Source organism: Cyanobium sp. ATX 6E8 (assembly GCF_024346335.1).
Classification (GTDB): Bacteria; Cyanobacteriota; Cyanobacteriia; order PCC-6307; family Cyanobiaceae; genus Cyanobium_A.
Genome location: NZ_JAGQCT010000007.1, coordinates 1 through 53,203, shown reverse-complemented (window position 1 = coordinate 53,203; position 53,203 = coordinate 1). Strand labels below are relative to the sequence as shown.

Below are 53,203 nucleotides of genomic sequence, written 5' to 3'. Positions count from 1 at the left end.
ACGGGCGCACACGCCAGCCCCCTGGTCGAGGCGGGCGGCACATTCGATGGCCAGGGTCTGGGCCAGGCCGGCATCGCCGAGGTAGAGATGCCAACCCGCCACCTGCAGGTAAAGGCGATCGGCCAGGGCCAGTTCGAGCTCCTTGAGATCAGCGGCGTTGAGGGTCATGGCTCAGGGTTTGTCGGTTGGCTCGGGGCTTCTGGCTTCGGGGCCCGGGCGCAGGGCGATCACCGTTCCAATGTGCACCAGCAGCACCGCCAGCCAGCTGAGGGTGAGCCAGTTGAGGTGGTTCCAAGGGTGGCGTAGTTCTTGCACGACCCACAGGCCGCTGTTTAGGGCAGCAAATAAGGCGGCGTGGAGCGTGAGATTCACGATCCGCTCGAAGTGCCTGTAGGTGGGGTCTTCGGGGTTGGCGGGGCCGTACCAGCGGATGGGCATGGGCGGAGTGGCGGGGGAGGGCGGTGGATGGCAGGTTGATTGACGGATGGGCCCTCCGTGCGGTGAAAATGGACCCATGCGCTTGTAGCTCAGCGGATTAGAGCATCTGACTACGGATCAGAGGGTCGGGAGTTCGAATCTCTCCAGGCGCGCTTCTTTTCACAACCGCCTCCCGGCGGTTTTTTTGTGCCCTTCGCTCGGCTTTGGGAGTGCTTCTTTACGATCGTCGTACGAACGAACCCTTCCCCATGGCCCATTCCGGCGGTGCTGCCCTGAACCAGTCCCTCGCCGCCGGTGATCCTGCCATCGCCGCGCTGATCGGCAAGGAGCTGGAGCGCCAGCAAACCCATCTCGAGCTGATCGCTTCGGAAAACTTTGCCTCCCGCGCCGTGATGGAGGCCCAGGGCTCGGTGCTCACCAACAAGTACGCCGAGGGCCTTCCCGCTAAGCGCTACTACGGCGGCTGCGAGCACGTGGATGCCATCGAGGAGCTGGCGATCGCGCGGGCCAAGGAGCTGTTTGGTGCCGCCTGGGCCAACGTGCAGCCCCACAGCGGCGCCCAGGCCAACTTTGCGGTGTTTCTGGCGCTGCTGCAGCCCGGCGACACGATCCTCGGCATGGACCTCAGCCACGGCGGCCACCTCACCCACGGCTCGCCGGTGAACGTGAGCGGCAAGTGGTTTAAGGCCGTGCACTACGGCGTGGATCCCGACACCCAGCAGCTCAACTTCGACACGATCCGGCAGCTGGCCCTGGAGCACAAGCCCAAATTGATCGTGTGCGGCTACTCCGCCTACCCGCGCACCATTGATTTCCAGGCCTTCCGCGCCATCGCCGATGAGGTGGGCGCGGTTTTGCTGGCCGACATGGCCCACATCGCCGGCCTGGTGGCTGCCGGCGTGCATCCCAACCCTGTGCCTGTCTGTGATGTGGTCACCACCACCACCCACAAGACCCTGCGCGGACCCCGCGGCGGCCTGATCCTCTGCCGCGATGCCGAGTTCGGCAAGCAGTTCGACAAGGCCGTGTTCCCCGGCAGCCAGGGCGGCCCGCTCGAGCACGTGATCGCCGCCAAAGCGGTGGCCTTTGGCGAGGCGTTGCAGCCCTCCTTCAAGGCCTACAGCCAGCAGGTGGTGGCCAACGCCCAGGCCCTGGCGGCCCGCATCCAGGAGCGCGGCATCGCCGTGGTCAGCGGTGGCACCGACAACCACATCGTGTTGCTCGATCTGCGCAGCATCGCCATGACCGGCAAGGTGGCCGACCTGCTGGTGAGCGATGTGCACATCACCGCCAACAAGAACACGGTGCCCTTTGATCCCCAGTCGCCGTTTGTGACCAGTGGCCTGCGCCTCGGCACGGCCGCTTGCACCACCCGCGGTTTCGACGAGGCTGCTTTCCGCGAGGTGGCCGATGTGATCGCCGATCGCCTGCTCAACCCCGAAGACAGCTCCATCGAGCTGCGCTGCCGCGAGCGGGTGGCAGCGTTGTGTGAGCGCTTTCCGCTCTACGGCGAACTCGCCGATGCGCAGCGTCAGCTGCAGCACGCCTGATCCCGGCATACACCCGTAAGGTGGGCCCCAAAGGCCGCCCCCCGGCTTCCTTCGGTCTGGCCCTGTGACCCTCGCCTACAGCCCTAACGCGGCCGCCCTGCTGACTTTCGCGGTGGCGGCCTTGTGCACGGCTCTGGTGGTCCCGCTGGTGCGGTACCTGGGGCTGCGTTGGGGGCTGGTGGATGCACCCGACCCCCGCAAGCAGCACACCACGCCGATGGTGCGGCTCGGTGGGGTGGGCATCGTGGTGGCCTTCAGCCTGGCCCTGGGCCTCACCTGGGTGTTTGGGGGCTTTGCCGATCTGGCCGCCGAAAAAGACCAGTTGATCTGGACCACCCTGGCCGGGGCCCTCTGTTTTTTCCTGATCGGTCTGGCCGACGACCTGTTCGCCCTACCGCCCCTGCCCCGGCTCGGCGGCCAGTTGGCGATTTCGATGCTGGTGTGGAACGAGGGGGTGCGGATCGGCAGCATCGAGTTGCCGATGGGCTGGCTCGGGGGGGCGGATCTGCAGCTACCCCTGCCCGACTGGTTGAGCCTGTTGGCCACCTTGATCTGGCTGGTGGGCATTACCAATGCGATCAACTGGCTGGATGGGCTCGATGGCCTGGCGGCTGGCGTGAGCGGCATCGCCGCGATTGGCCTGCTCTCGGTGAGCTTCAGCCTGCACCAGCCGGCCGCTGGCCTACTGGCCGCGGCACTCGCCGGCAGCTGCCTGGGCTTCCTGCGCCACAACTTCAACCCCGCCCGCATCTTCATGGGCGATGGCGGCTCATATTTCCTCGGTTTTGCCCTGGCCGCGATCAGCATCGTTGGCCCGGCCAAGGGGCTCACCAGCGTCAGCCTGCTGCTGCCCCTGCTGATCCTGTCGCTGCCGCTGGCCGACATGTCGGCGGTGATCATGGGGCGCCTCAGCGAGGGCCACTCCCCTTTCTATCCCGACCGGCGTCACCTGCACCACCGCCTGCTGCGCACGGGCCTGAGCCACCGGCGCACGGTGCTGGTGATCTATGCCTTCACCCAATGGCTGGCGTCGCTGGCGCTGGTGCTGGTGAATGCCGAGATGCGCTTTCTCTGGCTGGCCTTGGCTACCGCGGTGTTGATCTGGGTGCTGGTGACCACGCGCCGGACCCTGCAACGGCCAGCAGCCAGCTCGGAGCGCTGAGGTCGTGAGCGCCGAGATCCTCTGCATCGGCACCGAGCTGTTGCTGGGCAACATCACCAATGGCAATGCCCGCTGGCTGGCGGAGCAGCTGGCGGCCCTGGGCATTCCCCATCACCGCCAGAGCGTGGTGGGCGACAACCGCGAGCGCCTGATCTTGGCGGTGCGAGAGGCGGCCGGCCGCTGCCGGGTGTTGATCACCACCGGTGGGCTCGGCCCCACGCCCGACGACCTCACCACCGCGACCCTGGCGGCCGCCTTCGACACGCCCCTAGTGGAGCACCCCGACATCTGGGCGGAGATCCAGGCCCGCATCGCTGCCCGCGGGCAGGTGTGCTCCCCCAGCAACCGCCAGCAGGCCTTTCTCCCCCAGGGGGCTCAAGTGTTGCCCAATCCCACCGGCACGGCGCCGGGGATGATCTGGACCCCGCCCGCTGGAGCGGGGATCCAGCCCGGTTTCACGGTGCTCACCTTCCCTGGGGTGCCCAGCGAGATGGAGGCGATGTGGCAGGCCACTGCCGCACCCTGGTTGCGTGCCGCTGGTCTGGCCGAGGGGGTGTTTGCCAGCCGCATGCTGCGCTTCTGGGGCGTGGCTGAATCGACCCTGGCCGATCAGGTGGCCGATCTGCTGGAGCAGGCCAACCCCACCGTGGCTCCCTATGCCGGCGCCGGCGAGGTGAAGCTGCGGCTCACCGCCCGGGCCACCAGCACGGCTGAGGCCGAGGCGCTGCTGGTGCCGCTGGAGGCCGAGATCCGCGCCCGCACCGGCGCGGCCTGCTTTGGTGCCGACGACGATTCCCTGGCTTCGGTGGTGCTGGAGCAGCTGCGGCGGCGGGGCGAGACCCTGGCAGTGGCGGAGAGCTGCACCGGCGGAGGGCTCGGCGCGTCCCTGGCGGCGGTGCCGGGGGCGTCCGATGTGTTTCTGGGCGGGGTGATCGCCTATGCCAACGGGGTCAAGCAGGGGCTGCTGGGGGTGCCGGCGGCGCTGCTCGAGAGCCACGGTGCCGTGAGCGATCCAGTGGCGATGGCCATGGCCGAGGGCGCCCGCCGGGCCACCGGGGCCACCTGGGCGATTGCCGTGACCGGCATCGCCGGCCCCGCTGGTGGCAGCGCCGAGAAGCCGGTGGGGCTGGTTCATCTGGCCATCGCTGGCCCCGATGGCTGCAGCAGCGAGGGGGTGCGCTTCGGATCGAGCCGCGGACGCGCCTGGATCCAGCGGCTCACGGCCGGTGAAGCGCTCCATCGCCTGCGTTCACGCCTGCTGGTGACCCACGACGCTTACTTGTGAACCACAACATTCACTTGTGAATCACAACATCCACGCCGCTCGTGCGGCGCTTCACCAGCACGCCCGTGTCCAGCTCGCCCCGGTGCAGCTGCAGGTCGATCTCCTCCTCGCCCAGCCGCAGCCCGTGGATCTCCAGCAGGTTGATCCGCTCCGGTAGCACCGGATTGCGGAACAACACCTCCGCGCGACCGCTGTCGGGGTTGTGGCCGATCCCCATGCCGGTGATGGCCTCGAGCAGCCCAAACAAGCTGCCACTGGCCCAGGCCTGGGGGCTGCAGGCCACCGGGTAGTGGGTCGGCCCCTCGTCGGACTGGCGCGGGAAGCCGCAGAACAGTTCCGGCAGGCGCTGCAGCGGCATGGCCTGGGCGGTGTCGAACAGGCCCATCAACACCCGCATGGCCTCCGGGGTGTGGCCATAGCGGGCCAGCCCCAGCGCGATCAGCGCGTTGTCGTGGGGCCACACCGAGCCGTTGTGGTAGCTCATCGGGTTGTAGCGGGCTTCACCCTCGTCCAGGGTGCGAATCCCCCAGCCGTTGAAGCTGCTGGGGGCCATCAGCTGTCGGGCGATCGCGCTGGCAGCGGTCTTGCTGGCCAGGCCGGTCCAGAGGCAGTGGCCGGCATTGGAGGCACGCACCTCGCAGGCCTCGCCCTGGCCGTCGAGGGCCAGGGCATAGGAGCCGATCCGCTCGCACCAGAAGGCGCCGTGGAAGTGGCGCTGCAGCTGGCGGGCCTCCTGCAGCAACCGCTCCGCTTCGGCATCGTGGCCGAACAGCCGCTGGATGTGGGCCATGGCTCGGCGGGCCCCATAGCTGTAGGCCTGCACCTCGCAGAGGGCGATCGACCCCTCCGCCAGACGACCATCGGCGTGGTGAATGGCATCGTCGGAATCCTTCCAGCCCTGGTTGCGCAGACCCCCCTGTGCTGTTCTCTGGTAGCGCAGGAAGCCATCGGTAGCGCTGCTCTCGGCAGCGCGGATCCAGGCCATCGCCCCGTCCAGGGCGCCGCGCAGCTCGCGGATGAAGGCCTGATCGCCACTGCGCATCAGGTAGTCGCCCGCCAGGATCAGAAACAACGGCGTGGCATCGACGCTGCCGAAGTAGTGGGCAAAGGGCACCTCGCCCAGGGCGGCCATTTCCCCCAGCCGCGCCTCATGCAGCACCTTGCCGGGTTCCGCATCGCTGGCGGGGTCGGCATGGCGGGCCTGGTGCTCCGCCAGAAACCCCAGCACGCCACGGGCCAGCCGGGGTTCGAACAGCAGCAGTTGCCGGGCCGTGATCAGGCCATCGCGCCCGAACGGACAACTGAACCAGGGCACCCCGGCGTAGGGGTACAGGCCATGGTCCAGCTGGCTGGAGAGCAGGTGCACATCCGAGGTGGAGCGGGCGATCCAGCAGTTGAAGGCAGGGTTGTCGCTGGTGACGCTGGCGGCCAGCCGGCTGGCCTCGCGGAAGCGATCCACCGCGGCTTCCAGGGCCGCATCAAACGCCGCCTCCGGTGTAGGTGGCTGGCGGTTGCCATCGGGATGGAAGTCGAGCACCAGGCAGAGCCGCCGCGGGCGGCGGGGCTCCAGTTGCAGGCTCAGCTGCAGGCAGGCTTCGTCCACCTCCTGCACAGGGCCGCTCAGCCGCACCAGGGTGCAGCGATCGCTGTTGTCGAGCCCGCGGTACACCGCTTCGAGTCCCTCGGGGGTGCAGGTGCGCACGGTGCGGCCACGCTCCGGTCGCTGGTAGCCCCTCACTTCGAAGATGTCGCGAAAGTCGGCGTCGAAGTGCAGCGTGATCGGCACCTGCAACGACGTTTGGGCAAAGCTGGTGAAGGTGAGTTGCTGCAGACAGGCCGTCGGCGTGAGCACCGTGCTTCGCTCCAGATGCACGGTTTCGTCGTCGTTGCTGAGATGGCTCACCTGCAGCCCCAGTTCCCCCCGTTCAGTGGAGCTCAGCACCGCTCCAGCGCGGCCCCACAGCCGCCATTCCAGTCGGCTGACGTGGCGCGTGCCCCTGTGAAAGACCCCTGAGTCCGTATGGGTGTCGGGGTGGATCTCGCCCCGGGCATCGAGCATCGCGAAGGTTTCCCCGTTCTTCAGCACGAACGGGGGGAGCACGTCATGCGGCATGAAGCAGGGGGTCGCGGGGTGGGCAGGGGCGGTGCAGGGAACGGTGGCCGTCCTGGGCTGGCGGGTCGTCGTGGACGTCGATCAGGCGGCGGTAGAGCTGTTCGTACTGCTCGGCCTGGCGGGTCACGCTGAAGCGCTGCTCGAAGTCGCGTCGCACCGCACGGCGATCGAGCTGGTCGAGTTGGCGCACGGCAGCCACGGCCTCGGCGATTGAGTCGACCAGCACGCCGTTGAGGCCGGGTCGGATCACCTCCGGTGTGGAGCCGTTGCGCCAGGCAATCACGGGGGTGCCACAGGCGTTGGCTTCGATCATCACCAGCCCGAAGGGCTCCGCCCAATCGATCGGGAACAGCAGGGCGAGGGCATTGCCCAGCAACTCCTGCTTGTCGGCGTCGTCAACCTCGCCGATGAACTCCACCAGGGGATTGCCTTCGATCAGGCCCGCGATGTGGTCGCGGTAGTAGGGCGCATCACAGCTATCGATCTTGGCGGCCACCTTCAGCGGCAGGCCCAGCTGGCCGGCGACGGCGATGGCCCGGTCGAGGCGTTTTTCTGGCGAGATGCGTCCCACAAAGGCCAGGTAGTCGTCGGGCTCACGCACCGGTTGATAGAGATCCAGGGGCAGGCCTTGGTACACGGTGGCCAGCCAGTGGGCCTCGGGCAGGGGTTGGCGCTGCGCTTCCGAGATCGACACCAGAGGCAGCTGGTGGAACCGCCGGTACAGCTGGGCGCGGTCGGGGGCGGTCAGGGGGCCATGCAGGGTGTTGAGGTGGGGCACCGGCAGCTGCCGCACCAGGGGGTAGTGGCTTGCTCCGGTGTGGAAGTGCAGCACGTCGAAGCGATCGAGCTGATCCATTAACTGGTCCAACTGGATCAGTTCCGGCACGGTGGGGTCGCCGCTGTAACCCGCCAGGCGCAGGGCCTCGGGCACGCAGGGGAACAGCTCGGCGCTGGTGCGGGAATCGCCGCTGGCGAACAGCACCACGGCGTGGCCACGCCGCACCAGCTCTTCGGTGAGGTAATGCACCACCCGTTCGGTGCCGCCGTAGCGCCGGGGCGGGATGCTCTCGCAGAGCGGGGAAATCTGGGCAATTCGCATCGCTTGCGCGGACGGAGAGGGGCCGCGGCTCGTGTCGTCCGTGACATCTCAGTCATAGAGAGGGTTTTGGGGCGCGCGGCAGCCGGATCTGAGGCGAATGGGGCCCGGGGTGCAGCTCTAGGCTGGTTCGTCAGACGAACGGGTCATCCGTGAGCGCCGGCACCCTCTACGACAAGGTCTGGGATCTGCATCAGGTGGCTGAGCTGCCCGGCGGCTCCACCCAGCTGTTCATCGGTCTGCACCTGATCCATGAGGTGACCAGCCCCCAGGCGTTTGCCGCCCTGAAGGATCTGGGCCTCGGCGTGCGCCATCCCGAGCGCACCGTGGCCACGGTGGATCACATCGTGCCCACCACGTCCCAGGCGCGGCCCTTCGCTGATCCCCTGGCTGAGGAGATGCTCGGCACCCTGGAGGCCAACTGCGCTGAGCACGGCATCACCCTGCACGGCCTGGGCAGCGGCCGCCAGGGGATCGTGCACGTGATCGCCCCCGAGCTGGGCCTCACCCAGCCGGGCATGACTGTCGCCTGCGGCGATTCCCACACCTCCACCCACGGCGCCTTCGGCGCGATCGCCTTCGGCATCGGCACCAGCCAGGTGCGCGATGTGTTGGCCAGCCAGAGCCTGTCGATGGGCAAGCTCAAGGTGCGGCGCATTTGGGTGGATGGCCAGCTGCAGCCAGGCGTTTATGCCAAGGATTTGGTGCTGCACGTGATCCGCACCCTGGGCGTGAAGGGCGGCGTGGGCTACGCCTATGAATTCGCGGGCCCGGCCATCGACGCCCTGTCGATGGAGGAGCGCATGACCCTCTGCAACATGGCGATCGAGGGCGGCGCCCGCTGCGGCTATGTCAACCCCGATGCAGTCACCTTCGCCTATCTCCAGGGCCGCCCCTATGCCCCCAGCGGCGAGGCCTGGGACAGGGCCATGGCCTGGTGGAGCAGCTTGGCCAGCGGCCCTGAGGCTGTGTTTGACGATGAGGTGCGTTTCGATGCGGCCTCCATCGCCCCCACGGTGACCTGGGGCATCACCCCGGGCCAGGGCATCGGCGTGGATGAAGCCGTGCCCACCCTGGAGCACATCGCCCCCGATGAGCGCCCCCTGGCTGAGGAGGCCTACCGCTACATGGACCTGCAGCCCGGGGCGCCGATCGCCGGCACGCCGGTGGATGTGTGCTTCATCGGCAGCTGCACCAATGGCCGCCTCTCCGACCTGCAGGCGGCGGCGGCGGTGGCCAAGGGCCGGCATGTGGCTCCGGGCATCAAGGCTTTTGTGGTGCCGGGCAGTGAACAGGTGGCGGCCGCGGCGGAAGCGGAGGGCCTCGACCAGGTGTTCATCGCCGCCGGCTTCGAGTGGCGCGAGCCCGGCTGTTCGATGTGTCTGGCCATGAACCCCGACCGGCTTGAAGGCCGTCAGATCAGCGCCAGCTCCAGCAACCGCAACTTCAAAGGCCGTCAGGGTTCGGCGACGGGCCGCACCCTGCTGATGAGTCCGGCGATGGTGGCCGCTGCGGCCATCGCCGGCCAAGTGCGCGACGTGCGTGAGCTGCTGCCGGCCTGAGCCGATCCCCGCGCGTTCCGCTCCGCTTCCCCCTGATTCCTTGCCCCCTGATCACGCCGTGTCCGCAGCCATGAGCAGCCCCTCGTTCCCCATGGGCCCCATCACCGGGTTCCACGGCCGTGCCGTGGTCGTTGCTGGCGATGACATCGACACCGACCGGATCATCCCGGCCCGTTTCCTCAAGTGCGTCACCTTTGATGGCCTGGGTGAGCAGGTGTTCGCCGACGATCGGGTCGAACTGGCCGCGGCCCCGACCGGCCCCCATCCCTTTGATCGTCCAGAGGTGCAGGGGGCTTCGTTGCTGGTGGTGAACCGCAACTTCGGCTGCGGCTCCAGCCGCGAGCATGCCCCCCAGGCTTTGATGCGCTGGGGCATTCGTGCCGTGGTGGGCGAGAGCTTTGCCGAGATCTTCTATGGCAACTGTCTGGCCCTGGGCATTCCCTGCTTCACCGCCGCCCACGACGTGGTGCTGAACCTGCAGACGGCGCTGGCCGCTGTGCCCGATCAGGAGTTGCGGCTGTCGCTGGATCCCTCTGCCCTGGAGGCCCCCGATGGGCGCCTTTGGGAGCTCGAGCTTCAGGCTGGTCCTCGGCAGATGTTGCTCACCGGGCAGTGGGATGCCACCTCCCAGCTGTTGGCCCATGGCGCCCACCTGGAGCGCACCGCCGCGGCCCTGCCCTATCTCAACGGTTTCTAGGCCGGGGCACGAAGGGGGTGCCGGTGCCCGTGAAATTGAAGTCGTTGAGCTTGACGCGGATGCCGCCGATGCCGTCGTAGGGGCTGTAGTAGACCCCGAGCTCGTAGGAGCGGCGCTGCAGCTTCACTTCCACGTAGGAATAGGAAACATCGCCGTAGAACTCTGAGCCGTTGTCGATGTTGAAGGTGGCGCCGGCCTCGACCACGAAAGGCCCGTAGATTTGTTGGGCGGCTTGGAAACTGAGGGTGCGCAGGTCCACCGCCCGGTCGAAGCCGAAGGGACTGGCTCCGCCCAGGAAGGTGCCCGCGATGGAGGCGGAGAAGCGGGTGTAATCCAGGAAGGGCTTGTCAAACTGGCCGAGGGTGAAGCTGGGGCCGCCCCGGAGGGTGAGGGTGCTCTGGTTGGAGCCGTTGCTGTAACTGGCCAGGTAGCCACTGGCCCCGAAGTCGACGCTTAGGCCTGGAACCACCGGGCTGGGTGCGTAGCGGAGGCTCCGTTTCGGGTCGTCGCTGGCGTCAAGAGCGCTTCCCTGCCAAAGCTGCAGGGTGGTGCCGATCGCCAGATTGGCGTAGCTGCGCCAGAGGGTGTCCAGGGTGTTGGTCTCAAAGAGTGTCGCTTGGTAGTTGCCCGATTGGGCGGCCCAGTTCAAGACGACAGGCGTAAAAAATGGACCCTTGGTTTGACTGGGTATTGGCTGCTCGGCTGAATCGCCATTGCCAATTGCGGCTGGTTTGGGGCGATTGAAGACAGCTGTAGCGGCAAGATTGGCTCCATAGGAATACACCACGGTCTGCAATCCCAGGCTGCCGTTGTAGATGCGTTCGCGGTAAGAGCCAAACAGGGCAGCACTGGCACTGTCGTGGCCAGGAAGACTCAGGGGAGCGCTCAGACGCGTGGTGCTGCGGGTGCCGGAGCGGAAATTGTCAGGATTGAACGTGGATAGGCTGGCGTCGGCATCAAGGGAGACCCAGCCCATGGGCAGGTTGAGGGCGGCGAGCAGGCCGAACATGTCGCCGAATTTGGCTGACTGTTCAACGGTGGGGCTGGCCAGGCTCTCGCCCGGCAGCACGAAGCTGCTGGTGCGGCCTTCCAGGGCCCGCTGCACCATCAGTTGCGGTTGCAGTTGCAGGCTGCCGCCCCGCCCCAGTTTGATCGGCTCCAGGTTGTAGCCGATGTAAAAGCCATCGCGATCGTCTTTGTCGGTATCGATGGCAAATCGCGCTTCCTCTTCGCCAATGGTGGTGTTGGTGATGGCCGGTAGGGAAACTTTGCCGTCGAGCAGGATCTGGGTGCTGCGGCTGCTGATGCGGGTGACACCCCGCTCATCCATCACGGCCACCACCTTGCGCGCCAGGCTCCAGGAGCCGGCCGGGGTGAAGGGATCATTGGTGAAGGCCATCGCCTCGGCCGTCCAGCGGTTGCCCCGAATTCGGATCTGGGAGCCCTGGAAGCGGATGCGGCTGACCGTGCCGCCTTTGTTGGAAGTCGGTCGGTAGCCCTGGCCGTTGCTGTTGAGCGAATCGGTGGTGTCGATCACGGCCGCTAGGTCGACCTTGATGCTGGTGCTCCAGCTCTGCTGGAACCTCACGTTGGCCAGGCGGGAATCGACCGCGGCGGGGCGATCCAGATTCAGAGCTGTCGGAGGCAGGGCGGTAGAGGATGAGATCGGCTCAGGGTTGGGAGGCCCACCCGCCTGGGGGGGGCCGAAAGCCACCGATTCCAGCGCCCGATTCAGGGGCAAAACCTGCTGGGAGAGCTCGCTGCCTGGGCAGCCGGCTGGAGCCGGAATGGTGGGCTGGCTGATGCGACCGGGCGGCAAAAGCCGCACCAGTGATCGGGCATTGGGGCTGGCACTCAGCGGCGGGCAGGCGAAGGCCGGACCTGGGGCTGTGGCGCCAGGGGCTGCTTCAGGGCTGTTGACATCCCGGGCGAGGGTGTCCTGGTCGATGACGCCATAGACATCCTCAATCTCGCCACTGCCTTCCCAGTCGCTGTAGCGCAGACGGCTCGCCTGCAGGTATTGATCGCCTTTGCTGAGACGAATCTGGCCAGAGGCGTAGACGCTGCGGCTGCTTTCCGCCAGCTCCACCCGATCGGCAAGGAGGCGCCAGCCATTGAACCGGGCTTCAACGTTTCCGCTGGCCACGAACCGGCCGAGCTGCTGGTCGTAGCCCTGCTGGTCGGCCCGAACCACCACGACGCCGGAGGCCTGCGTGGCTGGGGTGGTGGGCGCCGAGGGAATGGAGCGCTCGCCTGGGTTTCGGAGTTCTTCGGCCGCCAGGGTGGCCGGACTGAACAGGGCCGGCAGCAGCAGGGCTGGAAGGACTGCCGACGCCCGTTGCCAGCAAAATTGGCCAGGCCGGAATCCGGCCTTGGGGCTGAGACGCAAAGTCCGGATCATCGAGCCCAGAACCGCTGGTGAAGCTGGCCAGCACGGGAATGTCGGGAACGCATGTCTGCCACTGTTCCCGCGCCGATCACCCGATGGCCGCGATCATCCCATAGGGATTTGATCGTCCGTCCGTTGCAGGGTCAGTCTTCGAGGTCCTTGCGGCTCGGGGTGCGGCTGGGGTCACTGGCCAGGAAGCCGAACACGAAGATCCCGATAAAGAAGAAGACGACCGAATAAACCGAGATCTTGAGGGCGAGCATGGTTCGGCCTTGGGGAACGGCGAGCGGGTGACAGGGAGTGACAGGCGCCTTGGTGGGCCTGGTCGACCCCGCGGCAGCGGGATCATCCTATGGGACTCGGCTTGCCATCCAACGATGCCTGAGGCCCCTGCACCAGGGCTGCCCCTGCGGATTGAAACGTTTCAGTCACGTTCGCCTCCGTCTCGTTCCCGTTGGGATCTGCAGCCACTCTGGAGCTGCCACCAGGCGGATGGCTCCCTGGGGCCTGCCCTGGATGACCCCTGGGGGGCGCGGCATCGGCCCGATTGGGCGGCCCGGGGGCTGGTGATCTGGCCTCGCGGCGGCCAGTGGCGGCAGCTGACCCTGGATCTGGCTTGCCCACAGGACTGGCGGCAGCTGCAGGCTCCGGCGCCGGTGGCCCAGGCGCGACTGGTGCTGCGCTGGTGGGCCGACCAGGTGGAGTTGCGGGTGAACGGCCAGCCCGTGCATGCCGGCGACCTGTTTGACACGGCCTGCCGCTGGCTGTTGCCCGAGAGCTGGTGGCAAGGAGAGGTGCTGCAGCTCGAGCTGCGGCTGCGCAGCCCCCTGCACGACGATGGCGCCCTGATCGAAAGCCGGCTGGAACTCGAACCTCTGGATCCGGCCGATCCTGCGGCCCTGCTGGCCGAGACCAAGGCTGAGCTGGCCCAGATGCGGGCGGGGCAGCCGCTGGCGGGCGGCTTCCATGTGCTCGGCCATGCCCATCTGGATCTGGCCTGGCTGTGGCCGGTGGCCGACACCTGGCAGGCCGCCGAGCGCACGTTCGCCTCAGCCCTCGATCTGATCGAGCGCTTCGAGCACCTGCACTTCGGCCACTCCACTCCGGCCCTCTACGCCTGGCTGGAGCAGAACAGGCCGGCCCTGTTTGCCCGGCTGCAGCAGGCGGTGGCCGCCGGCCGCTTCGAGCCGATCAATGGCCCCTGGGTTGAGACCGACTGCGTGCTGATCAGCGGCGCCTCGCTGCTGCGCCAGTTCCAGCTGGGCCAGCACGACAGCGCCGCCAGGTTCCCTGGGCTGGAGCATCCGCTGGCCTGGTTGCCCGACAGCTTCGGTTTCGCCGCCGGCCTGCCTGCGGTTGCCCAGAGCACCGGTGTGCGCTGGTTTTGCACCCACAAACTCTTCTGGAACGCCACCAATCCGTTCCCCCACCGGCTGTTTCGCTGGCGCAGCCGCTGCGGATCCGAGGTGCTGGCCTTGATGACCGCCCCGATCGGCACCGACGGGGATCCGGTTGCGATGGAGCGTTATCGGCTGGCCTGGCAGGGGGCGAGCGGCGTGGATCAGGCGCTTTGGTTGCCGGGGGTCGGCGATCACGGCGGTGGCCCCACGGCCGAAATGCTCGAGCAGCTGCAGCTCTGGCAGCAGCAACCGGAGGCCGCGCCGCAGCACCACGGCAGCCTTCGCGCCTATCTGGCCGCGCTTGAGCCCCTGGCCCCCCGGCTGCCGGTGTGGCGCGATGAGCTCTATCTCGAGCTGCACCGCGGCTGCGCCACCTCGCGGCCAGACCAGAAGCGCCACAACCGCACCCTGGAGCGCCTGCTGCGGGAGGCGGATCTGGCTCAGGCTCTGGCCGGCGCGCAAGGGGCCCTGGCTGAAGCGGAGCCTGCCGACTGGCGGCCGCTGCTGTTTCAGCAGTTCCACGACATCCTCCCCGGCACTTCGATTCCGGAGGTGTTTGAGCAGGCTGAACCCCAGTGGCGCGCCGCCCGCCGCAGTGCCTGCCGGCAGCGGGATCGCGCCCTGCACACCTGGCTGGGGGGAGGGGCGGACTGGTGGGTCGCCCAGCTGCAGCCCCTGCCGGCCCGGGCCCGCACCCTGCGGATGCCGCTGGGCGCCTGGAGCCATGGCGGCATCGGCCTGCCGGCCCAGGCCGCCTGGGCCGGTGGCCAGTGGTTGCAGCTGCCCGCCCTGGCGGGGGTGGAGGCCCTGCCCCTGGAGCGCACCGCAGCCGGGCCCACCGCCCCCATTCCCGCAGCTGTGGTAGAGGCGCCGGTGTGGGTGGAGGGCTGGCGTTGCGGCAATGGTCTGGTGAGCTTTGCGCTGGGTCCGGGGGGCCTGGAGCAGCTCTGGGATGGCGCGGGTCAGCCCCAGCTGGCGGGCCCCCTGGCCTGGCGGCGCTACGCCGATCGGGGCGAGTTCTGGGATGCCTGGGATATCGCCGCCAACTACCGCGACCATCCGCTGGCCTGGGCTTGGAAGGGTGAGCCGATCTGGCTGGAACAGGGGCCGCTCTGCACCAGTTTTCTGTGGCGGGGGCGCTGCGGTGCCAGTGCGGTGCGGCTCGAGGGGCGGTTGCTGGCCAATACCCCCTGGCTGGAGCTGGTGCTGAGCGTCGATTGGCGCCAGCGCCATGAGCTGCTGCGTCTGGAGGTGCCCCTGGCCCAGCCTGCCCAGCGCTGGGCCGCCGACACCTCCGGCGGTGTGCTGGAGCGGCCCGCCCAGGCCGTGACGGCCCGGGAGCAGGCCCGCTGGGAGGTGCCGGCGATCAGTTGGCTGGCCTCGGTGGCGGCTGGCGGTGAGGGCTTGGCGGTGTTGCTCGACGGGCCCCAGGGTGTGTCGGCTTGCCCGGAGCAGTTGGGGATCTCGCTGCTGCGGGCCCCCACCTGGCCCGATCCCGGCGCCGACAACGGCTTTCAGCGCCTGCGCCTGGCCTTGCTGCCCTGCTCCTCCGGCTGGAGCCCCGCCCAGGTGCCCCAGCAGGCCGTGGCTTTCCGCGAGCCCTTCTGGCTGCGTCCGGCGGTGGCCCAGGGCCGGCCTGGGCGGCGTCAGGCTTTTCCTCCCCTGGGCGAGGGGCTGCTGCTGCTGGGCTGCCGGCCGTCAGGAGAGGGCGGAGCCGTGGTGCTCACCGTGCAGAACTGTTCCCCTGCCCGCCGCCGTCTGGAGCTCGGCAGCGCCTGGCACCTGCTCGAGCGCCTGGACGGCCTGGATCAACCGCTGTTGCGTACCCAGGCGTCTGGAGGGGATCCCTGGTTGCTGATGCCCTGGAGCCTGGGGTTCTGGCGGATTCGGCCAGCCAGGGATTGAGCCTCAGTCGTCGTGGTCGTCGAAGGGGTCGGTGAGTCCCTTGGAGGGCGGACCGAAGGCCTGATACACCCCGAAGCCGGTCAGGGCCAGCAGCACTGCCAGAACGGCGAGGGCCACGGATAGGGCCGGAGAGCTGGTGGTGGCGGTGGGGTCCATAGGGGGAAATCGGCGGGCCGGTCGGCGGGCAGGTGACGGGTTGCTTCACAACTGTCTTCGCCCCGGCGCGCTGAGGCACGCAGGCCCCTTACAGTAACGAGAGCGAATCCATGCCCGAGAGGCTGCAGAAGTCATGGCCCAACGCACCCGCCTCGGAGACATCCTGCGCCCACTCAATTCGGAGTACGGCAAGGTTGTTCCCGGCTGGGGCACCACACCCGTGATGGGCATCTTCATGGTGCTGTTCCTGGTGTTCCTGCTGATCATCCTGCAGCTGTACAACAAGTCGCTCCTGCTCGAGGGCATCACCGTCAACTGGAACGGCCTCGGCTGAGCCGGCGCTGTTCGCTCCGCCCCACCCCTTCTCCCATGAACGTCTTCGGCATCGGCCTTCCCGAATTGGCGGTGATTGCTGCCATCGGGTTGCTGGTGTTTGGGCCGAAGCGTCTACCAGAGCTGGGGAAAACTCTGGGGCGCACCCTCAAAGGGTTCCAGTCGGCCTCCTCCGAGTTCGAAAAGGAATTTCGCTCAGCCATCGCCACCACCGATCTGGCATCCGCTGATCTACCGCCTGCGGCGCCTGCCAGCGTCGATCCGGAGCCAACGGCCCAGGTCCTTGATCCGACGCCCTTGCCTGATGATCCGTCGGATGCGCGTCCGGCGGCCTGATCTGCAGTGAGCTCAGGGTCTCCGGCGTCGGCTGCGCCGTTGCAGCTCCTGGTGGGCCTGGGCAATCCAGGCTCCAAATACGCCGCAACGCGCCACAACGTTGGGTTTATGGCGCTGGAGCGCCTCGCCGCTGCCGGGGGCACCGCGTTTCGCCAGCAGCCCAAGTTGCATGGTCTGCTGGCGGAGGTGGGCCAGGGGGCGACACGCCTGCGGCTGTTGATGCCCCAGACCTACATGAACGACAGCGGGCGCTCGATCCGGGCCGCCCTCGACTGGTTTGGTCTGGAGCCGTCCCAGCTGCTGGTGGTGGTGGATGACATGGATCTGCCCCTCGGCAAGCTGCGCTTGCGGGCCTCTGGCAGTGCCGGCGGCCATAACGGCCTGCGCAGCACGATCAGCCATCTGGGCACCCAGGGCTTCCCGCGTTTGCGCATCGGCATCGGTGCTCCGGCCCAAAACCCGGCTGAACGCCGCGCCCGCACCGTGGGCCACGTGCTGGGGCGCTTCAGCGCGGCCGAGCAGCCCCTGCTTGCGGCGGTGCTGGCCGAGGTGGAAGCCGGCATCGGCTTGATCCAGCGCCTCGGGCTGGAGCGGGCCGGTAACCGTCTCAACAGTTTCCAGCCGGAAGACGCGGCAACCTGACGCCATGGCGCGCCTTCCCTCCACCACGGCCCAGCTGCGGGTGCTGCACCAGAGCTTCAGCCAGCGGGTGCTGGAGGGGGAGGTGAGCGCCGGTGGCTATCAGTGGAGGTTTCGTTGGGCTTTCGATCGCGGTGAGCTCAGCGTGGAGCCGTCGTTGGGCCGGGCCCTGATCCAGGACGCCCTGCTGCGCTATCTGCTCAAGGTGGATTACCAACTGGAGCCAGGTGGCGACTACGCCTTCACGGTGCGGGCTCGCTTCTGAGGCCCTGCAGGCTGCGGCGCACCTCCGGCGTGGGCCGCTGCAGCCGTAAGCCGCTGTGTCGCTCCACCAACAGCTGGGCCACCACGTCGTCGATGTCGCGGCGGGGTAGCCGCAGACCCGCCGGCAGCAGCCGCCACCAACCGCTGGCTGGAAACAGCTCCCAGTAGCGATCGCGGGCGGCCAGGGTGCTGCCGCGCTCGTCGACCAGCTCCAGCTTCAGGGCCAGTGCGGCCAGCGGGCCGCGCCAGGTGCCACTGCTGGTGCCGTTGCCCACCACCACCCGGGTCAGCCCCTGGCGTCGCCAGGCCTGGAGCTGGGCCCGGCTCGCCTCCGGGGGCAGGATCGCCGCCTCCAGAACGCGGGCTTGCGCTAGATCGGCCAGCACCAGGCCACATTTGCTGCGGCCTGGATCGAGCCCCGCGATCAAGCCCGCCGCCGTCATGGGCGGCGGGGGCCTGGGCCAGCGCCGGCCGGCGCGCCAGGTCGCAGCCAGCGCACCTCCACCGCAATTGGGTCGGGGGTGTCGGCATCGCGCATGGCCACGGCTTCCAGTTGCGCCACCTGGCCCGCTGGCCTTTCGCTCAGATCGCGGCCCAGTTGGCTCAAACGGGCCGCATCAAACTGCAGGCCCTCCGCCGCGGTGCCCTGGCGTTGGGCCTTGGCATAGGCCGCCGCCAACAGCAGGTTGAGCCGGCGATTGATCGCTTCCACGCTGCTGAGGTCGCCTTCGATGGTGGTGCTGGCCAGCACTTCGCCGGCCTTGACGACAGCCCGGTTTGGGCGGAGGTCGGGGAAGGCGAGCACCTGGCGCTCACCCCGCAACACGTTGGCGGCCGACAGGATGCTCACCACCCAGCTGCCGGGTTTGGCCAGGAGTCCCTCCAATTTGGCGATGTCGCTCTTGGGCACCAGCAGGATCTGGCGGTCGACCTGCTGGCCAGGCAACACCCGCCGGAATGCGGAGAGGTTGGCTTGTTGCAGCAGGGCCGTGATCACGGCGCTGGCCTGCTCGGGCTGCTCCAGGGTCACCTTGGCGCTGGCCAAGGTCTGAGCGCTGGTGATCACCACATCGCCGCGGCGCAGGGCAATCAGGTTGCTCTCAAGATCCTTGAGTTCTTGGGCGCCTGCGGCAATGCGGCGGCGCACCTGGGCCAGTTCGGTTTCGGTGCGTCGGATGTCAGCGTCGCGGTCTTGAACCTCACGGCTGAGCCGTGTGCGTTCCACCTCCAGGCTGTTGCGTTGGGCAACCAGCGGAGCCAGTTCCTGACGCAGCTGATTGGCCCGCGCCTGGGCCTGTTCGAACCGCTGTTGCGCATCCCGTTTCCCCTGTTCGGCCCGGTTGAGCTCCTGCTGGCTGGTGGCCAGTTGGGCCTGACTGCTGGCCAGCTGGCGGCGGCTGCTCTGCAGACGATCCTCCAGCCGATCGAGCTCGAACAGACCCGTGCGCAGGCGCTCACTCACCAGCAGCATCAGCCCCAGCGAGATCGCGCTGATCAGGCTGCCGGTGAGCACCGTGATCAACACGGCGGTGCGTCGGGGCCTCAGCTTGAACAGACTGAGGCGCGCCTTGCCAACCCGGCTGCCCAGCCGGTCACCCAGGGTGGAGAGCACTCCCCCCAGGGCTAGCAGCGCCAAGATCAGCAGCCAGCCGGTCACATGCGTCTGCGAACGGGCCCCAGTATCCCTGCCCCTCAGCCGAAGCGCTCAGCTGAAGCGTTTGGCCAGGGCAATCGGGTCAAAGACGGTGATTTTCTTGCGGTCGATCTGCACCAGGCCGTCGTTGCGTAGATCCCCCAGCAGGCGGGTGATCGTGACGCGCGTGGAGCCGATGGCTTCGGCGATGGCCTGGTGGGACAGGCGAAGATCGATGGTGATGCCCTCGCTGCTGGGAACGCCGAAGTCGCGGCAGAGCACCAAGAGAAAGCTCACCAGCCGCGAGCTCATGTCCCGGTGGGTGAGGGTTTCGATCATCGTTTCGGTTTGCAGGATGCGTGAGGAAAGGCCCTGCAGCAGCAGCAACCCGACGCTGGCGTCCTGCTCGATGGCGCGCCGCACCGAGGTGGCTGGAGCGGTCACCATCTCGACCCGGGTGAAGGCCACAGCGTGATAAAAGCGATCTGAGCGCTGGCCCGTGAGCAGGGACAGCACCCCAAACAGGCTGTTTTCCCGCAGCAGGGCCACCGTGATTTCTTCGCCGGATTCGTAGACGCGCGAGAGCCGCACCGCACCGCGGCGCAGCAGGTACACCCGTTCGGCTGGATCGCCGGGGAAAAAGATCGTCTTGCCCCGTTCGATCGTTTCGACGCTGCTGCCGGCCAGCCCGCGGATCACCTCCAGCAGGGTGGGACTGGCCTGGCCAGCGCTGCCCATGCCGGCCACCACCCCTGGGGCCCCGGTCGATGGGGTGGCGGCGGTACGGCTGAATCCGTGGGTGGCGCCAACCATCGTGGCTTAGGCAAGTGGCCGGACCCTAAGGATCACCCGGGGGTGCCCCTGTAGCAACGCACACGATTTACCGTCGCCTTGCTGTTGCCCCTGGCTGGTTTTGGGCGCAGCAGTACGGATGTTTCCACCAGGGATGGTGTCATTCGCTTGTGGAACGGTCCGATCCCGCTACATTCAGGTCCCCGGGGGCCGCAGTCGCGACTTCCCTGGTGGGGTGTCGCGTCCCTGTTTGTCCTGCCCCTTGTCCTGACTCGGTGTTCATGACCGCCAGCTTGCCCGTCCCAGGTCTGACCTCAGGAGCCGGAGCGGGTTTTCCTGCGGTCCAGCACGTTCTCCAGCGCCCAGGCCATCGCCCCCTGGCGGCGGTTTCTCCCGCTCCCGTGCTGCGTTTGGTGGCCCAGCAGGAGGGTCTGCTCCAAATCCACACGGCTCCGTTCCGGGGCAGTTTCGGTGCGGTGCTCAGCCAGGCCCTGCGCACCGCCGGGTTGGGCAGTCGGGTGCTGGTGAGCCAGTTTCTCAAGGGTGGCGTGGATCAGGGGCTGGAGAGCAGCCTTTGGCTTTGTGGCCGTCTGCAGTGGTTGCGGCCCGGGGTGCCCGCCTGCCTCTCGGAGCGGGCCGCCAACCAGGATCAGGAGTCGGTGGAGGCGGTACGCCAGGTGTGGGCCTTCAGCCGTGAGCAGTTGCTCAGTGGCGCTGTCGATCTGATGGTGCTCGACGAGCTGGGTCTGGCGGTGGAGCTGGGCTACATCGACAAGGCCGACGTCGTGGCCACCCTCGATCGCCGGCCGGCCCATCTGGATGTCATCCTGACCGGTCCGGCCATGGCTGCTGAGCTGATGGCGATGGCCGACCAGGTCACCCAGCTGCGTCGAGGTCTCTAATGCTCAAGAACGATCGCTGGATCAACGAGCAGGCCGCGGCCGGAATGCTGCAGCCTTTCCAGTCGAGCCTGGTGCGTCACCTGGATCCCGACACCGCCAGCTCACCGGTGCTCAGCTACGGCTGCTCGTCCTATGGCTACGACCTGCGCCTGTCGGCGAAGGAGTTTCTGATCTTCCGGCACGTGCCCGGCACGATCATGAACCCCAAGCGGTTCAATCCGGCCAACCTTGAGCCTGCGCCCCTGCATGAGGATGAGGATGGCGCCTATTTCATCCTGCCGGCCCATTCCTACGGGCTGGGGGTGGCGCTGGAGAAGATGAAGGTGCCGCCCAATATCACTGTGATCTGTCTGGGCAAAAGCACCTACGCCCGGCTCGGCATCATCGTCAACACCACTCCTGCAGAAGCCAGCTGGGAAGGGCACCTCACCCTTGAGTTCAGCAACTCCTCCGGGGCTGATTGCCGGATCTATGCCAACGAAGGCATCTGCCAGTTGCTCTTCTTTGAGGGCGATCCCTGCGAAACCACCTATCAAGATCGGGCCGGTAAATATCAGCACCAGCCCGAGCGTGTCACCCTCGCCCGCATTTAAGGCGCCAGGCGAGCCTTGTGCAGCCGGCTCTTTTCATACCACTCGGCAAATTGCGGGGTCCAGGCCTGTAAGTGAGGCCACATCAGGTCGCAGAGCTCGCGGATTTCCTGCTGCGCATCGAGCTTGGCCCGCAGGTCGAGGAAGTGCAGGAAGGCCCGCAAGGTGAAGCTCACCACGAAGTGCTGGCGGTAGTCGAAGGGCAGGATGCCGCGCGCGTGCTCTTCAGCGAAGCCCGCCGCCAGCAGGTCGCGGTAGCGCTCCGCCGCCGCCCGGCAGAGATCCAGATCCACGGCCCGCTGCTCGGGGGTGTAGGCGTATTTCTTGCCCTGCCGGTCGCTGTAGCTGCCAACCGGGCGGAGGTAAAACACCTCCTCCAGCTCCAGCTCGCCGTTGGCCGCTTTGCAGATGCGATCGCCCGTGTAGCGCATCGACTGCACGTCAAAGCTCACCCCCACACGGTGCGTGCGCGCCTGCTGCATCACCGAGTGGGGAAACCAGCCCACGTTGAGCACGATCTGGGCGTGCTCCATGGGGCCGTAGTGGCCCCGCTCTCCGGCCAGTAGCCGCTTGATGCAGATCTCGCCCGCCTTGGTTTCGTCAGGCCAGTTGGCCGTGTCTGCGACAACAAACCCCTCGCTGTAGTCCTGGTGCATGCCGGCATACACGCACTGCTGGGGGTTGGGCGTAGCGGCGATCAGGGCGACGCGGAAACGGGGATCCATGGCGGATTTCAGGGGGGAAATTAGGCGTGGCTGCGGGGTCCGGCCATCGTGGCAGCCTTTGGCGCGCCTGCAGCGACTTCGCCCTCTGTGACGTCGACGCTGGTGTTGGAGGTGGTGTTGGGCGTGGCATCGAGGCTGCTGACGGCGCCCATGCCGGCCAGGGCGGGTAGGGGTTCGCCGGCAATCAGGGCGCTGCTGAGGGCCTGCAGTTCTGCCGTGCTGCGGGCCCCGATCGAGCGGCCCACGGGCGTTCCGGCGGCATTGAACAGTTCCAGCTGGGGAATGCCGTTGACGTCGAAGCGCTCCAGCTCCGGCTGCCAGCGGGGGTTGTCGACGTTGAGCAGCACCACATCAAGCGTCCCCCGGTGTTGGGCCTCGATCGTCTCCATGGCCGGCGCCATGCTGCGGCAGGCCTCACACCAGTCGGCGTAAAACTCCACCACCGTCGGCTTGCCGTTGCGCAGGGCCACGGGCAGATCGAGCGACTGGCGCGCTAGGCGCTCCAGGGGCGCTTCGGGGTGCAGGCCACCCCGAAACCACACCAGGCCAGCCGCCAGCAGCACGGCCAGCACCAGCAGCAGCAGGCGTTCGCTCGGGCCTAAGCCGGGGTTTGGCGAGGGGCTGGTCATGGCTGCAGGCTGCGCAGGGCGCACTGAGGGAGCGTGGCTGCACTTTGCCAGTGCTTGCTAGCGTTTTGCTTGAGGTGAACCGGCCTTGTTCGTCCACCGGCCTCCCCTGTGAAACGGCGCCTCACCTTGCATTTTCCCCGCGAAGCGGTGCACCTGCCGATCACCTATCGGTTGGCCGTGGATTTCGACGTTGCCGCCAAGATCCTGCGGGCTCAGATTGCCCCCAACCAGAGCGGCACCATGGTGGTGGAGCTCTCGGGCGACATCGACGAACTGGCGGCCGCTGAGGCCTGGCTGGAGAGCCAGGGGTTGGGTCTCAACCGGGCGCCGGGGCAGATCGCCATCGACCGCGGCCGTTGCGTCGATTGCGGCCTGTGCTCCAGCGTTTGCCCCAGCGGCGCCCTCAGCCTGCGTCAGCCCGCTTGGCAGCTGCACTTCGATGCGCAACGCTGCCTGGTCTGTGAACAGTGCATTCCGAGTTGTCCTCTGGATGCCATTGCCCTGGTGTTGGCTCCCCCGTGATGGCCCTGGTGCGTCTGCTGCTGTTGCCTGTGCGGGCACCAATGCTGCTGGTTCTGGCGGCCATCGCCGTCTACGAGGGGCTGCAGTGGAGCCAGCCGCTGGAGGGAGCCGCTGCCTCGGGAATGGGGCAGTTGTCCAGTTTGTTCTGGTCGCTGGATTGCCTCCACGCCCTGCTGGTGGTGGTGGTGTGCACGATGCCCGATCTGCTGTTGCAGCGGATCTCCAACGTGATGGCGTCCAGCCGGGTGATAAGCCTGGTGATCACGTTGCTGATCGTCACGGTGGGGGGCCTGTATCTGCTGCACCTCAAGGTGCTCACCAACGTGCTGATCCTCGGTTCGACGGTGCTGCTGGCCCGCCTGGATCTGGCCCGGGTGCGGGTGGCGCCTCCACCCCTGATCCTGGCCGGGGCCCTGGGGGGGCTGGTGCTCGCGGGGGCCGGCGTGGGCCGCTGGCTGGCCAGCAGCGGTTAACAGCCCGGCGTGGGCCGTTGCTGGAAGCTCCACAGATTTCCGAGCACCTTTTTGACGTAGAGCCGGGTTTCGGGATACGGGATCGCTTCGATCCAAAGCTCGGGGTCCTGCTGCAGCTGGGGGTTCACCCAGCCGGCTACGGCGCCGGGGCCAGCGTTGTAGCTGGCGGCCATCAGCACGGGGTTGCCCTGCCATTGCCCCAGCAGTTGCTTCAGGTAACGGGCGCCGAGCTGGGCATTGCGGCTGGGATCGCGCAGGGCCTCGGGCCCCAGCGGACCCCCGGCCAGTTCGGCTGCGGTGTCCGGCATCAGTTGCAACAGCCCCACGGCACCGGCGCTGGAGCTCACCCCAGGGCTGAAACGGGATTCCTGCTTGGCCACGGCGGCTAACAGGGTTGCTGGCACGGCCGAGGCCGTGGCGGCTCGCTCCAGCTCCGCCACAAAGCTGGGGGTCTGCAAACTGCGCTCCAGTTGCTGCGCCAGCCCGCAGGACTGACCTGGGGGAAGCCGCAGGCTGGCCTGCTCCAGTTGCCCCAGGCCGATCCAGTGGTCGCCCACGGCGCGGCGCAGCCGGCCTTCCAGCAGCAGCTCCCGCGGAGCGCGGGGGGGGAGGACGCGGCCCGTGCGCCAGTGCTCCCAGGCCTCCAGGGGTTGGTCGAGGCGCCAGAGCCGATCGAGGGCGGGATCGCCGCTGGCCAGGGGCTGCCAGCCGGGCCGTACCAGGGCAGGACTGCGGCGTGGATCGAGGCTGAGATCCCCCTGGCCGAGCCGCACCGCGGCCCGCCAGCCGTAGTAACCCTCGGGATGGCGCTGGAGCAGGCGGGTCCAGGTGCTCTTGGCCTCGCTCCGCTGGCCCTGTTGCCATTGGCTGAAGCCCAGCCAAAAGCGCTGGCGGCCCGCCAGTCCCACCGGCAGCGCACGGTCGATCGGTGCGCTCAGCAGCGCTTCGGCCGTGGCCCACTGGCGCTCCAGCAGGGCCCGCCGGGCCCGTTGCCACTGCAGCTCCCAGCTGGCCGGATCGGCGGGCCAGCGCTTCAGCACCGCCAGCACGGCCTCGGTGCCTGGGGTGTCCAGGGCGCGCCGGGCCTGCACCGGGGCGGTGTTCTGCAGGCTGGCGGGTAGCGCGGCGAGGGCCTGCAGGCTGCTTGGCCCAGGTTGCTCGCTGAGCAGGGCCACGGCCTCGCGGGCCTGGGGGGAGCCCGGCGCCGAGCGGGCCAGCTGCAGCAGCCGGCCCTGGGCCTGCTGGGCGCTGCCGCCGCTGAGCAACGCCTTGGCCAGTGCCAACTGGGTGTCGAGGCCGGGCTGGCTGCCGTTCAAGCAGGCCAGGGCGGCTTCCGCATCGCCCAGTTGCGCCAGGCCACCGGCCAGCTGGTCGCGCTGTTGGGGTGTGGGGGCGGCAGTGGGTTGCCGGCAGGCCTGGCGCAGCCGCGCTGCAGCGCCGGGCCAGCGCACACCGTGGCGGGCCAGGTGCAGGGCGCCGTCGCGGCGCGTCTCTGGGGCCGGGCCCGCCTCCACCGCAGCCGCTAGGGCCGCTGGATGGGCGGCGAAGCGCTGGAGCAGCTCCTGGCGGAGCCTGGGCTGGTCTCGGCCGAGGACGTAGAGCGCATCGGCAGCGGCCGGCGTCTGGGGGAAGCGCCGCAGCAGTTGCCGCCAGCGCTGCTGGGCGGCTTCGCGGTCTGCCAGCGCTTCGGCGGCCAGGGCATCGCGCTTGAGCACCAGGGCGGCGAGGCCATCGCGGCCCCAGCCCTGGCCGCGCAGCAGCTGGCGCGCGCGCGCCGGGTCCTCCCCCTGGCGGCCCAGCAGCAGCAGGTTGGCCTCCCGGCGCCGCGCTGGATCGGGGGAGAGCCGGCTCAGGCGCTCCAGATGGGCCGTGGGGGTGTTGGGGTCCGGTGCCGGGAGTTGGTTCAGCAGGGCCCGACCGCCCACCAGCGCCGCGCCACTACCCAGGCAGGTGAGGGCCAGCAGCAGGGGGAGGCGAGCCAAGGGCAACAGCGGCACGGATTTTGCATTCTTCGGCATTCTGGGGAGGTTCGGATCCGGCCTTGCTGGTGCGCCTGCCCCCTCTGCCCCCCTATCTCTCCAGCCTGCCTGGCGCCGAGCAGCGGCTGCGGGCGTTGCGGGTGCTGGCGGCGGCCGGATTGGTGCTGTTGCTGCGCCCCTGGTGGCCGCTGATCTGGCTGCCGGGCTGGGTGGTGGGACTGCTGCTGCTGTGGGCCGTATGGGAGCTGCTGCGCTGGATCTGGTGGCCCCGGCGCTGGCGTTGAGGGCTCCCGCCAGTCCACGTAGCCTGAGCTCCTTCGCGGCACCTGCCCATGGCCGAGCTGGCTCCCCATCCCGTCGGGCATCCCCTGAGGGGTGGCGTGGCTGGCTTCGGCACCGATGGCATCCGCGGCCGCGTCGGCAGCCAGGTGAGTCCGGCGTTGGCGTTGCAGGTGGGCTTCTGGTGCGATCAGGTGCTGCCCGCCGGCGCGCCGGTGCTGATCGGCATGGATTCCCGCAGCAGCGGGCCGATGCTGGTGGCGGCACTCACCGCGGGCCTCACGGCTGCGGGCCGGGAGGTGTGGACCCTTGGCCTCTGTCCCACGCCCGCGATTCCCGGTGCGATCAGGCGCCTGGGGGCGGCCGGCGGGCTGATGGTGTCGGCCAGCCACAACCCTCCTCACGACAACGGCATCAAGGTGTTTGGCGCTTCCGGCGCCAAGCTCAGCCGCGGCCAGCAGCGGGCGATCGAAGCGGGGCTGCAGGGTGTGGATGGGGGCCCCGGTGCTTCGGGTGGCTTCAGCGGCACCGGTGTCGTGCTGGATCGCCACGATCTGCTGGCCGACTACCAACGCGCCCTGCTGGCCAGCGTTAGGGGTCGCCGGCTGGAGGGGTGTCGGATTGTGCTCGACCTCTGCTGGGGTTCGGCGACGGCCTGCGGCGGGGCGGTGTTCCGCGCCCTCGGAGCTGAGCTCACGGTGCTGCACGGCCAACCCGATGGCGAGCGCATCAACGTGGGCTGCGGCAGCACCCACCTCGAGCCCCTGCGACAGGCGGTGATTGAAAAGGGCGCCGCGATGGGCTTTGCCTTTGACGGCGACGCCGACCGGATGCTGGCGGTGGACGGCCAGGGCCGGGTGGTGGATGGCGACCAGATCCTTTACCTGTGGGGATCGTCGTTGCTGGCGGAGGGGCAGCTGCCGGCCAATCGCATCGTTGCCACGGTGATGTCGAATCTCGGTTTTGAGAGGGCCTGGCAGGCCAAGGGCGGCGTGCTGGAGCGCACCGCCGTGGGTGATCAGTACGTGCACCAGGCGATGGAGCAGATGGGGGCGGGCCTGGGCGGTGAGCAGTCGGGCCACATCCTTTCGGCCCGTCACGGCATGAGCGGTGACGGTCTGCTCACGGCCCTGCAGGTGGCCACCCTGCTGCACCGCTCCGGCCAGAGCCTGGCCGACTGGATGGACAACAGTTTCCAGCCCTATCCCCAGACCCTGGTTAATGTGACGGTGCCCGATCGACAGCGGCGTCAGCAGTGGCAGCAGTGCGAGCCCCTGCGGCAGGCCGTGGAGGCCGCGGAGGCAGCCATGGAGGGCCGAGGCCGGGTGTTGGTGCGGGCCAGCGGCACCGAACCGCTGTTGCGGGTGATGGTGGAGGCGGCAGAGCAGCCGTTGGTGGATCACTGGGCCAGCCAGCTGGCCGCTGAAGCCGAACGGCATCTGAACGCGGCCTAATTTGCGGCCCCATCCGCGGCGGAGGATGCCAGGCAGTCGCGGGCCAGGGCGAGGGCGCCGCTGCAGGCATCTCCATCCGGCGTCAGCAGCTGGGCGCCGGGGCAGCGAAGTTCCAGGGCGGCGGCCAGCCGGGCGCGCAGCAGGGGCAGGTGCTCCAGGGCGCCACCCATGGGCCACACCGGCGGCGCCTCCAACTGCAGGCGTTGGCTGATGGTGATCACCATCTGGGCCAGGGCGAGCGCCGAGCGCTCCACCACCGCCGCGGCGGCCGCATCACCCTCGCTGGCGGCGGCCATCACCAGGGGGGCCAGGCGGGCGAAGCCCGCAGCGCCGAAGTTTGGTTCCACCACCTTGGCCTTGATCGCCTGGGCGGCGTGGGGATCGTCTGGGTGCGCGTCCAGCCCGGCCCACAGCCGGGCGCGCAAGGGTGAGTCGGGCCGGCGGCCATCCGCCATCTCCAGGCTCAGGGCTAGCCCATCGCGGCCGATGTCCATGGCGGAGCCGGCCCCATCGAGCAGCCAGCCCCAGCCGCCGCAGCGGTGCTCCAGGCCGGCCGGGTTGCGCCCCACGGCGATCATGCCGGTGCCGCTGATCACCACGATGCCGCCCCGGTGACGGCCCATGGCGCCGCGCAGGGCCGTGCGCTCATCCCCGGTGACCACCACCCGCGGCAGGGGCAGCCCCAGGGCTTGGGCCGCCAGCTCGCGGGCGGCAGCTTGCACCGGAGCGCCCACCTCGATGCCGCTGGCCCCGATGGCGGCCGCCAGCAGGCGGGTGGGCGCTGGCGCTGTGCCAGCAGTTCCGAGCTGGCTGCAGGCCTGGGCCCAACTCTCCTGGAGGGCCGAACGCAACCGAGCGGGGCCTTCGGGAGCGGCCAGGTGACACACCCCGGGCCCCTGCCCTTCCGCCAGCACCGCAGCGCCGTCGGCGTCGCTCAGGCGACAGGTGGTGTGGGTCTGGCCGGCATCGAAGCCGGCGATCAACCGGAGTTCAGCCACGATCAGGAGTGGCTCCCGCCTCCGTAGCAGCCCCCGCCGCGAGGGTGGCCACGCAGAACCAACCGATCAGTTGGACCTCGGGCCGGAAAAAGATCGTGTCGGTGAGTCCTTGCACGCCAAGTCCGGCGATCACGGCGATCACGGCCAAGGCCGGCAGACTGAACACCCCATCGCTGCGCCACAGGCTGATGGCGCGGCGCAAGCTCGCCACCAGCAGGCCGATGCCCGCCAGCAGCCCCGGGATGCCGGCCTCGACCGCCAGCTCGAGAGGAATGGAGTAAGCGCTGAGGGCGTTGAACTTGGGTTGCTGAAAGAGCGGATAGATCTGGTTGAAGGCGTCGTTGCCAGGGCCGATCCCCAGCCAAGGGCGGGCCTGGATCATGTCCAGCGCCGCCAGCCACACATTGATGCGGAAGTTGTTGGAGCTGTCCTGCCGGCCTGCCACCAGGCTCATCACCCGCACCCGCAGCGGCTCCACCTGGGTCACCAGCACCACCAGCAGGGCCGCACCGCCAAGCAGCAGCAGCAGGGGAACCACCTTGCGCCACAGGGGAGGCCAGGCGCGGGTGCCGCGGATGGCGAGCAGCAACACGATCACAGCGGCTTCGGCCACCAGTCCCATCCAGGCGCCGCGGCTGTAGGTGAGCACCAGGGCCGCCACCCCGAGCACCAGGGCCGTGAGGGCAAACAGTTTGCGTGCCCCCCCAGGCCAGCGCAGCAGGGCCACCAGCGCCAGGGGCAGGATCGGCAGCAGGTATCCCGCCAGCAGGTTGGGGTTCTCCAGCGTGCTGTAGATCCGCACCGTGCCATCGGCCACGGAGTTGGGGTCGGCCCAGCGGGCCAGCTCGGCGGTTTCGCCGTAAAGCTGGCGGATGCCGATCACGCAGGTCACCAACTCTCCGGCCAGCAACGCCGCCACGATCCGGTCCCACCAGATGGATGCCGTTGCCAGCAGCTGGCGCATCAGGGCGTACACCCCGAGATAGCTCGCCAGCTTCAGCAGCCCCTTGGTGGCGGCCAGGGGCACCGGGGAGAAGCCCGTGGCCAGCAGGGCCAGGGCCAGGATCCCCAGGATCCAGCGATCGATCTCTCCCAGGGGCCCCGGGGGGGTGCGTAAAGCCAGCAGCAGCCACAGCAGGCCACTGGCCAGGATCAGCAGGCTGAGGCCGCTGCGGGTCACCAGCGGCAGGCCGGCCATCAGGGCACACAGCACCAGGCCGGCAATCAGGTGCAAATGCCGCCCGAGGGCCCTACTGGAAGCGCTTTGGAGCGTGCCCTGCCAGCGCAGCAGAACGGGGATGGTGGGGGCGCTCAAGGGGCGAAGGCTGCCGTCAGGCCGGATTATCGACCCCTTCCAGCAGATCCTCCAGGGTGTCGAGCGGTGGCAGGTTGTGGCTGTTGCGCCGGTAGAGCACTCGGTACACCGGCAGCCCCTGGGCCAGCACGTAGGTTTCGCGCTCGGTGGGCACCGGTAGGGGGTTGTCGGCCCGCCAGGGACGGCTGTCTTCGGGCGGGCGATCGAAGCCGCCAGTGGCCTCGATCAGCTGCACCATCGGCGTGATCACCGCCAGCACATCGCTCTGGATGAACAGCTCCCGCCCTGGGGCCAGGGCCTCGGCCAGGGCCAGCAGCAGGGCGGGCTGCAGCACCCGCCGTTTATGGTGCTTCTTCTTGAACCAAGGATCCGGAAACTGGATCGAGACCCGCTCCAGCAGTCCGGTGGGCAGCGCCGCCAACCAGTCCTGCAGGCTGATGTTGGCGTTGCAGAAGAGGATGTGCAGGTTGGTCAGGCCCAAGGCCTGGCGCTCGACTTCAGCGGCATCCACCAGGGCCCGGCGGATCTCCACGCCGAGGTGGTTGCGGCCAGGCTGATGCTGGGCCAATGCCAATAGAAAGCGGCCGCGGGCGCAGCCGATGTCGAGGTGCAGGGGCTGATCCGGCGCACTGAACAGCTCCGCGGGCGCCGGTAGGCGCCGGGGCTGTTGGAAGAAGCGGCTGAGCGGATTGACGTGCTGGCGCACCATCAGCTGTCTCCGCGCTGCACCAGAAAGGCGAGGCTGGCGGTGTAGCCATGCAGGTGGGTGCTGCCGGCCACCGGCCCGATCTCGCCATTGCAGAACACCCCGGCGATCGGCACCTGGGCAAACGTCTCGCGGCAGAGGCTCACGTCGCCATCGGCTTCGCCGTAAAGCCCTGCGCCCCTGCCAAGACAGGCGAACAGCAGGGTGGCCAGGGGCTCTGGTTGGCGCGCTTGCTGCCGGCCGAGGAGCTGGCGCAGTTCTTGGCGTGAGGCGGCAGCATCGCGCAGCTGGAACTGCACCTGTTGACCCACCCGCATGCGTTCGGCCACGGCCACGGCCCCATTGCGAGGATCCACGCCGATCAGGTTGCGCACCAGGAAGGCCGTGGGACCGTCCGGTTCTGCGCGCTCGAGGCTGAAGCTGCTGCGGCCGACCCCCAGAAACAGGGAGTTCTTCACCAGCTCCCGCTCTCGGGGGTTGAGCTCGGTGAGGATCGCTTGCAGGGCGGCCACCGGGCTGCGGCGGGCCTGGCCCTGGCTCACTTCCAGCACCACATTGCGTTGGGCTTGTTCGACATCGAACACCGGGCCGATCGGGCGACAGCCCTGGGCCACGACCGGATCGAGCTGCCAGGCACCGCCGATCAGGCAGCCGACGGCTCCGCGCACGACCTGGTCGTTGAACAGCAGGGAGCCATGGGGGGCGCTGTGCTGGCCGGCAATGCCGCCGAGTTTGACCGCCTCCGGAGCGGCGTAATCCAGGCCGCTGATCAGATCGTTGATGCGGGAGCAGCTGGGATCCACCAGCAGCAGCATCGAGGGGCTGGACGCGGGGTTGGCTGGTTCCGGAACGCCCAGCAAGGCGCGCCAGGGGTCGGCTGGGCCATCCAGGTCGGGCAGGGTGTCGGTGTTGATGGCAAAGGGTTGGAGCTTGGCGCCAGGCAGGCGCAGCAGGGTGACGCTCAGGGCCGGCTTGTTTTCCAGTTCATGGGGGGCTCCGGAGGGGTCGGTGCCCACCACGCCACCACCCAGGCAGCCCAGCCAGTGCTCGGCCCGCAGCTGCTCGCGCAGCAGGGGCAGCAGCCGCGGCAGATCACTGGCGTAGCTGGCCGCGGCAAACACCAGGGCCAGATCCGCTGGGCCTGCGCCGCGCAGCTGGCGGGCAATGCTCTCCACCGCAGCCTGCAGAGAGGTTTCGGTGGCCAGGGCGGTGCGGCACCAGGCCTGATCGGGCCGGCCTGCGAAGGGGCGGGAGAGCCAGCTGGGCAGTGAAAAGGCGGCCATGGGCTGGACCCTATCGCCCGCCGGGGGCCACGGATAATGGCGCCTTACCGAACCAGCCGCGTGCTCGCCGCCCTGCCCGAACCGTTGTACCGCTCGCTGGTGTGGCTCGATGTCCGCCTGGCCGTCCTGTTCAGCATCGCTTTGCCCCTGGTGCTCTTGATTTGGGCCACCGTGCGGCGCGAGGGGGCCCTTGTGCGGCTGCTGGGCATCTATTGGAAGGTGGCCAGCTTGCTGCTGCTTGCCACCCTGTTGCTCACCGACCGCCGGCCCCTGGGGTTTGTGGTGGCCGTGCTGGCCCAGCTGCTGGTGGTTGTAAGTGTGTGGTTTTGGGTGGATCTCAACGAGGAATTGGCCGATCTGCCGCCCTGGCGGCCCTTGCCCCTCACTCTGCGCATCTGGCGCTGGAGCCTGACGGTGTGGGGTCTGGCGGGGGCGGCCTTCAGTGCTACGGCCCTCCATTGCCTGGATGGCGCCGCCCTGGGCAAGGCCCAGTGCGCCATTTGGATCCAGCCCCCCCTGGGGCTGCACCGCCACGTGGAAGCCCTGTTTGATTTCGTCTTCGGCGGTGAGTGGACCCCGGCCGTGGCGGCGTTCATCGGCTACGTGGGCCTGGTGGCCTACGTGGTGGGCCTGCTGCAGTGGCTGCTGGTGCGCCTGCCCAAGCAGGGCCGCATCGCTGGGGAGTTCTGAGGGGTGGCGATGGTGGATTCGGCCCTGCTTGCCCAGTTGGAGCTGCTCAGTCGCGATCGCCCCGACCGGGTGCTCCGCTTGCGTGGCCAGTTGCAGGGCGCTGCTGAGGTGGCGGAAGCGTTTGAGCTGGTGATGTTTCGGGGCTTCTCGAGCAGCACCACCCATCCCACGGCCTACGACCCTGATCAGCCGTTGCTGCCTGATGGAGCCGTGATCGAGACGGCTGAACTGCTGCTGGGCCCCCTCAACCCGTCTGCTGAACAGCGGCTGGCTGGTCCGGCTCCGGTGGATGGGTTTCTCGATCCCGTCAGCTGGCTCTGAAGGCTCACAGGCACCCCGCACAGAGGCGTTGCCAGTGCGGGCAGATCCGGCTCAGGGGCTCGGCATGGGCGGCCAGCTGGGCCTGGCTCGCCAGCTCGAAGTCGGCGAAGTCAAATCCGGGTGCCACGGTGCAGCTCACCAGGCTCCAGGCGCTGCCGGGCAGGGGTTCGGCTGCAAACCAGCTGCCCGCCGGCACCATGTGCTGGGGCTGCACTCCGGCCGACAGGTCGAGCCCCAGATGGGTGGAGCGCGCCTGGCCAGCCGGGCAGAGCTCATGGATCACCAGTCCGCCACCACCGTGGTGATGCCAGAGCTCGTCGGAGGCGATGCGATGCCAGCACGAGCGCTCGCCCGCTGCCAGCAGAAACAGGATCGCCGTGCTGGCTGCCCTGGGCCCCCGCGGGCTGTTCACCTGTTCGCTGGCCCGGTAGGTCTCGCGGTAGTGACCGCCTTCCGGGTGGGGCTGTAGCTGGAGCTGGGCGATCAGCTCTTCGGCACGGAACCCAGGGCCCGCTGCCGCAGGGCTGTTCATCCAGCCAGCACCGTCACGCAGCGGCCACAGAGGGTCGGGTGGGCGCTGTGGCTGCCGATGTCGGTTTCGTAGTGCCAGCAGCGCTCGCACTTCTGCCCTGCGGCTTTGGCGATCCGCACCCGCACGCCAGCGTCCTCGGCCTCTTGCAGAACAGCCTCCGGGGCTGCGCCACCAATGCGCAGGCCCGACACCAGCAGCCAGTCGGCCAGGTTGTCGACGGCGTGGTGGGGTGAGTGCTCCAGCCAGCCGAGCGCTTCCACCAGCACCTCGCTACCTGCGGTGAGATCCAGCTGCACCTGCGCTTCCAGCGAGGCGCCCAACTGGCCGCCGGCGCGGCAGCTCTCCAGCTGGCGGTTCACCAGGGCGCGGAGCTCCAGGATGGCGGCCATCGGAGCCTCCAGCTCTGGCTGGCGCCATTCCGCGGGCGCCGTCGGCCAGCCCCGCTCAAACACCGAGGCCTCGGCCACTGGGTAGGGCAGGTTCTGCCAGATGTCTTCGGCCATGTGGCAGAGCACCGGCGCGATCAGCCCAGCGAGGCGCTCCACCACCAGGCTCAGCACGGTCTGGCAGCTGCGGCGGCGGAACTCCGCGGCACCACTTACGTAGAGGCGGTCCTTGGCGATGTCGAGGTAGACGTTGGAGAGATCGACGACGCAGAAGTTCTGCAGCGCCTGGAAGAAGCGGTAAAACTCGTAGCGCTCGAAGTCTCCCGTCACGCTGTCGATCAGGGCAGCGGTGCGCTGCAGCATCCACTGATCCAGCAGCGGCAGCTCAGCGAGGGGCACGGCGTCGCCGCCTTCAGCTTGGGGGCGCGGGTCGAAGTCGTGCAGGTTGCCGAGCAGGTAGCGAGCCGTGTTGCGCACTTTGCGGTACACATCGGCCAGCTGCTTGACGATCCCCGGCCCCAGTGGCACATCGGCGGAGTAGTCCACCGAGCTTACCCACAGGCGCAGCACATCGGCGCCGTAGGCCGGATCCTGTTTCTCGTTCTTACCGCCCTCCACCAGCACCGCCGGATCCACCACGTTGCCCAGGGATTTGCTCATCTTGCGGCCCTTCTCATCGAGGGTGAAGCCGTGGGTGAGCACCCGCTTGTAGGGGGCATGGCCGTTGACGGCCACCGAGGTGAGCAGGCTGCTCTGAAACCAGCCGCGGTGCTGATCGCTGCCCTCGAGATACAGATCGGCGGGGTAGTGCAGGCCCCGCTCCTGGAGCACGCCGGCCCAGGAGGAGCCGGAGTCAAACCACACGTCCATGGTGTCGGTGCCCTTGCGCCATTGGCCGGCTTCGGCGGCGTAGGCCCCCGGCAGCAGGCCGGACTCATCGCGCTGCCACCAGACGTCGGCGCCGTGCTCGGCGATCAACCCCTGGATGTGGCGCAGGGTGGCTTCGTTGAGCAGCACCTCGCCGCTGTCGCGGTGATAAAAAACAGGGATCGGCACGCCCCAGGTGCGCTGGCGGCTGATGCACCAGTCGCCCCGCTCGCTCACCATGGCCTCGATGCGGTTGCGGCCGCTGGCCGGCAGCCACTCCACCGCCGCGATCGCCTCGAGGGCGGCGGCGCGGAAGCCTTCCACCGAGGCAAACCACTGCTCGGTGGCGCGGAAGATCGTGGGCTTCTTGGTGCGCCAGTCGTAGGGGTAGCGGTGCGCGTACCGCTCCTGCTTGAGCAGCAGGCCGGTGGCCTCCAGGGCCGCGATGATCGTGGGGTTGGCGTCCTTCAGCACGTTGGTGCCGGCGAAGGGGCCGGCTTCCGCGGTGAGAGTGCCGGCCTCATCCACCGGGCAGAGCACCGGTAGACCCGCCTTTTTGCCGGTGTTGAAGTCGTCGACGCCGTGGCCCGGGGCCGTGTGCACCAGGCCTGTGCCTGCTTCGGTGGTGATGTAGTCGCCGCCGATCAGCACCGGGCTGGAGCGCTCCAGCAGCGGATGGCGGTAGACGATGCCTTCCAGAGCGGCGCCCTTCACGGTCAGCAGCGGCGTGAGCGTGAGCCCCAGGCTGGTTTCCAGGCCCTCGCGTAGCTCGGCAGCCACCACCAGGTGGCTGGCGGCAGGGGCGGCACCCTCACCGCGCGGGGCCACGGCGCAGATGGCGTAGTCGAGCCGCCCATTCACCGACACCGCCAGGTTGGCGGGCAGAGTCCAGGGGGTGGTGGTCCAGATCGCTACGGCCAGGCCGCCAGCGCCCGTGGCGGCTTCGGCCGGCAGGCCGCTGGCACTGAGCTGGGCCGCCAGGCCTTCAGGCAGCTCCACCACCGGGAAGGCCGCATACACGCTCGGAGAGGTGTGGCCGTCGGGATATTCGAGCTCGGCTTCGGCCAGGGCGGTGCGGGAGCTGGGGCTCCAGTGCACCGGCTTGAGGCCCCGGTAGATGTGGCCGGCCAGCACCATCGCGCCGAACACGCCGATCTGGGCAGCCTCGTAGTTCTTCTGCAGGGTGAGGTAGGGCTGATCCCAGTCGGCCCAGATCCCCCAGCGCCGGAAGCCGGCCTTCTGGCCCTCCACTTGTTCCAGGGCGTAGGCGTGGGCCTTCTGGCGCAGGCTCACGGGGGTGAGCTCGGCCCGCTCGCTGCTGCTCAGCCCTTGCAGCACCTTGAGTTCAATCGGCAGGCCGTGGCAGTCCCAGCCCGGCACGAACCGCACTTTCTTGCCCTGAAGCAGGGCGGTTTTGTTGATGATGTCCTTGAGGATCTTGTTGAGCGCATGGCCCACGTGCAGGGCCCCGTTGGCGTAGGGCGGCCCGTCGTGCAGGGTGAAGGCCTCGCCCGCGTTCTCCTGGCTGAGCCGCGCGTAGATCTGCCGCTCGGCCCAGAACGCCTGGATCTCGGGCTCGCGCACCTTGGCGTTCGCCCGCATGGCGAAGGGCGTCTGGAGCAGGTTGAGGGTGTCCTTGTAGGAGATCTGCCCCGCTGCGGCGGTGCTATCGGGGGCAGAGCTGGCGGTCACGTCGCCACAGGGCAGCAAGGGCCGATTATCCCGCTTGGCTGCTGGCCGCCTCCGGCTCTGCTGGTTCAGCCTCGATCAGGGCATCGATCTCGGCAAAAGAGCTCACCACCACGGTGCCTGCCGGCTCGGGTTCCTCGGGGCGTACCCAGCGTTTGCCGCTGGTTTTCGGTTGGCGGCGCTCCGCGAGCCACTGCCCCAGCCCGGTGCTGCTCGCGCCCACCTGGGCGATCAGATGGGTCACGGTCGCTCCCGCCTGCTGCAGGCTCGTCTGCCAGCGCTCCTTCGACCAGAGCCGCTGCTGTTCCTCCTGGCTGAGCTGCCGCCAGCGCCCCTGGGACACCTCCGCCGCTAGACGGCCGATCAGCAGCCCCCCGCAGAGCACGCCCAGCATTGGTGCTCCGGTGAGCCGATCGGCACTGGTCACCAATATCAGGCCCAGCAGGAGCACCACGGCACCCCAGACCGAGTCCCGCGGCCGGCTCAGTTCGGTGGCCAACAGCGGCAGCAGCAGGATGGCGAGGCCGAGCAGCAGTGCCAGGAGTCCGCCCAGGGTGGCGAGCATGGCCGGATCAGAAGGATTCCACCATTCTGGGTGGCCTCCTGGGTGTGCGCTTCTCGCTCCTGTCCCTACAGTCCCGGTTCGCCCACCTGGCGGAATTGGTAGACGCGCTGGTTTTAGGTACCAGTGGCCTTGGTCGTGGGGGTTCAAGTCCCCCGGTGGGCATCAACGTTTTCTTAAGTTGCCGGGAGCCAACCCTTTGGGACCTGTTTCAACCGCGATGACACAGGTTTTGGTAGCGACCCCCACGACCGTCGCCCCTGTCGGGGCTAAGCCGACACCGTCGAGCTTGGTGCCGCGCGAGTTTCTCGATCCCCCGGCCCCCTGGAATCCCACGGTGGGCCTGTTCCTGGCCGGCTATGGCCTGGCAGCCCTCACGATCTGGGGCTGGTTTGCGGGGGGCTGGCCCCTGCCCATGTTGCTGGCCACCGGATTTCTGGCCTTGCACCTGGAGGGCACCGTCATCCATGACGCCTGCCACAACGCTGCTCACCCCAACCGCTTCTGGAACGCGGTGATGGGCCATGGCGCCGCCCTGCTGCTCGGCTTCAGCTTTCCGGTGTTCACGCGGGTGCACCTGCAACACCACGCCCATGTCAACGACCCCAAGAACGACCCAGATCACATCGTCAGCACCTTCGGGCCGTTGTGGTTGATCGCACCGCGCTTCTTTTATCACGAGCTGTTCTTTTTCCGCCGGCGTTTATGGCGCCGCTATGAACTGCTCGAGTGGGGGATGGCCCGGGGCATTTTTGCGGCGATTGTGATTGCGGCCGCGAAATATAATTTTCTCGATTTTGTGTTCAATTGCTGGTTTGCACCGGCTCTGATGGTGGGCGTCACCCTCGGCCTGTTCTTCGACTACCTGCCCCACCGCCCCTTCCAGTCGCGCAACCGCTGGCACAACTCACGTGTTTATCCAGGGCGGCTGATGAATTGGCTGATCATGGGGCAGAACTACCACCTGATCCACCACCTCTGGCCATCGATTCCCTGGTTTGAATATCGGCCTGCCTATCACGCCACCAAATCGATTCTGGATGCCAAAGGCTCACCTCAGCGTCTTGGAGTGTTTGAAAGCAAAAGCGATGGGTTCAATTTCCTTTATGACATCTTCTTGGGGGTGCGCAGTCACCGCAAGAAGCGCAGCAAGCTGCGTCCCATTGCTGCCCTGATGCCCACCCGGCATGCGCGCCGGCGCGTGCTGGAGCTGCTGCACCGCACGGCCGTTTCCCCTAAGCGCTAGGAGCTCGTCCGTTAGTCGACCCGAATTTTAGTCGGCCAGAATTTTTGGCACGCGAATGAAGTTGCCTTCCCGCTGGGGGGCTTCGTCGAGAAGCTCTTCCCGCACGCTGGTGGGCGTCACGATGTCCTCGCGGGTCACGTTCACCACTTCCACGGCACGGGTGGTGGGAGGCACGCCTTCGGTGTCCACCGTTTCCAGGTGGGCTACATAGTCGAGGATGCGCTCCAGCTGCCCGGTGTAGGTGGCGATCTTCTCCTCCGGCAGGGCGAGGCGGGCCAGTTGGGCCACCTTGCGCACGTCGTCGGCAGTGATCTTGCTCATGGGGGCTGAACTCTCTGGCCTCGAAGCTAGCGCTCAAGCCAGAAAGGCTTCCAGGTCGGCGGCCAGGGCCGTGGCAGCCAGATCCAGGAAGCGCTCACCGTGGCTGGGCTGGGCCAGATAGGGGTTGGAGCCCATGCGGCCGTCAGGGTGGCGGCGGCGGAAATCCTCGGGCCCGTGGATGGGCCCGGCGGGGGCCGGTTCCGGCAGGGGGCGCTGCTTGGTTTGCAGGCTGGGCTCCAGGTGCAGGGTGAGGGCGATCTCGCTGGGGGTGGCATGGTGGCCCTCCTGGTCGCCATAGAGGCTGCGGGCCTCCTGCATCACCGGCCCAGCCATGAACCAATTGGCCAGCTTGCAGCGCAGCTGTGGGGCATTCGGCAGCCCGCGACTGGCGGCGGTGGCATAGGCCTGGGCGAAGGCGGCCTTGCTGGTGGCGATGTTGCCGCCGTGGCCGTTGATCACGTAGATCCGCTCGAAACCGTGGCGCGCCAGCGACAGCACCACGTCGTGCAGCACCGCCAGCAGGGTGGAGGGCTGCAGGCTCACCGTGCCGGCAAAGCCGAGGTGGTGCTCGGCCATGCCGAAGGCCTGGGCCGGCGTCACCAGCACGCCGGTGCGGCGGCCCACCTCCAGGGCCACCGCTTCGGCGGTGAGCGCGTCGGTGCCGATGGCGCCGGTGGGGCCGTGCTGCTCGGTGGAGCCCAGGGGCACGATCACGCCCTTGCAGTGCTCCAGATAGGCCTCCACTTCGGGCCAGCTGCGCAGTTGCAGCCGGATGGCTTCGGTGGGGCTGGCAGCCCGAGGGGCGGATTGGGTCATGGTGAACAGCAACGGGCCCGGGCGGGCTGCCTAGGATTTCGATGCCAGCAGTGCCCAGGGCCCATGCTGCACCGCAAGCTCTACCAGTTTTGTGCCGAACAGCGCCCGGTGTGGGTGTTCCTGCGGGACCAGCAGCGCTGGATCGAGGAGGCCACCGTGGTGGAGATCGAGGGAGATCTCGTCACCCTGCGCTACGACGCCGAGGACGACGACGAAACCCACAGCTGGGAGGAGAGCGTGCGTCTCGACTCGATCGGTGCCGTCAGCACCCGCCTGGCCTATGTGTGCCGCAGCGGCAGCCCCGATGACGTGATCACCTCCGAAGACTGCCCCGAAGCCGAGCGGCTCAGCAACCCCTAAAAAGGCTGGATCAGTGGGCGGTGCCGTTGCCGTCGTAGTTGTCGGTGTCGTAGTAGCCGCCCTTGGTGCCGAAGAACAGGGTGGCCAGCACAAAAAAGCCGCTGCCGAAGATCAGCACGGTGGCGAGGGTAAAGCCGGTGGAGTTCATGGCAGCCCGCAGGCCTGATGCATCAAGGCCCAGTCTGCTGGCTGCCGCGGCTGCTGGCGAGCAGCGCCCCGATCTTGTGGGGAATCCGTTGCCGAAGGCGTTCTTCGCCCGCCCCGCTGAGGTGGTTGCCCCCGAGCTCATCGGCTGCCTGCTGGTGAAACGCCAACCCACTGGGGAGCTGCTCTGGGGCGTGATTGTGGAAACGGAGGCGTATTGCCAGAGCGAGCCCGCCTGCCACGGGCATCGCCGCCGCTCTCCCAGCAACGAAACCCTGTTTGGTGAGCCAGGGCGGTTTTATGTCTATGTGAGTTATGGCATTCACCACTGCGTGAATGTGGTGACGCACCGGCCCGATTGGGCGGATGGCGTGTTGCTGCGTGCCGTGGCCCTTCCTGGCGAGCCCGACCGGGTGGCGGCAGGTCCGGCGATGTTGGCGCGTTGGTTTGGCATCGATCGTTCCCATGACGCCCAACCGGTGCATCCCGATCAGGGGTTGTGGATCGCCCCGCGGCCGCCCGAGCTGGTTGGATTGGGCGATGCCGACCTGATGCAGACCAGTCGCATCGGCATCAGCCAGGGCCAGGACATTCCATGGCGCTGGTATTGGCGGGCCAGCCGCAGCGTCAGCAGGCGGGCCAAGGGGGATCGGCAGCCCCCCTACGATGAATTGGTCTTCTTGCTGGGGCTATGACCATTGCTCCTCCAGCACCAGGGGCTGATGCTCTGGCGCCCCTGCAGCTGCCTTCTGATCTATGCCTCAGCCCGGAGCAATTCGCTGCCGTCTGTGCCGCCAATCCAGAGGCGGTACTCGAGCTCGATGCTGCTGGGAACCTGATCCACATGACTCCAACCGGCGGGGAAACCGGCGCCCGTAACAGTCGCCTGTTGATGCGCTTTCTGGCCTGGGCCGATCAGCTCGGCGGCTGGCAGGTCTTTGACAGTTCCACCGGCTTTCGTCTGCCTGACGGCGCGGTGCTCAGCCCCGATGCCTCCCTAGTTCGTCTGGAGCGCTGGCAGGTCCTCACCCCTCAGCAGCGACGAAGCTTTCCACCCCTTTGTCCAGATGTGGTGGTGGAACTCGCCTGCCCCAGTGATCAAGGCCCCCGCGCTGTTGCCGCCCTGCGCCAGAAGATGGCGGCTTACCAGGCCAACGGGGCCCAGCTGGGCTGGTTGCTGATCCCTGAGGAGCGGGCTGTGGAGGTCTGGCCGGTGGCAGGTGAGCCGTACCGCATTGAGGCTGCCACCCAGCTGGATGGCGGCCAGCTTCTGCCGGGGTTGCGGATCGAACTGCAGGACATCTGGCAGGTGTGATCCAGGGCTCGTGCCCGGGAGCATCAGCTGGGAGTGATCACCCGCGGTTGCAGATTCAGTGCGCGTGCAGGCTTGGCGAAGCTGCGCTGATCGAAGGAGGCGATGGCTGTGCAGGCGCGGCAACTGGCATGGTGCAGCGCATCGGCGAAATCAAGTCCGGCACGTAGCCCTGCCAAGGCCTGTTCGATTGCGGCGCGGTCTTCAATCTGGAGGCTTGGCAGGTTCAGCAGTGCGTCAAAGACAAGCCCAACCTGATCTCGGCTGAATCGGTAATACCCCCGCAGCACCCACTCCAGTTCCAGAGCCACGGTTTTGGGTACATACAGGCCTTGGCCCGATTCGAGCAAGGTGCGTGCGGCTTCCCGCTGCTTGACGGTGGCGTCATCGGCGCCGGCTTCGTCGATGAAGTAGCGGGCCAGCACATTGGTGTCTAGGCCGATCACGGCTGCAACAACGTGGCCGGATCGAATTCGCTTGGCACCGGTGGGATGGTCGTTTTCAGCAGGCCAAAGCCGCTGTGTGTTGGGCTGCTTGCCGGTCGCGCCGGTCTGATCTCCAGGTGATCGCCCACCAACTCAAAACAAACACGGCTGCCCCTGTGCAAGCCCAGCTGCTGCCGCATCATCTGAGGAATCGTCACCTGCCCTTTGCTGGTCACGGCGCAACCGCTGGATTCAGCCATGGCGGGGCCTTGCTTTGGGAGAGGTATTACTTGGTAAGAATAGGTGCTGTTGGGTCCCTCGGCTGGCCCTACCCTGAGAACGTGAGCCGCCGCACCCCTTGAGCAGCTGGAGCCACCGCCACGTGCTGGATCTGGCGGCCTTCTCGCTGGATGACTACGCCACCGTGCTCTCGCTGGCCCAGCGCTTCCGGGCCTTGCCGGTCGCCGGCGCCCGCAAGTTGCCTGCCCTGCAGGGGCGGCTGATGACCAGTCTGTTCTTTGAGCCCAGCACCCGCACCCGCAGCAGCTTCGAGCTGGCGGCAAGGCGCCTCTCGGCCGATGTGCAGAGTTTTTCGCCCTCCTCCAGTTCCCTCAGCAAGGGCGAGAGCCTGCTCGATACGGCCCGCACCTACGTGGCCATGGGCGCCAACGTGTTGGTGGTACGCCATCGCTGCGCCGGGGTGCCCCAGAGCCTGGCGGCCGATCTGGATCAGGCCGGTGAGCGGGTGGCGGTGCTCAACGCCGGAGATGGGTTGCACAGCCACCCCAGCCAAGGTCTGCTTGATCTGTTCACCTTGGCGCGTCATTTCGCCCCGGCGGCCCCCACGCCCGCGGCCCTGCGCGGCAAGCGGATCGTGATCGTGGGCGATGTGCTCCACTCCCGGGTGGCCCGCTCCAATCTCTGGGCCCTCACCGCCTGCGGCGCCGAGGTGGTGCTCTGCGGCCCGCCCACCCTGCTGCCCGATGCCTTCGCTGATTTCGTGGCGGCGCCGCCTCCCGGCCAGGCGGCTGATCCGGTGGCGACGCGCGGCCCGGTGCGGATCGCCCGAAGTTTGGAGGCGGCCCTGCCTGGAGCCGATGCGGTGATGACCCTGCGGCTCCAGAAGGAGCGCATGCACCAGCACCTGCTTACCAGCCTCGACACGTACCACCGCCAGTTCGGCATCACCCGCGCCCGCCTGGCCCTCTGCGGCCAGCCGGTGCCCCTGCTCCATCCAGGCCCGGTGAACCGGGGCGTCGAGCTGGCCGGGGAGGTGCTCGACGATCCGGCCGTTTCGCTCGTAGAGGAGCAGGTGCGCAACGGCATCCCGATTCGAATGGCTCTGCTCTATCTGCTGGCAGCAGCCGAACCGCTCACAGCAACTTGAAACCGTCCAGCAGCAGCCCGTAGAGCAGGCCGATGCGCGCCATGTCGATCAGTTGCAGCACCAGGCCATCACCACTGCGGCGCAGCAGGGGCCCCCGGGCACGGATGGCCAGCTCGATGGCGACCACGCAGATCAAGGCCCCAACGGGGTCGAGTTGGGCCAGGGTGCCGGTGAGTGAGCCGACGGCCCCGCCGATGCTGAAGCTGATCAGCAACACGATCAGCAGCAGCGACAGCCGCCGCCAGGGGTTGCCAGCCCAGCCTTCCAGCCCCGCCCTGGCCTGTGCAACCCGTTCTTGAAACCGGGTCTGCTGGTAGGGCCGTTCCGGGGGGCTGGCGATCACGACCGCACCTGCATGAGTGGGAGGCCATCAGTGGAAGGCCTTTAGCGTGGACTGAAATGAGGGGGGCAGGGAAGCTGACGGCGGTGATCCCCATCACCCGGCCCGAGCCCTGCCCAATCCTGTCTACACCATCTCTGGAGTGTGCGCAGCCTTTTACCGCTACAGATAGGGGATTCCAATAAAAAAGCCCGCGGCCGAAGCCCGGGCTGGGTGATGGGGACGTTGCAACCAAAGCGCCTGGATGGAGTGCTTACAACGGCAGAGCGGACGTTTGCCAGAGCGTCCCCAGGGGGCCTTGACGCCCTGGGGAGCAGCCCCGGTCTGCGTCTCAGCCGTCGCTGTCTTTCTTGCGGGAGGACTTGCCCTCCAGGAGTTCGAGCAGGGCCTCCATCTGGGCCATCACGCCGCGCACCTCACCGGCCTCGGGGAGCAGGCCGTCATCCATCACGCCCTGGTGCATTTCACGGAGCTCCTGGCGGATGTACCGCAGGTGGCTAACCACCTGTTCGCGTTTCGATTGCGACATCGATGGGTGTTGTACCAAAGACCCTTTTACCGCATCGCCGGATCACTTCTGTCCGAACTGGGCCTTGGCCTGCTCATAAAAGGGGGCGTCGACCTCGCTGCGGCCGGCTTCCTGGGCCATCGATTCAATGCGTCGCCGCACCGCAGGCCGCACAAAAAAGGGCACTTCCTTGAGTTTGGCTTCGGCGTCGGGATGCCAGTTCATGGTGGAGGTTCAGGCCTTCCCGCTGGTCAGAAGATGGAGAATAGGGGACTCGAACCCCTGACCTCTGCGGTGCGATCGCAGCGCTCTACCAGCTGAGCTAATTCCCCGATCCAACGAGCCCGAGGGCGCGTCTCTGCCAGAAATTATCAGTCCTGTGGCGGTGGCTGTTGTCCTGAGAGCCGAGAATGGAGATCACTGAGCAGGCCAGCGACTTGACCGATTCCCTACCCAAGGCTGCTTCCTCAACGATGGCAGCCTCCCCAATGACAGCAGCCGCAGCGATCACGCCTGAGTTGATCGCCTCCTTTGATGAGGCATCAACCGCCGCCTTGGCCCTCCGTCTCGACGAAGACGACTACCCCACCCCCTTCGCGGGCCTGCAGGACTGGCATCTGATGCGTGCGCTGGCCATTCACCGCCCTGAGCTGGCGCGTCCCTACGTGCATCTGGTGGACCAGGAACCCTTCGATGAGGACTGAGCCGGCCGACTCCGCTTCTGTGTTGGTCGACCCCCTGGCGGGCCGCCGCATCCTGGTGGGAATCAGCGGCAGCATTGCGGCCGTCAAGCTGCCGTTGGTGGTGAGCGCCCTGGCCCAGCGCGGTGCCGAGGTGCGTTGCGTGCTCACGTCCTCGGCGGCCGCCTTGGTGAGTCCGGTGGCCCTGGCGAGCCTGAGTCGCCATCCGTGCCACCTCGACGCCGATCAGTGGAGCCATCACGCCCCCCGCCCACTGCATGTGGAGCTGGCGGAGTGGGCGGAGTTGGTGCTGGTGGCTCCCTTGAGTGCCACCAGCCTGGGCCGCTGGGTGCACGGATTGGCCGACACCCTGCTGGCCAGCATCCTGTTGGCCACGGAGGCGCCGGTGCTGGCGGCGGCGGCCATGAACACGGCGATGTGGGCTTCCCCGGCGGTGCGGCGCAACTGGGAGCTGCTGCAGGGTTTTGAGCGGGTGTTGCCGTTGGGGCCTGCGGCGGGCCTGTTGGCCTGCGACCGCCGCGGGGATGGCCGCATGGCCGAGCCGGTGCAGTTGCTGCTCGCCCTGGAGAGCCTGCAGTTGTGGGGCTGGCAGCGCGACTGGGCTGGCCTGCGCTTGCTGGTCACGGCCGGCCCAACCCGCGAGCCGCTCGATCCGGTCCGCTGTCTCACCAACCCCAGCACCGGACGGATGGGCGTGCTGCTGGCTCAGGCAGCACGGCTGCGCGGGGCGGAGGTGACCTTGGTGCATGGCCCCCTGGCCCTCGATCCCCAGCTGCTGGCGGGGCTGCGTTGCGAGCCGGTCGAGACGGCAGCCCAGATGGAACAGGCCCTGCTGCGTCTCCAGCCCGAAGCCGATGCCATCGCCATGGCGGCGGCGGTGGCCGATCACCGCCGCCAGCAGCCGCTGGCGCACAAGCTCAGCAAGGAAGCCCTGGAGGCTGAGCTCACCTCCGGCTGGCAGCCGGTGCCCGATCTGCTGGCCGGCCTGGTGGCCCGCCGGCCCGCCGGTCAGCGGATCCTGGGCTTTGCCGCCCAGTCGGGTGAGGTGCTGGCCGAGGCCCGGGCCAAGTGGGCCCGCAAGGGCTGCGATCTGTTGTTTGCCAATCCGATTGATCAGGCTGATGCCGGGTTTGGTGTGGACACCAACCACGGCTGGCTGCTGGGCGGCGTTGGCGGTGAGCAACGGCTGCAGCCTGGCTCCAAGCTGGCCATTGCCCAGCAGTTGCTCACGGCCCTGCGCCCTTAAGAGCGGCAGGCTTCAGGCGGCCAGGGGCTCGCCGTCGGGGGTTTCGTTGTGGGGCCCATCGTGAGCTCCGTCGTGCTGGAGCAGATCCATGAAGGTGCGCAGCTGAAGCCGGGGGATGTAGGGCCAGCCGCCACTGCGCTCGACGCTCTGCAACAGGCTGAACAGCTGACCGCGATCGGCGGGGAGGCTGCTGCGGAAGGGTCCGTCCTGAACGGAACGGTGCAGTTGCTCCAGTTGTCGCAACAGGGTCAACAGGGCTTCCGGCTGGCCCTCCAGTTCACTGGCCAGGTGTTCGAGTTGCTGCAGTTGGCTGGTGAGGCGCTCCTGCTGGGACGGGGTAAGGCTCATGTCTTGTCTCTCTTCGCGCGCGGCGGGCTCTCGCATACAGGTTGTTGAGAGCCGCGACATCGTACGGGGAATCAGGGTTTTGCACCGGTAGGATCCGCCACAGCCCAGTTCCCATCCCCCGTCTCTGGGGCGTTCCCCCATGCGTTTTCGTCCTCTGCTGGCCCTTGTGCTGGCGCTGTGCCTGACCCTGGTGACCGCCTGCAGCGGCGGGGCCAAGGCCGTGGATCGCGCCAACCTCACCTACGACGACATCCACAACACCGGCCTGGCCAACGATTGCCCGACCCTGCCCGATTCGGCCCGGGGCTCCATTGCTTTGGATGCTTCGTCGAATTATCAGCTCCGCGAAATCTGCATGCACCCCGCTGAGGTGTATGTGAAGGGCGAGCCCGCCAACAAGCGTCAGGAGGCCCAATTTGTGGCCGGCAAGATCCTCACCCGCTTCACCTCCAGCCTGGATCAGGTGTACGGCGATCTCAACGTCAGCGGCGATGGCCTGACCTTCAAGGAGCTGGGCGGCATCGACTTCCAGCCCATCACCGTGCTGCTGCCCGGTGGCGAGGAAGTGCCCTTCACCTTCTCCAGCAAGGAGCTGCTGGCCACCGCTGATGGTGCAGCCCTCACCACCAGCACCGATTTCGAAGGCTCCTATCGCGCCCCCAGCTACCGCACCAGCAACTTCCTCGATCCCAAGGGTCGTGGCCTCACCACCGGCTACAGCAGTGCGGTGGGCCTGGTGCCGGCTGGCGATGAGTTCACCGGCGAAACCGTGAAGCGCTACGTCGATGGCTCCGGCACGATGAATCTCTCCATCACCAAGGTCGATCCGACCACCGGTGAGTTCGCTGGCGTGTTCACCGCCATTCAGCCCTCTGACTCCGACATGGGCACCAAAGCCGTCGTCGACGTCAAGATCGTCGGCCAGCTCTACGGCCGCCTCGAACAGGTCTGAGCACTCCGCGCACACCAGTTGCCAAGAGCCCCGGAAGGGGCTCTTTTTGATGGCCGCACCTGTTTGCGACCCTCAGAGCTCGAGCGGTGTGCTGCTGGTCTGGGAGAATCCATCCTCCCCTGAGCGTCCGCCCGCGATGACCGTTGCCGACTCCGCCGCCACCGGCCTGATTGCCCCCCATGGCGGCGCGCTCGTCAACCTGATGGTGGCGGCCGGTGAGCGGGAGTCGCTGAAGGCAAGCGCCAGCCGCCGCCTTGAGTGCAGCGACCGCAATGCCTGCGACGTGGAGCTGCTGGTGGTGGGCGGCTTCTCCCCCCTGCGCGGCTTCATGCACCAGGAGGATTACGACGCCGTGGTGGCCGGCCATCGCACCAGCAGCGGCCTGCTGTTCGGCCTGCCGATCGTGTTCGACACCGACGATGCCTCGATCGGTCTCGGCGAGCGGCTGCTGCTCACCTACCGGGGCCAGGAGCTGGCCGTGTTCACGGTGGAGAGCCGCTGGGAGCCGGACAAGGCCCGCGAAGCCCAGGGCTGCTATGGCACCACGTCGATCGAGCACCCCGCTGTGCGGATGATCACCGGTGAACGGGGCCGCTTCTACCTGGGCGGCAGCGTGCAGGGCCTGGAGTTGCCCCAGCGGGTGTTTCCTTGCAAAACACCTGCCGAAGTGCGCGCCATCCTGCCCGAGGGCCAGAGCGTGGTGGCCTTCCAGTGCCGCAATCCCATCCACCGCGCCCACTACGAGCTGTTCACCCGGGCTCTGGAGGCCAGCAACGTGAGTGAGCAGGGTGTGGTGCTGGTGCATCCCACCTGCGGGCCCACCCAGGACGACGACATCGCCGGTGAGGTGCGCTTCCAGACCTACGAGCGCCTGGCGGCCGAGGTCAACAACCCACGCATCCGCTGGGCCTACCTGCCCTATTCGATGCACATGGCCGGCCCGCGCGAGGCCCTGCAGCACATGATCATCCGCAAGAACTACGGCTGCACCCACTTCATCATTGGCCGCGACATGGCCGGCTGCAAGAGCTCCCTCAGCGGCGACGACTTCTACGGCCCCTACCAGGCCCAGGATTTCGCCCGCGACCATGCCCCCGAGCTGGGCATGGAAACCGTGCCCTCGCTCAACCTCGTCTACACCGAGGAGGAGGGCTACGTCACCGCCGAGCACGCCGAGGCCCGTGGCCTCCACGTGCGCAAGCTCAGCGGCACCCAGTTCCGCCAGATGCTGCGCGGCGGCGAGGAGATCCCGGAATGGTTCGCCTTCCGTAGTGTGGTGGAGGTGCTTCGGGCTGCGGCCTGAGCCAGTTAACATTCTGTTACTAAATTCTCATCAGCAGAGGCACGAGTCTTGAAAAAGCGCTGGCGCAACGCGGGGCTCTACGTCCTTCTCGTGATCGTGATGATCGCGGTGGGCACCGCCTTCCTTGACCGACCCGATCCGGCCAATGCGCCCCGCACCCTGCGATACAGCGATTTCGTGGAGGCGGTGCAGGGCAATGAGGTGTCCCGGGTGCTGATTTCCCCCGACCGGGGCACGGCCCAGGTGGTGGAAAACGACGGCCGCCGCGCCGTCGTCAACCTCGCCCCCGACAAGGATCTGCTGAAGCTGCTGACCGACCACAACGTCGACATCGCCGTGCAGCCCAGCCGCGAGCCGGCGGCCTGGCAGCAGGCGGTGGGCAGTCTGATCTTCCCCCTGCTGCTGCTCGGGGGTCTGTTCTTCCTGTTGCGCCGCGCCCAGGGCGGAGGTGGTAACCCAGCCATGAGCTTCGGCAAGAGCAAGGCGCGGGTGCAGATGGAGCCCCAAACCCAGGTCACCTTTGGCGATGTGGCTGGCATCGAGGGAGCCAAGCTTGAGCTCACCGAAGTCGTCGACTTCCTCAAGAACCCCGATCGTTTCACCGCCGTCGGCGCCAAGATTCCCAAGGGTGTGCTGCTGGTGGGTCCTCCGGGCACCGGCAAAACCCTGCTCGCCAAGGCGGTGGCCGGCGAAGCAGGTGTGCCGTTCTTCTCGATCTCCGGTTCGGAGTTTGTCGAGATGTTCGTCGGCGTCGGCGCCAGCCGCGTGCGTGACCTGTTCGAGCAGGCCAAGAAGAGTGCGCCCTGCATCGTTTTCATCGACGAGATCGATGCCGTGGGTCGTCAACGGGGCGCTGGCCTCGGCGGCGGCAACGACGAGCGTGAGCAGACCCTCAACCAGCTGCTCACCGAGATGGACGGCTTTGAGGGCAACACCGGCATCATCATCGTGGCGGCCACCAACCGCCCCGACGTGCTCGATGCAGCCCTGATGCGTCCCGGCCGTTTCGACCGCCAGGTGGTGGTGGATCGTCCCGACTACGCCGGTCGTCTCCAGATCCTCGGCGTTCACGCCCGCGGCAAAACGCTTGCCAAGGACGTTGACCTCGACAAGATCGCGCGCCGCACCCCCGGCTACACCGGTGCTGACCTGGCCAACCTGCTCAATGAAGCGGCGATTCTTGCCGCTCGGCGTCAGCTCACCGAAGTCTCCATGGACGAGGTGAACGACGCCATCGAGCGGGTGATGGCGGGCCCCGAGAAGAAGGACCGGGTGATGAGCGAGAAGCGCAAGCGCCTGGTGGCTTATCACGAAGCGGGCCATGCCCTGGTGGGCGCCCTGATGCCCGACTACGACCCGGTGCAGAAGATCTCGATCATTCCCCGCGGTAACGCCGGCGGGCTCACCTTCTTCACCCCGAGTGAAGAGCGCATGGAGTCGGGTCTTTATTCCCGCTCCTACCTGCAAAACCAGATGGCCGTGGCCCTGGGTGGACGCGTCGCCGAAGAGATCGTCTACGGCGAAGACGAAGTCACCACCGGTGCCTCCAACGACCTGCAGCAGGTGGCCCGCGTGGCCCGACAGATGGTCACCCGCTTTGGCATGAGTGATCGCCTCGGTCCTGTGGCCCTCGGCCGCAGCCAGGGCGGCATGTTCCTAGGCCGCGACATCGCTGCCGAGCGTGACTTCTCCGAAGACACTGCCGCCGCCATCGACGAGGAGGTGAGCCAACTGGTGGCCGAGGCCTACAAGCGTGCCACCGCCGTACTCACCGAAAACCGTCCGGTGCTCGATGAGCTGGCCGACATGCTGGTGGAGAAGGAATCGGTGGATGCCGAAGGTCTCCAGGAGCTGCTGATCCGCAGCGATGTCAAGGTCGCTGAATACGTCTGAGCCCGAAGCTGGCTTGATCGAGGCTGGCTTGATTGAGGCGTTGCACCACCAGCCATTGCTGGTGGTGCTTCGTGCTTTCGACCCTCTGGATCTTGCCGAGTCGCTGGAGCGGCTCCAATTGCTGGGTGTTCACCAGGTGGAGATTGCCTGGAGTGGTCATCCCCAGTGGGTGCCCCACTGCGCCTTGTTGCGCCAGCGTTTTCCGCGGCTTCATCTGGGGGCCGCTTCAGTGCTGGATGGCGCCGGACTTGCGGCTGCGGCTGCTGCAGGCCTTGCCTACGTGGTGTCGCCGGTGCTGGATCGCCAGCTGGTGGATCGGGCCCGGCAGTTGCGGTTGCCGTTGGTGCCTGGTGTGCTCTCGCCAACGGAGGTGCACCAGGCGTGGCTTTGGGGTTGCTCGCTGGTCAAGTTGTTTCCCGCCAGCAGCGTGGGGAAGGCCTACTGGCAACGCTTGGCCGGCCCTTTGGGGGGAGAGCGCAGCTTGCCCCATTGCATCGCCGCTGGAGGTCTTCGTCCAGGCGACGTCGAGCCCTGGCTTGAAGCGGGCGTGGATGCGGTGGCCCTGGGGGGAGCCCTCGCCAACGACGCGGAGTGGCAGCTTTTGGCCGCCCTCGTCGCGCGATTGGGGGCCCGATCGCGCTGATGTGTTGCCGTTGCGAGTCTGCAGTGCTACAGCTGAGACAGAGGTTCCCCCTTTTATGTCTCAGCTCACCATCAAGCTCAGCGACAAGGCCGATGCGTTGATCGCCCAACTGCAGAAGGAAATTTTCAATCGCCGCCGCAAGAAGGTCTCCGCCGCTGGCGTGATCGAAACCCTGGTGGAAAGTGGAGCCAAGTCGCAGTCCGACAAGCGGTTTGCGACCTCCTGGAGCAATCTGATTGCCGACATTGAGAAGGCGGCCAAGGTTGCCGACGCCCACGGCGCCAAGCCTGCCAGCCTTACCGATGCCGAGTGGGCGATGGTGCTCAGCCACCGCAGCCGCGCCGCCAAGCCAGCAACCCGCAAGCCGGCCAGTGCGTCTGGGGTGCCTAAAAAGACGGTGCCTAAAAAGCCGGTGCCGAAAAAGCCGGCACGCAAACCAGCTCGCAAGACCGCTGTGTCCACTGCGGTGTCCACCAAGCGCGCGGGCTCATCGCCGGCGCGGCGGATGGCGAAGGCCGCCGGACTGCTCGGCGGCAACGGCCTGCAGCCCACTGCGGCAGCGATCTAGTCCAACAGAACAGCCTGCCGCTGCTGATCACCACAGGCTGCACTGGGCCTGCTGGCGCAGCAGGTGATCGGCGAGCACCAGGGCCACCATGGCCTCCACCATCGGCACCGCCCGCGGCAGTACGCACGGGTCGTGCCGACCCTTGGCTTCCAGGGTGGTGGCTTCACCCCGATCGTTGATGGTTTGCTGCGCTTTGCGGATCGTCGCGGTGGGCTTGAAGGCCACCCGGATCACGATCGCTTCGCCGTTGCTGATGCCGCCCTGGATTCCGCCGGAGTTGTTCGTGGCGGTGCGCAGCTGGCCGGCCTCGCTGGGCAGGAAGGCGTCGTTGTGCTCACTGCCCTTGAGCAGGGTGCCACCGAAGCCGGAGCCGATTTCAAAGCCCTTGGTGGCGGGTAGCGACATCACCGCCTTGGCGAGGTCGGCTTCCAGCTTGTCGAACACCGGCATACCCAGCCCCACCGGCGGCCGCCGCACCACGCATTCGATCACGCCGCCACAGGAATCGCCCTCGCGACCGATCGCCTCGATCCGCTCCACCATGCGCCCCGCCATGGCTGGATCGGGGCAGCGCACCATGTTCGATTCCACGGCCTCAAGGGTCACCGTGTTGGGGTCGATCGGCGCCTCCAGGTCGTGGATGCGCTTGACCCAGGCGAGCACTTCGGTGCCATGGGTCTTGGCCAGTAGCTGTTTGGCAATCGCCCCGGCGGCAACGCGGCCGATGGTTTCTCGGGCTGAAGCGCGGCCGCCACCGCTACGGGCTTGGATGCCGTATTTGGCCTGGTAAGTGGCATCGGCGTGGGAGGGGCGGAACGCCACCTCCATCTCCTTGTAATCCTGAGGTCGCTGGTCCTTGTTGCGCACCACCATGGCGATGGGCGTGCCCAGGGTCACCCCATCGAGCAGGCCGCTGAGGATCTCGACCCGGTCGTCCTCTTTGCGGGGGGTGGTGATCTTGCTTTGGCCCGGCTTGCGGCGATCCAGTTCCTGCTGAATCGCCCCAACATCAAGATCAAGCCGCGGCGGGCAGCCGTCCACGATCACGCCGACGCCCCCGCCGTGGGATTCGCCGAAGGTGCTGATCCGAAAAAGCTGACCGAAGCTGCTGCCCATGGGCGACCTGCGCTGGGCCGAGCCTACAAACTGGGCTTCGCTGGCGGCATGGCGCAACCTTGAAGAAGCAGGAACGGGCCACGCTGATCATGGAGCGCCTGCAGGAGCATTACCCCGAAACCCCTGTTCCTCTCGACCACAGCGATGCCTTCACCCTGCTGGTGGCGGTGCTGCTCAGTGCCCAGTGCACCGACAAGAAGGTGAACGAGGTCACCCCGGCCCTGTTTGAAGCTGGTCCGGACCCTGCCGCCATGGCGGCGTTGAGCGAACAGTCGATCCTGGCCCACATCCGCCAGCTGGGTCTCGCCCGCACCAAAGCCCGCAACGTCAAGCGCTTGGCGGAGCTGCTGCTCGAGCGCCATGGTGGCCTGGTGCCCTGCAGTTTTGAAGCGCTCGAGGCGTTGCCGGGGGTGGGTCACAAGACCGCCAGCGTGGTGATGGCCCAGGCTTTTGGCGTGCCGGCCTTTCCCGTGGATACCCACATTCACCGCCTGGCCCAGCGCTGGGGGCTGAGCAGCGGCCAGAGCGTGGTGCACACCGAGCGCGATCTCAAGGCCCTTTTCCCCAAGGAGGCCTGGAATCGGCTGCACCTCCAGATCATTTTCTACGGCCGTGAGTTCTGCACGGCCCGGGGTTGCGACGGCACCGTCTGCCCACTGTGCCGAGAGCTGTATCCCCGGCGCCGCAGCGCGGTGATCTGGCGGAAGGCCTGATCCCGACCCCAGGTGGTGTATTTAAAGCCGCTGTTGCGGTTGTGAAACAGCCTGTGCAACAACGCCACAACCATTTCCAAGGCCATCTCCCATGAAAAAGCCCCCTCCGAGGAGGGGGCTTGAGGGATTCCGTTTGAGCGTCACGCTCAGCAGAGGCTGTTGCCTCAGCCGATTGCCGGTGCGGTCAGAGCCACGGGGGTGGCTTCTGC

61 protein-coding genes and 3 tRNA genes (1 of these 64 cut by a window edge) are annotated in these 53,203 nt (G+C 67.7%); 33 read left to right on the top strand and 31 right to left on the bottom strand.

Annotation, left to right across the window (positions count from 1 at the left end; translation table 11 throughout):
- Nucleotides 1-168: the 5' portion of a DUF3181 family protein gene (locus tag KBY70_RS07610; RefSeq protein ID WP_254988000.1), read on the bottom strand. It extends 123 nt beyond the left edge of the window; only the first 168 of its 291 coding nucleotides appear in the window; its start codon is at nt 166-168; its stop codon lies off the left edge, out of view.
- 3 nt (nt 169-171) lie between these two features.
- Complete coding sequence (locus KBY70_RS07605; RefSeq protein ID WP_254987999.1) at nt 172-438, bottom strand: hypothetical protein; 267 nt, start codon at nt 436-438, stop codon at nt 172-174.
- Between the two features lie 78 nt (nt 439-516).
- Between KBY70_RS07605 and KBY70_RS07600 the strand changes: the two genes are divergently transcribed.
- The 4 genes from KBY70_RS07600 (at nt 517) to KBY70_RS07585 (ending at nt 4,435) form a co-directional block, all read left to right on the top strand.
- Nucleotides 517-590 (top strand) — tRNA-Arg (locus KBY70_RS07600).
- A gap of 96 nt (nt 591-686) precedes the next feature.
- Nucleotides 687-1,988 (top strand): serine hydroxymethyltransferase, encoded by a 1,302-nt coding sequence (gene glyA / locus KBY70_RS07595; RefSeq protein ID WP_254987998.1) that lies wholly within the window; start codon nt 687-689, stop codon nt 1,986-1,988.
- Between the two features lie 64 nt (nt 1,989-2,052).
- Nucleotides 2,053-3,150: a glycosyltransferase family 4 protein gene (locus KBY70_RS07590; protein WP_094559139.1), complete on the top strand. Its 1,098-nt coding sequence runs from the start codon at nt 2,053-2,055 to the stop codon at nt 3,148-3,150.
- Nucleotides 3,151-3,154: 4 nt separating this feature from the next.
- Nucleotides 3,155-4,435, top strand: coding sequence for a competence/damage-inducible protein A (locus KBY70_RS07585; RefSeq protein ID WP_254987997.1), 1,281 nt, complete (start codon nt 3,155-3,157; stop codon nt 4,433-4,435).
- A 10-nt stretch (nt 4,436-4,445) separates the two neighbouring features.
- Here KBY70_RS07585 and KBY70_RS07580 read toward each other — a convergent pair whose 3' ends face one another.
- Nucleotides 4,446-6,536: a glycogen debranching N-terminal domain-containing protein gene (locus KBY70_RS07580; RefSeq protein WP_254987996.1), complete on the bottom strand. Its 2,091-nt coding sequence runs from the start codon at nt 6,534-6,536 to the stop codon at nt 4,446-4,448.
- A gap of 1 nt (nt 6,537) precedes the next feature.
- Nucleotides 6,538-7,647, bottom strand: coding sequence for a glycosyltransferase family 4 protein (locus KBY70_RS07575; RefSeq protein ID WP_254987995.1), 1,110 nt, complete (start codon nt 7,645-7,647; stop codon nt 6,538-6,540).
- 149 nt (nt 7,648-7,796) lie between these two features.
- On the opposite strand from KBY70_RS07575, the gene leuC reads away from it, so the two are divergent.
- Both leuC and KBY70_RS07565 read left to right on the top strand, forming a co-directional pair.
- Entirely contained in the window at nt 7,797-9,206 is a 1,410-nt protein-coding gene (gene leuC, locus KBY70_RS07570; protein WP_254987994.1) for a 3-isopropylmalate dehydratase large subunit, read from the top strand.
- 70 nt (nt 9,207-9,276) lie between these two features.
- Entirely contained in the window at nt 9,277-9,903 is a 627-nt protein-coding gene (locus KBY70_RS07565; RefSeq protein ID WP_254987993.1) for a 3-isopropylmalate dehydratase small subunit, read from the top strand.
- Here the strand turns inward: KBY70_RS07565 and KBY70_RS07560 are convergent.
- Both KBY70_RS07560 and KBY70_RS07555 read right to left on the bottom strand, forming a co-directional pair.
- Nucleotides 9,890-12,304 (bottom strand): DUF3769 domain-containing protein, encoded by a 2,415-nt coding sequence (locus tag KBY70_RS07560; RefSeq protein ID WP_254987992.1) that lies wholly within the window; start codon nt 12,302-12,304, stop codon nt 9,890-9,892. The two genes, KBY70_RS07565 and KBY70_RS07560, sit on opposite strands and share 14 nt — an antisense overlap.
- A 131-nt stretch (nt 12,305-12,435) precedes the next feature.
- On the bottom strand, nt 12,436-12,555 hold the full coding sequence (locus tag KBY70_RS07555; RefSeq protein WP_006172424.1) for a photosystem II reaction center protein I: 120 nt from the start codon (nt 12,553-12,555) through the stop codon (nt 12,436-12,438).
- A 114-nt stretch (nt 12,556-12,669) separates the two neighbouring features.
- Between KBY70_RS07555 and KBY70_RS07550 the strand changes: the two genes are divergently transcribed.
- A complete protein-coding gene (locus KBY70_RS07550; RefSeq protein WP_254987990.1) occupies nt 12,670-15,597 on the top strand; it encodes an alpha-mannosidase in 2,928 nt (975 codons plus the stop codon).
- A 3-nt stretch (nt 15,598-15,600) separates the two neighbouring features.
- Here the strand turns inward: KBY70_RS07550 and psbN are convergent, their stop codons facing one another.
- Nucleotides 15,601-15,753 carry a photosystem II reaction center protein PsbN gene (gene psbN / locus KBY70_RS07545; protein WP_094559147.1) on the bottom strand — a complete coding sequence of 51 codons (153 nt, stop codon included), beginning with the start codon at nt 15,751-15,753 and terminating at the stop codon, nt 15,601-15,603.
- Between the two features lie 133 nt (nt 15,754-15,886).
- On the opposite strand from psbN, the gene psbH reads away from it, so the two are divergent.
- From psbH to KBY70_RS07525, 4 genes are read left to right on the top strand one after another with little or no spacing between them, the layout of a single operon-like run.
- On the top strand, nt 15,887-16,087 hold the full coding sequence (gene psbH, locus KBY70_RS07540) for a photosystem II reaction center phosphoprotein PsbH (RefSeq protein WP_094559148.1): 201 nt from the start codon (nt 15,887-15,889) through the stop codon (nt 16,085-16,087).
- A 35-nt stretch (nt 16,088-16,122) separates the two neighbouring features.
- Nucleotides 16,123-16,422 (top strand): TatA/E family twin arginine-targeting protein translocase, encoded by a 300-nt coding sequence (locus KBY70_RS07535; protein ID WP_094559149.1) that lies wholly within the window; start codon nt 16,123-16,125, stop codon nt 16,420-16,422.
- 39 nt (nt 16,423-16,461) lie between these two features.
- Nucleotides 16,462-17,064, top strand: coding sequence for an aminoacyl-tRNA hydrolase (gene pth / locus KBY70_RS07530; RefSeq protein ID WP_254987988.1), 603 nt, complete (start codon nt 16,462-16,464; stop codon nt 17,062-17,064).
- Between the two features lie 4 nt (nt 17,065-17,068).
- Complete coding sequence (locus tag KBY70_RS07525) at nt 17,069-17,326, top strand: DUF3146 family protein (protein WP_094559151.1); 258 nt, start codon at nt 17,069-17,071, stop codon at nt 17,324-17,326.
- Here the strand turns inward: KBY70_RS07525 and KBY70_RS07520 are convergent.
- The 3 genes from KBY70_RS07520 to ntcA are packed head-to-tail and all read right to left on the bottom strand — an operon-like array spanning nt 17,304 to nt 19,771.
- On the bottom strand, nt 17,304-17,768 hold the full coding sequence (locus KBY70_RS07520) for a resolvase (protein ID WP_094559152.1): 465 nt from the start codon (nt 17,766-17,768) through the stop codon (nt 17,304-17,306). The genes KBY70_RS07525 and KBY70_RS07520 overlap by 23 nt on opposite strands.
- On the bottom strand, nt 17,765-18,982 hold the full coding sequence (locus KBY70_RS07515) for a DUF3084 domain-containing protein (protein WP_254987986.1): 1,218 nt from the start codon (nt 18,980-18,982) through the stop codon (nt 17,765-17,767). The genes KBY70_RS07520 and KBY70_RS07515 overlap by 4 nt, the downstream gene beginning before the upstream one ends.
- 48 nt (nt 18,983-19,030) lie before the next feature.
- Complete coding sequence (gene ntcA / locus KBY70_RS07510; protein ID WP_094559154.1) at nt 19,031-19,771, bottom strand: global nitrogen regulator NtcA; 741 nt, start codon at nt 19,769-19,771, stop codon at nt 19,031-19,033.
- Nucleotides 19,772-20,031: 260 nt separating this feature from the next.
- Here ntcA and KBY70_RS07505 point away from each other — a divergent pair, with 260 nt between their 5' ends.
- A complete protein-coding gene (locus KBY70_RS07505) occupies nt 20,032-20,652 on the top strand; it encodes a cob(I)yrinic acid a,c-diamide adenosyltransferase (RefSeq protein WP_254987985.1) in 621 nt (206 codons plus the stop codon).
- Entirely contained in the window at nt 20,652-21,245 is a 594-nt protein-coding gene (gene dcd, locus KBY70_RS07500) for a dCTP deaminase (RefSeq protein WP_094559156.1), read from the top strand. Before KBY70_RS07505 ends, dcd begins: the two co-directional genes overlap by 1 nt.
- Here dcd and thyX read toward each other — a convergent pair.
- Nucleotides 21,242-21,967, bottom strand: a complete 726-nt coding sequence (gene thyX / locus KBY70_RS07495) for an FAD-dependent thymidylate synthase (protein WP_254987984.1) — start codon at nt 21,965-21,967, stop codon at nt 21,242-21,244. The two genes, dcd and thyX, sit on opposite strands and share 4 nt — an antisense overlap.
- A 20-nt stretch (nt 21,968-21,987) precedes the next feature.
- Nucleotides 21,988-22,596 (bottom strand): thioredoxin domain-containing protein, encoded by a 609-nt coding sequence (locus KBY70_RS07490; protein WP_094559158.1) that lies wholly within the window; start codon nt 22,594-22,596, stop codon nt 21,988-21,990.
- A gap of 108 nt (nt 22,597-22,704) precedes the next feature.
- Between KBY70_RS07490 and KBY70_RS07485 the strand changes: the two genes are divergently transcribed.
- Both KBY70_RS07485 and KBY70_RS07480 read left to right on the top strand, forming a co-directional pair.
- Nucleotides 22,705-23,118 carry an NIL domain-containing protein gene (locus KBY70_RS07485; protein WP_094559159.1) on the top strand — a complete coding sequence of 138 codons (414 nt, stop codon included), beginning with the start codon at nt 22,705-22,707 and terminating at the stop codon, nt 23,116-23,118.
- Nucleotides 23,118-23,591: a hypothetical protein gene (locus KBY70_RS07480; RefSeq protein ID WP_254987983.1), complete on the top strand. Its 474-nt coding sequence runs from the start codon at nt 23,118-23,120 to the stop codon at nt 23,589-23,591. The genes KBY70_RS07485 and KBY70_RS07480 overlap by 1 nt, the downstream gene beginning before the upstream one ends.
- On the opposite strand, the gene KBY70_RS07475 is transcribed toward KBY70_RS07480, so the two are convergent.
- The gene (locus tag KBY70_RS07475) at nt 23,588-25,573 is read right to left on the bottom strand and encodes a lytic transglycosylase domain-containing protein (protein WP_254987982.1); all 1,986 of its coding nucleotides are present in this window, start codon (nt 25,571-25,573) and stop codon (nt 23,588-23,590) included. The genes KBY70_RS07480 and KBY70_RS07475 overlap by 4 nt on opposite strands.
- A 65-nt stretch (nt 25,574-25,638) precedes the next feature.
- On the opposite strand from KBY70_RS07475, the gene KBY70_RS07470 reads away from it, so the two are divergent.
- A complete protein-coding gene (locus KBY70_RS07470; RefSeq protein ID WP_254987981.1) occupies nt 25,639-25,854 on the top strand; it encodes a hypothetical protein in 216 nt (71 codons plus the stop codon).
- A gap of 48 nt (nt 25,855-25,902) precedes the next feature.
- Nucleotides 25,903-27,303, top strand: coding sequence for a phosphoglucosamine mutase (glmM, locus tag KBY70_RS07465; protein ID WP_254987980.1), 1,401 nt, complete (start codon nt 25,903-25,905; stop codon nt 27,301-27,303).
- Here glmM and KBY70_RS07460 read toward each other — a convergent pair.
- The 4 genes from KBY70_RS07460 to KBY70_RS07445 are packed head-to-tail and all read right to left on the bottom strand — an operon-like array spanning nt 27,300 to nt 31,605.
- On the bottom strand, nt 27,300-28,301 hold the full coding sequence (locus KBY70_RS07460) for a BadF/BadG/BcrA/BcrD ATPase family protein (protein WP_254987979.1): 1,002 nt from the start codon (nt 28,299-28,301) through the stop codon (nt 27,300-27,302). The two genes, glmM and KBY70_RS07460, sit on opposite strands and share 4 nt — an antisense overlap.
- Nucleotides 28,294-29,616 (bottom strand): IctB family putative bicarbonate transporter, encoded by a 1,323-nt coding sequence (locus KBY70_RS07455; protein ID WP_254987978.1) that lies wholly within the window; start codon nt 29,614-29,616, stop codon nt 28,294-28,296. The genes KBY70_RS07460 and KBY70_RS07455 overlap by 8 nt, the downstream gene beginning before the upstream one ends.
- 16 nt (nt 29,617-29,632) lie before the next feature.
- Nucleotides 29,633-30,322 (bottom strand): tRNA (guanosine(46)-N7)-methyltransferase TrmB, encoded by a 690-nt coding sequence (gene trmB / locus KBY70_RS07450; protein ID WP_094559236.1) that lies wholly within the window; start codon nt 30,320-30,322, stop codon nt 29,633-29,635.
- A 2-nt stretch (nt 30,323-30,324) separates the two neighbouring features.
- Complete coding sequence (locus tag KBY70_RS07445) at nt 30,325-31,605, bottom strand: FIST N-terminal domain-containing protein (protein ID WP_254987977.1); 1,281 nt, start codon at nt 31,603-31,605, stop codon at nt 30,325-30,327.
- Between the two features lie 36 nt (nt 31,606-31,641).
- Between KBY70_RS07445 and KBY70_RS07440 the strand changes: the two genes are divergently transcribed.
- The gene (locus KBY70_RS07440; RefSeq protein WP_409996034.1) at nt 31,642-32,295 is read left to right on the top strand and encodes a DUF3177 family protein; all 654 of its coding nucleotides are present in this window, start codon (nt 31,642-31,644) and stop codon (nt 32,293-32,295) included.
- 9 nt (nt 32,296-32,304) lie between these two features.
- Complete coding sequence (locus KBY70_RS07435) at nt 32,305-32,616, top strand: hypothetical protein (RefSeq protein ID WP_254987976.1); 312 nt, start codon at nt 32,305-32,307, stop codon at nt 32,614-32,616.
- 4 nt (nt 32,617-32,620) lie between these two features.
- On the opposite strand, the gene KBY70_RS07430 is transcribed toward KBY70_RS07435, so the two are convergent.
- Genes KBY70_RS07430 through KBY70_RS07420 form a run of 3 tightly spaced genes read right to left on the bottom strand, consistent with a single transcriptional unit; the run spans nt 32,621 to nt 36,655 of the window.
- Entirely contained in the window at nt 32,621-33,148 is a 528-nt protein-coding gene (locus KBY70_RS07430; protein WP_254987975.1) for a cupin domain-containing protein, read from the bottom strand.
- A complete protein-coding gene (gene ileS / locus KBY70_RS07425) occupies nt 33,145-36,093 on the bottom strand; it encodes an isoleucine--tRNA ligase (RefSeq protein WP_315859701.1) in 2,949 nt (982 codons plus the stop codon). The genes KBY70_RS07430 and ileS overlap by 4 nt, the downstream gene beginning before the upstream one ends.
- A gap of 25 nt (nt 36,094-36,118) precedes the next feature.
- Nucleotides 36,119-36,655, bottom strand: coding sequence for a Ycf66 family protein (locus tag KBY70_RS07420; protein ID WP_254987974.1), 537 nt, complete (start codon nt 36,653-36,655; stop codon nt 36,119-36,121).
- A gap of 80 nt (nt 36,656-36,735) precedes the next feature.
- Here KBY70_RS07420 and KBY70_RS07415 point away from each other — a divergent pair.
- Nucleotides 36,736-36,817: transfer RNA gene (locus tag KBY70_RS07415), tRNA-Leu, on the top strand.
- 55 nt (nt 36,818-36,872) lie between these two features.
- The gene (crtR, locus tag KBY70_RS07410) at nt 36,873-37,898 is read left to right on the top strand and encodes a beta-carotene hydroxylase (RefSeq protein ID WP_254987973.1); all 1,026 of its coding nucleotides are present in this window, start codon (nt 36,873-36,875) and stop codon (nt 37,896-37,898) included.
- A 27-nt stretch (nt 37,899-37,925) separates the two neighbouring features.
- Here crtR and gatC read toward each other — a convergent pair whose 3' ends face one another.
- Nucleotides 37,926-38,219 carry an Asp-tRNA(Asn)/Glu-tRNA(Gln) amidotransferase subunit GatC gene (gene gatC / locus KBY70_RS07405; protein WP_094559169.1) on the bottom strand — a complete coding sequence of 98 codons (294 nt, stop codon included), beginning with the start codon at nt 38,217-38,219 and terminating at the stop codon, nt 37,926-37,928.
- A gap of 33 nt (nt 38,220-38,252) precedes the next feature.
- Nucleotides 38,253-39,035, bottom strand: a complete 783-nt coding sequence (locus KBY70_RS07400) for a creatininase family protein (RefSeq protein ID WP_094559240.1) — start codon at nt 39,033-39,035, stop codon at nt 38,253-38,255.
- 63 nt (nt 39,036-39,098) lie between these two features.
- On the opposite strand from KBY70_RS07400, the gene KBY70_RS07395 reads away from it, so the two are divergent.
- The gene (locus tag KBY70_RS07395; protein WP_094559170.1) at nt 39,099-39,395 is read left to right on the top strand and encodes a DUF6679 family protein; all 297 of its coding nucleotides are present in this window, start codon (nt 39,099-39,101) and stop codon (nt 39,393-39,395) included.
- A 10-nt stretch (nt 39,396-39,405) separates the two neighbouring features.
- On the opposite strand, the gene KBY70_RS07390 is transcribed toward KBY70_RS07395, so the two are convergent.
- Entirely contained in the window at nt 39,406-39,543 is a 138-nt protein-coding gene (locus tag KBY70_RS07390) for a hypothetical protein (RefSeq protein ID WP_198953805.1), read from the bottom strand.
- An 88-nt stretch (nt 39,544-39,631) separates the two neighbouring features.
- Between KBY70_RS07390 and KBY70_RS07385 the strand changes: the two genes are divergently transcribed.
- Nucleotides 39,632-40,234, top strand: a complete 603-nt coding sequence (locus tag KBY70_RS07385; protein ID WP_315859700.1) for a DNA-3-methyladenine glycosylase — start codon at nt 39,632-39,634, stop codon at nt 40,232-40,234.
- Complete coding sequence (locus tag KBY70_RS07380; protein ID WP_094559176.1) at nt 40,231-40,854, top strand: Uma2 family endonuclease; 624 nt, start codon at nt 40,231-40,233, stop codon at nt 40,852-40,854. The genes KBY70_RS07385 and KBY70_RS07380 overlap by 4 nt, the downstream gene beginning before the upstream one ends.
- Before the next feature lie 23 nt (nt 40,855-40,877).
- Here KBY70_RS07380 and KBY70_RS07375 read toward each other — a convergent pair whose 3' ends face one another.
- Nucleotides 40,878-41,297: a type II toxin-antitoxin system VapC family toxin gene (locus KBY70_RS07375; RefSeq protein WP_158217017.1), complete on the bottom strand. Its 420-nt coding sequence runs from the start codon at nt 41,295-41,297 to the stop codon at nt 40,878-40,880.
- Nucleotides 41,294-41,536: an AbrB/MazE/SpoVT family DNA-binding domain-containing protein gene (locus tag KBY70_RS14555; RefSeq protein WP_094559177.1), complete on the bottom strand. Its 243-nt coding sequence runs from the start codon at nt 41,534-41,536 to the stop codon at nt 41,294-41,296. Before KBY70_RS14555 ends, KBY70_RS07375 begins: the two co-directional genes overlap by 4 nt.
- A 98-nt stretch (nt 41,537-41,634) precedes the next feature.
- Between KBY70_RS14555 and KBY70_RS07370 the strand changes: the two genes are divergently transcribed.
- Nucleotides 41,635-42,663 (top strand): aspartate carbamoyltransferase catalytic subunit, encoded by a 1,029-nt coding sequence (locus KBY70_RS07370; RefSeq protein WP_254987972.1) that lies wholly within the window; start codon nt 41,635-41,637, stop codon nt 42,661-42,663.
- Here KBY70_RS07370 and KBY70_RS07365 read toward each other — a convergent pair.
- The 4 genes from KBY70_RS07365 to KBY70_RS07350 all read right to left on the bottom strand — a co-directional run bounded on the left by KBY70_RS07365 (nt 42,650) and on the right by KBY70_RS07350 (nt 43,843).
- On the bottom strand, nt 42,650-43,006 hold the full coding sequence (locus KBY70_RS07365; RefSeq protein WP_233128402.1) for a DUF565 domain-containing protein: 357 nt from the start codon (nt 43,004-43,006) through the stop codon (nt 42,650-42,652). The genes KBY70_RS07370 and KBY70_RS07365 overlap by 14 nt on opposite strands.
- 328 nt (nt 43,007-43,334) lie before the next feature.
- Nucleotides 43,335-43,532 (bottom strand): hypothetical protein, encoded by a 198-nt coding sequence (locus KBY70_RS07360; protein ID WP_094559179.1) that lies wholly within the window; start codon nt 43,530-43,532, stop codon nt 43,335-43,337.
- A gap of 42 nt (nt 43,533-43,574) precedes the next feature.
- Nucleotides 43,575-43,736: a PCP reductase family protein gene (locus KBY70_RS07355; RefSeq protein ID WP_254987971.1), complete on the bottom strand. Its 162-nt coding sequence runs from the start codon at nt 43,734-43,736 to the stop codon at nt 43,575-43,577.
- 34 nt (nt 43,737-43,770) lie between these two features.
- Nucleotides 43,771-43,843, bottom strand: a tRNA-Ala gene (locus KBY70_RS07350).
- Between the two features lie 156 nt (nt 43,844-43,999).
- On the opposite strand from KBY70_RS07350, the gene KBY70_RS07345 reads away from it, so the two are divergent.
- Both KBY70_RS07345 and coaBC read left to right on the top strand, forming a co-directional pair.
- Entirely contained in the window at nt 44,000-44,215 is a 216-nt protein-coding gene (locus KBY70_RS07345) for a DUF2555 domain-containing protein (protein ID WP_094559181.1), read from the top strand.
- On the top strand, nt 44,205-45,458 hold the full coding sequence (gene coaBC / locus KBY70_RS07340; RefSeq protein ID WP_254987970.1) for a bifunctional phosphopantothenoylcysteine decarboxylase/phosphopantothenate--cysteine ligase CoaBC: 1,254 nt from the start codon (nt 44,205-44,207) through the stop codon (nt 45,456-45,458). Before KBY70_RS07345 ends, coaBC begins: the two co-directional genes overlap by 11 nt.
- Before the next feature lie 12 nt (nt 45,459-45,470).
- Here coaBC and KBY70_RS07335 read toward each other — a convergent pair whose 3' ends face one another.
- A complete protein-coding gene (locus KBY70_RS07335) occupies nt 45,471-45,806 on the bottom strand; it encodes a hypothetical protein (protein WP_094559183.1) in 336 nt (111 codons plus the stop codon).
- Between the two features lie 139 nt (nt 45,807-45,945).
- On the opposite strand from KBY70_RS07335, the gene psbO reads away from it, so the two are divergent.
- The 5 genes from psbO (at nt 45,946) to KBY70_RS07310 (ending at nt 51,165) form a co-directional block, all read left to right on the top strand.
- Complete coding sequence (gene psbO, locus KBY70_RS07330) at nt 45,946-46,758, top strand: photosystem II manganese-stabilizing polypeptide (protein ID WP_094559184.1); 813 nt, start codon at nt 45,946-45,948, stop codon at nt 46,756-46,758.
- Nucleotides 46,759-46,894: 136 nt separating this feature from the next.
- The gene (gene sat / locus KBY70_RS07325) at nt 46,895-48,061 is read left to right on the top strand and encodes a sulfate adenylyltransferase (RefSeq protein WP_254987969.1); all 1,167 of its coding nucleotides are present in this window, start codon (nt 46,895-46,897) and stop codon (nt 48,059-48,061) included.
- A gap of 48 nt (nt 48,062-48,109) precedes the next feature.
- A complete protein-coding gene (gene ftsH3, locus KBY70_RS07320; RefSeq protein WP_094559186.1) occupies nt 48,110-49,954 on the top strand; it encodes an ATP-dependent zinc metalloprotease FtsH3 in 1,845 nt (614 codons plus the stop codon).
- Nucleotides 49,955-49,967: 13 nt separating this feature from the next.
- Nucleotides 49,968-50,597 (top strand): bifunctional 4-hydroxy-2-oxoglutarate aldolase/2-dehydro-3-deoxy-phosphogluconate aldolase, encoded by a 630-nt coding sequence (locus KBY70_RS07315; protein ID WP_254987968.1) that lies wholly within the window; start codon nt 49,968-49,970, stop codon nt 50,595-50,597.
- Nucleotides 50,598-50,652: 55 nt separating this feature from the next.
- Nucleotides 50,653-51,165 carry a hypothetical protein gene (locus KBY70_RS07310; protein ID WP_254987967.1) on the top strand — a complete coding sequence of 171 codons (513 nt, stop codon included), beginning with the start codon at nt 50,653-50,655 and terminating at the stop codon, nt 51,163-51,165.
- A 27-nt stretch (nt 51,166-51,192) separates the two neighbouring features.
- Here the strand turns inward: KBY70_RS07310 and aroC are convergent, their stop codons facing one another.
- The gene (gene aroC, locus KBY70_RS07305) at nt 51,193-52,281 is read right to left on the bottom strand and encodes a chorismate synthase (protein WP_254987966.1); all 1,089 of its coding nucleotides are present in this window, start codon (nt 52,279-52,281) and stop codon (nt 51,193-51,195) included.
- Nucleotides 52,282-52,340: 59 nt separating this feature from the next.
- Here aroC and nth point away from each other — a divergent pair, with 59 nt between their 5' ends.
- Complete coding sequence (gene nth / locus KBY70_RS07300; RefSeq protein WP_094559189.1) at nt 52,341-52,994, top strand: endonuclease III; 654 nt, start codon at nt 52,341-52,343, stop codon at nt 52,992-52,994.
- The last annotated feature ends 209 nt before the right edge of the window (nt 52,995-53,203 follow it).

Excerpts from the sequence above, each read along its gene's own strand:
- KBY70_RS07605 (WP_254987999.1), bottom strand. The coding sequence starts at position 438 with ATGCCCATCCGCTGGTACGGCCCCGCCAACCCCGAAGACCCCACCTAC.
- glyA (WP_254987998.1), top strand. The coding sequence starts at position 687 with ATGGCCCATTCCGGCGGTGCTGCCCTGAACCAGTCCCTCGCCGCCGGT.
- KBY70_RS07575 (WP_254987995.1), bottom strand. The coding sequence starts at position 7,647 with ATGCGAATTGCCCAGATTTCCCCGCTCTGCGAGAGCATCCCGCCCCGG.
- KBY70_RS07565 (WP_254987993.1), top strand. The coding sequence starts at position 9,277 with ATGAGCAGCCCCTCGTTCCCCATGGGCCCCATCACCGGGTTCCACGGC.
- KBY70_RS07560 (WP_254987992.1), bottom strand. The coding sequence starts at position 12,304 with ATGATCCGGACTTTGCGTCTCAGCCCCAAGGCCGGATTCCGGCCTGGC.
- KBY70_RS07555 (WP_006172424.1), bottom strand. The coding sequence starts at position 12,555 with ATGCTCGCCCTCAAGATCTCGGTTTATTCGGTCGTCTTCTTCTTTATC.
- KBY70_RS07550 (WP_254987990.1), top strand. The coding sequence starts at position 12,670 with ATGCCTGAGGCCCCTGCACCAGGGCTGCCCCTGCGGATTGAAACGTTT.
- psbN (WP_094559147.1), bottom strand. The coding sequence starts at position 15,753 with ATGGACCCCACCGCCACCACCAGCTCTCCGGCCCTATCCGTGGCCCTC.
- psbH (WP_094559148.1), top strand. The coding sequence starts at position 15,887 with ATGGCCCAACGCACCCGCCTCGGAGACATCCTGCGCCCACTCAATTCG.
- KBY70_RS07535 (WP_094559149.1), top strand. The coding sequence starts at position 16,123 with ATGAACGTCTTCGGCATCGGCCTTCCCGAATTGGCGGTGATTGCTGCC.
- KBY70_RS07525 (WP_094559151.1), top strand. The coding sequence starts at position 17,069 with ATGGCGCGCCTTCCCTCCACCACGGCCCAGCTGCGGGTGCTGCACCAG.
- KBY70_RS07520 (WP_094559152.1), bottom strand. The coding sequence starts at position 17,768 with ATGACGGCGGCGGGCTTGATCGCGGGGCTCGATCCAGGCCGCAGCAAA.
- ntcA (WP_094559154.1), bottom strand. The coding sequence starts at position 19,771 with ATGGTTGGCGCCACCCACGGATTCAGCCGTACCGCCGCCACCCCATCG.
- KBY70_RS07505 (WP_254987985.1), top strand. The coding sequence starts at position 20,032 with ATGACCGCCAGCTTGCCCGTCCCAGGTCTGACCTCAGGAGCCGGAGCG.
- dcd (WP_094559156.1), top strand. The coding sequence starts at position 20,652 with ATGCTCAAGAACGATCGCTGGATCAACGAGCAGGCCGCGGCCGGAATG.
- thyX (WP_254987984.1), bottom strand. The coding sequence starts at position 21,967 with ATGGATCCCCGTTTCCGCGTCGCCCTGATCGCCGCTACGCCCAACCCC.
- KBY70_RS07490 (WP_094559158.1), bottom strand. The coding sequence starts at position 22,596 with ATGACCAGCCCCTCGCCAAACCCCGGCTTAGGCCCGAGCGAACGCCTG.
- KBY70_RS07480 (WP_254987983.1), top strand. The coding sequence starts at position 23,118 with ATGGCCCTGGTGCGTCTGCTGCTGTTGCCTGTGCGGGCACCAATGCTG.
- glmM (WP_254987980.1), top strand. The coding sequence starts at position 25,903 with ATGGCCGAGCTGGCTCCCCATCCCGTCGGGCATCCCCTGAGGGGTGGC.
- KBY70_RS07445 (WP_254987977.1), bottom strand. The coding sequence starts at position 31,605 with ATGGCCGCCTTTTCACTGCCCAGCTGGCTCTCCCGCCCCTTCGCAGGC.
- KBY70_RS07440 (WP_409996034.1), top strand. The coding sequence starts at position 31,642 with ATGGCGCCTTACCGAACCAGCCGCGTGCTCGCCGCCCTGCCCGAACCG.
- KBY70_RS07435 (WP_254987976.1), top strand. The coding sequence starts at position 32,305 with ATGGTGGATTCGGCCCTGCTTGCCCAGTTGGAGCTGCTCAGTCGCGAT.
- KBY70_RS07430 (WP_254987975.1), bottom strand. The coding sequence starts at position 33,148 with ATGAACAGCCCTGCGGCAGCGGGCCCTGGGTTCCGTGCCGAAGAGCTG.
- KBY70_RS07420 (WP_254987974.1), bottom strand. The coding sequence starts at position 36,655 with ATGCTCGCCACCCTGGGCGGACTCCTGGCACTGCTGCTCGGCCTCGCC.
- crtR (WP_254987973.1), top strand. The coding sequence starts at position 36,873 with ATGACACAGGTTTTGGTAGCGACCCCCACGACCGTCGCCCCTGTCGGG.
- gatC (WP_094559169.1), bottom strand. The coding sequence starts at position 38,219 with ATGAGCAAGATCACTGCCGACGACGTGCGCAAGGTGGCCCAACTGGCC.
- KBY70_RS07400 (WP_094559240.1), bottom strand. The coding sequence starts at position 39,035 with ATGACCCAATCCGCCCCTCGGGCTGCCAGCCCCACCGAAGCCATCCGG.
- KBY70_RS07395 (WP_094559170.1), top strand. The coding sequence starts at position 39,099 with ATGCTGCACCGCAAGCTCTACCAGTTTTGTGCCGAACAGCGCCCGGTG.
- KBY70_RS07390 (WP_198953805.1), bottom strand. The coding sequence starts at position 39,543 with ATGAACTCCACCGGCTTTACCCTCGCCACCGTGCTGATCTTCGGCAGC.
- KBY70_RS07380 (WP_094559176.1), top strand. The coding sequence starts at position 40,231 with ATGACCATTGCTCCTCCAGCACCAGGGGCTGATGCTCTGGCGCCCCTG.
- KBY70_RS14555 (WP_094559177.1), bottom strand. The coding sequence starts at position 41,536 with ATGGCTGAATCCAGCGGTTGCGCCGTGACCAGCAAAGGGCAGGTGACG.
- KBY70_RS07360 (WP_094559179.1), bottom strand. The coding sequence starts at position 43,532 with ATGTCGCAATCGAAACGCGAACAGGTGGTTAGCCACCTGCGGTACATC.
- KBY70_RS07355 (WP_254987971.1), bottom strand. The coding sequence starts at position 43,736 with ATGAACTGGCATCCCGACGCCGAAGCCAAACTCAAGGAAGTGCCCTTT.
- KBY70_RS07345 (WP_094559181.1), top strand. The coding sequence starts at position 44,000 with ATGACAGCAGCCGCAGCGATCACGCCTGAGTTGATCGCCTCCTTTGAT.
- coaBC (WP_254987970.1), top strand. The coding sequence starts at position 44,205 with ATGAGGACTGAGCCGGCCGACTCCGCTTCTGTGTTGGTCGACCCCCTG.
- KBY70_RS07335 (WP_094559183.1), bottom strand. The coding sequence starts at position 45,806 with ATGAGCCTTACCCCGTCCCAGCAGGAGCGCCTCACCAGCCAACTGCAG.
- psbO (WP_094559184.1), top strand. The coding sequence starts at position 45,946 with ATGCGTTTTCGTCCTCTGCTGGCCCTTGTGCTGGCGCTGTGCCTGACC.
- sat (WP_254987969.1), top strand. The coding sequence starts at position 46,895 with ATGACCGTTGCCGACTCCGCCGCCACCGGCCTGATTGCCCCCCATGGC.
- KBY70_RS07310 (WP_254987967.1), top strand. The coding sequence starts at position 50,653 with ATGTCTCAGCTCACCATCAAGCTCAGCGACAAGGCCGATGCGTTGATC.
- aroC (WP_254987966.1), bottom strand. The coding sequence starts at position 52,281 with ATGGGCAGCAGCTTCGGTCAGCTTTTTCGGATCAGCACCTTCGGCGAA.